52 protein-coding genes (2 of these 52 running past the window's edge) are annotated in these 57,076 nt (G+C 59.7%); 24 read left to right on the forward strand and 28 right to left on the reverse strand.

Translation table 11 applies throughout. From position 1 onward, the window contains the following. From gbcB to RGV06_RS16395, 3 genes are all read left to right on the forward strand, one after another. Positions 1–272 carry the 3' portion of a glycine-betaine demethylase subunit GbcB gene (gene gbcB / locus RGV06_RS16385; protein ID WP_019822968.1) on the forward strand. 829 nt of this gene lie to the left of the window's left edge, so only the last 272 of its 1,101 coding nucleotides appear in the window; the start codon falls outside the window, past its left edge; its stop codon occupies positions 270–272. Positions 273–417: 145 nt separating this feature from the next. Then, complete coding sequence (locus RGV06_RS16390; protein ID WP_019822969.1) at positions 418–642, forward strand: hypothetical protein; 225 nt, start codon at positions 418–420, stop codon at positions 640–642. After that, on the forward strand, positions 639–941 hold the full coding sequence (locus RGV06_RS16395; RefSeq protein ID WP_019822970.1) for a cell division protein ZapA: 303 nt from the start codon (positions 639–641) through the stop codon (positions 939–941). Before RGV06_RS16390 ends, RGV06_RS16395 begins: the two co-directional genes overlap by 4 nt. A 121-nt stretch (positions 942–1,062) precedes the next feature. Here RGV06_RS16395 and RGV06_RS16400 read toward each other — a convergent pair whose 3' ends face one another. Then, positions 1,063–2,103 carry a threonine aldolase family protein gene (locus tag RGV06_RS16400; RefSeq protein ID WP_322150531.1) on the reverse strand — a complete coding sequence of 347 codons (1,041 nt, stop codon included), beginning with the start codon at positions 2,101–2,103 and terminating at the stop codon, positions 1,063–1,065. 349 nt (positions 2,104–2,452) lie between these two features. On the opposite strand from RGV06_RS16400, the gene glyA reads away from it, so the two are divergent. The 7 genes from glyA to fdhA all read left to right on the forward strand — a co-directional run bounded on the left by glyA (position 2,453) and on the right by fdhA (position 11,324). Further along, a complete protein-coding gene (gene glyA, locus RGV06_RS16405) occupies positions 2,453–3,706 on the forward strand; it encodes a serine hydroxymethyltransferase (protein WP_019822972.1) in 1,254 nt (417 codons plus the stop codon). Between the two features lie 22 nt (positions 3,707–3,728). Next, the gene (locus RGV06_RS16410) at positions 3,729–4,979 is read left to right on the forward strand and encodes a sarcosine oxidase subunit beta (protein WP_019822973.1); all 1,251 of its coding nucleotides are present in this window, start codon (positions 3,729–3,731) and stop codon (positions 4,977–4,979) included. A gap of 14 nt (positions 4,980–4,993) precedes the next feature. Further along, entirely contained in the window at positions 4,994–5,326 is a 333-nt protein-coding gene (locus RGV06_RS16415) for a sarcosine oxidase subunit delta (RefSeq protein WP_019822974.1), read from the forward strand. Next, the gene (locus RGV06_RS16420; RefSeq protein ID WP_322150533.1) at positions 5,323–8,340 is read left to right on the forward strand and encodes a sarcosine oxidase subunit alpha; all 3,018 of its coding nucleotides are present in this window, start codon (positions 5,323–5,325) and stop codon (positions 8,338–8,340) included. The genes RGV06_RS16415 and RGV06_RS16420 overlap by 4 nt, the downstream gene beginning before the upstream one ends. Positions 8,341–8,420: 80 nt before the next feature. Then, a complete protein-coding gene (locus RGV06_RS16425; protein WP_019822976.1) occupies positions 8,421–9,053 on the forward strand; it encodes a sarcosine oxidase subunit gamma in 633 nt (210 codons plus the stop codon). Between the two features lie 147 nt (positions 9,054–9,200). Beyond that, entirely contained in the window at positions 9,201–10,058 is an 858-nt protein-coding gene (gene purU, locus RGV06_RS16430; protein WP_019822978.1) for a formyltetrahydrofolate deformylase, read from the forward strand. A gap of 66 nt (positions 10,059–10,124) precedes the next feature. Further along, positions 10,125–11,324, forward strand: coding sequence for a formaldehyde dehydrogenase, glutathione-independent (fdhA, locus tag RGV06_RS16435; protein ID WP_019822980.1), 1,200 nt, complete (start codon positions 10,125–10,127; stop codon positions 11,322–11,324). 114 nt (positions 11,325–11,438) lie between these two features. On the opposite strand, the gene RGV06_RS16440 is transcribed toward fdhA, so the two are convergent. Together RGV06_RS16440 and RGV06_RS16445 are read right to left on the reverse strand one after the other, a co-directional pair. After that, complete coding sequence (locus RGV06_RS16440; protein WP_322150536.1) at positions 11,439–12,113, reverse strand: anti-sigma factor domain-containing protein; 675 nt, start codon at positions 12,111–12,113, stop codon at positions 11,439–11,441. Continuing rightward, positions 12,110–12,742: a sigma-70 family RNA polymerase sigma factor gene (locus RGV06_RS16445; RefSeq protein ID WP_019822983.1), complete on the reverse strand. Its 633-nt coding sequence runs from the start codon at positions 12,740–12,742 to the stop codon at positions 12,110–12,112. The genes RGV06_RS16440 and RGV06_RS16445 overlap by 4 nt, the downstream gene beginning before the upstream one ends. Before the next feature lie 180 nt (positions 12,743–12,922). Here RGV06_RS16445 and RGV06_RS16450 point away from each other — a divergent pair, with 180 nt between their 5' ends. After that, the gene (locus RGV06_RS16450) at positions 12,923–13,480 is read left to right on the forward strand and encodes a DUF2780 domain-containing protein (RefSeq protein ID WP_019822985.1); all 558 of its coding nucleotides are present in this window, start codon (positions 12,923–12,925) and stop codon (positions 13,478–13,480) included. A 3-nt stretch (positions 13,481–13,483) separates the two neighbouring features. On the opposite strand, the gene RGV06_RS16455 is transcribed toward RGV06_RS16450, so the two are convergent. After that, positions 13,484–14,371, reverse strand: coding sequence for an acyltransferase (locus tag RGV06_RS16455; protein ID WP_019822987.1), 888 nt, complete (start codon positions 14,369–14,371; stop codon positions 13,484–13,486). 159 nt (positions 14,372–14,530) lie between these two features. Between RGV06_RS16455 and RGV06_RS16460 the strand changes: the two genes are divergently transcribed. Continuing rightward, entirely contained in the window at positions 14,531–15,031 is a 501-nt protein-coding gene (locus tag RGV06_RS16460) for an ATP-dependent zinc protease (protein WP_019822989.1), read from the forward strand. Between the two features lie 205 nt (positions 15,032–15,236). Here RGV06_RS16460 and RGV06_RS16465 read toward each other — a convergent pair whose 3' ends face one another. The 7 genes from RGV06_RS16465 to RGV06_RS16495 form a co-directional block, all read right to left on the reverse strand. Continuing rightward, a complete protein-coding gene (locus tag RGV06_RS16465) occupies positions 15,237–15,413 on the reverse strand; it encodes a hypothetical protein (RefSeq protein WP_019822990.1) in 177 nt (58 codons plus the stop codon). Continuing rightward, a complete protein-coding gene (locus RGV06_RS16470; protein ID WP_322150539.1) occupies positions 15,410–16,522 on the reverse strand; it encodes a PepSY-associated TM helix domain-containing protein in 1,113 nt (370 codons plus the stop codon). Before RGV06_RS16470 ends, RGV06_RS16465 begins: the two co-directional genes overlap by 4 nt. Positions 16,523–16,596: 74 nt before the next feature. Continuing rightward, a complete protein-coding gene (locus tag RGV06_RS16475; RefSeq protein WP_046809227.1) occupies positions 16,597–19,032 on the reverse strand; it encodes a TonB-dependent siderophore receptor in 2,436 nt (811 codons plus the stop codon). 90 nt (positions 19,033–19,122) lie between these two features. Next, complete coding sequence (locus RGV06_RS16480; protein WP_019822994.1) at positions 19,123–20,100, reverse strand: FecR family protein; 978 nt, start codon at positions 20,098–20,100, stop codon at positions 19,123–19,125. Beyond that, on the reverse strand, positions 20,097–20,621 hold the full coding sequence (locus tag RGV06_RS16485; RefSeq protein ID WP_019822997.1) for an RNA polymerase sigma factor: 525 nt from the start codon (positions 20,619–20,621) through the stop codon (positions 20,097–20,099). Before RGV06_RS16485 ends, RGV06_RS16480 begins: the two co-directional genes overlap by 4 nt. Positions 20,622–20,823: 202 nt before the next feature. After that, positions 20,824–21,534, reverse strand: a complete 711-nt coding sequence (locus RGV06_RS16490; RefSeq protein ID WP_019822999.1) for a PolC-type DNA polymerase III — start codon at positions 21,532–21,534, stop codon at positions 20,824–20,826. Next, on the reverse strand, positions 21,531–23,465 hold the full coding sequence (locus RGV06_RS16495) for a putative nucleotidyltransferase substrate binding domain-containing protein (RefSeq protein WP_322150542.1): 1,935 nt from the start codon (positions 23,463–23,465) through the stop codon (positions 21,531–21,533). The genes RGV06_RS16490 and RGV06_RS16495 overlap by 4 nt, the downstream gene beginning before the upstream one ends. Positions 23,466–23,759: 294 nt before the next feature. Here RGV06_RS16495 and RGV06_RS16500 point away from each other — a divergent pair, with 294 nt between their 5' ends. Next, on the forward strand, positions 23,760–24,197 hold the full coding sequence (locus tag RGV06_RS16500; RefSeq protein ID WP_019823002.1) for a response regulator: 438 nt from the start codon (positions 23,760–23,762) through the stop codon (positions 24,195–24,197). A 116-nt stretch (positions 24,198–24,313) separates the two neighbouring features. Here RGV06_RS16500 and RGV06_RS16505 read toward each other — a convergent pair whose 3' ends face one another. Next, entirely contained in the window at positions 24,314–26,491 is a 2,178-nt protein-coding gene (locus tag RGV06_RS16505; RefSeq protein ID WP_019823004.1) for a malate synthase G, read from the reverse strand. Between the two features lie 352 nt (positions 26,492–26,843). Here RGV06_RS16505 and RGV06_RS16510 point away from each other — a divergent pair, with 352 nt between their 5' ends. Continuing rightward, on the forward strand, positions 26,844–27,362 hold the full coding sequence (locus RGV06_RS16510) for a glycine cleavage system protein R (protein ID WP_019823006.1): 519 nt from the start codon (positions 26,844–26,846) through the stop codon (positions 27,360–27,362). 10 nt (positions 27,363–27,372) lie between these two features. On the opposite strand, the gene rarD is transcribed toward RGV06_RS16510, so the two are convergent. The 5 genes from rarD to RGV06_RS16535 form a co-directional block, all read right to left on the reverse strand. After that, the gene (gene rarD / locus RGV06_RS16515) at positions 27,373–28,260 is read right to left on the reverse strand and encodes an EamA family transporter RarD (protein ID WP_019823007.1); all 888 of its coding nucleotides are present in this window, start codon (positions 28,258–28,260) and stop codon (positions 27,373–27,375) included. Positions 28,261–28,463: 203 nt separating this feature from the next. Then, the gene (locus tag RGV06_RS16520; protein ID WP_019823009.1) at positions 28,464–29,438 is read right to left on the reverse strand and encodes a serine/threonine protein kinase; all 975 of its coding nucleotides are present in this window, start codon (positions 29,436–29,438) and stop codon (positions 28,464–28,466) included. Between the two features lie 191 nt (positions 29,439–29,629). Further along, positions 29,630–31,531, reverse strand: coding sequence for a PhoX family protein (locus RGV06_RS16525; protein ID WP_046808574.1), 1,902 nt, complete (start codon positions 31,529–31,531; stop codon positions 29,630–29,632). Between the two features lie 85 nt (positions 31,532–31,616). Then, a complete protein-coding gene (locus RGV06_RS16530; protein WP_019823012.1) occupies positions 31,617–32,381 on the reverse strand; it encodes a TOBE domain-containing protein in 765 nt (254 codons plus the stop codon). Positions 32,382–32,438: 57 nt separating this feature from the next. Further along, on the reverse strand, positions 32,439–33,179 hold the full coding sequence (locus RGV06_RS16535) for a ComF family protein (protein WP_037031831.1): 741 nt from the start codon (positions 33,177–33,179) through the stop codon (positions 32,439–32,441). Between the two features lie 87 nt (positions 33,180–33,266). Between RGV06_RS16535 and bioB the strand changes: the two genes are divergently transcribed. From bioB to RGV06_RS16570, 7 genes are all read left to right on the forward strand, one after another. Beyond that, entirely contained in the window at positions 33,267–34,322 is a 1,056-nt protein-coding gene (gene bioB / locus RGV06_RS16540; RefSeq protein ID WP_322150547.1) for a biotin synthase BioB, read from the forward strand. 64 nt (positions 34,323–34,386) lie between these two features. Next, positions 34,387–35,559 (forward strand): 8-amino-7-oxononanoate synthase, encoded by a 1,173-nt coding sequence (gene bioF, locus RGV06_RS16545; RefSeq protein WP_322150549.1) that lies wholly within the window; start codon positions 34,387–34,389, stop codon positions 35,557–35,559. Further along, the gene (locus RGV06_RS16550; RefSeq protein ID WP_198821632.1) at positions 35,552–36,283 is read left to right on the forward strand and encodes an alpha/beta fold hydrolase; all 732 of its coding nucleotides are present in this window, start codon (positions 35,552–35,554) and stop codon (positions 36,281–36,283) included. The genes bioF and RGV06_RS16550 overlap by 8 nt, the downstream gene beginning before the upstream one ends. Then, positions 36,276–37,088: a malonyl-ACP O-methyltransferase BioC gene (bioC, locus tag RGV06_RS16555; RefSeq protein WP_019823021.1), complete on the forward strand. Its 813-nt coding sequence runs from the start codon at positions 36,276–36,278 to the stop codon at positions 37,086–37,088. Before RGV06_RS16550 ends, bioC begins: the two co-directional genes overlap by 8 nt. Then, the gene (gene bioD / locus RGV06_RS16560) at positions 37,085–37,765 is read left to right on the forward strand and encodes a dethiobiotin synthase (protein ID WP_019823022.1); all 681 of its coding nucleotides are present in this window, start codon (positions 37,085–37,087) and stop codon (positions 37,763–37,765) included. Before bioC ends, bioD begins: the two co-directional genes overlap by 4 nt. A gap of 175 nt (positions 37,766–37,940) precedes the next feature. Continuing rightward, on the forward strand, positions 37,941–39,746 hold the full coding sequence (locus tag RGV06_RS16565; RefSeq protein WP_019823024.1) for a phenylacyl-CoA dehydrogenase: 1,806 nt from the start codon (positions 37,941–37,943) through the stop codon (positions 39,744–39,746). 252 nt (positions 39,747–39,998) lie between these two features. After that, the gene (locus RGV06_RS16570) at positions 39,999–41,777 is read left to right on the forward strand and encodes an acyl-CoA dehydrogenase C-terminal domain-containing protein (protein ID WP_019823026.1); all 1,779 of its coding nucleotides are present in this window, start codon (positions 39,999–40,001) and stop codon (positions 41,775–41,777) included. A 287-nt stretch (positions 41,778–42,064) separates the two neighbouring features. Here the strand turns inward: RGV06_RS16570 and RGV06_RS16575 are convergent, their stop codons facing one another. After that, positions 42,065–42,964, reverse strand: coding sequence for a LysR family transcriptional regulator (locus RGV06_RS16575; protein ID WP_019823027.1), 900 nt, complete (start codon positions 42,962–42,964; stop codon positions 42,065–42,067). Between the two features lie 217 nt (positions 42,965–43,181). On the opposite strand from RGV06_RS16575, the gene RGV06_RS16580 reads away from it, so the two are divergent. Continuing rightward, positions 43,182–44,465, forward strand: coding sequence for an aspartate aminotransferase family protein (locus RGV06_RS16580; RefSeq protein WP_322150554.1), 1,284 nt, complete (start codon positions 43,182–43,184; stop codon positions 44,463–44,465). A 185-nt stretch (positions 44,466–44,650) separates the two neighbouring features. After that, positions 44,651–44,809 carry a YqaE/Pmp3 family membrane protein gene (locus tag RGV06_RS16585; RefSeq protein WP_004419451.1) on the forward strand — a complete coding sequence of 53 codons (159 nt, stop codon included), beginning with the start codon at positions 44,651–44,653 and terminating at the stop codon, positions 44,807–44,809. Between the two features lie 104 nt (positions 44,810–44,913). Here RGV06_RS16585 and RGV06_RS16590 read toward each other — a convergent pair whose 3' ends face one another. The 10 genes from RGV06_RS16590 to RGV06_RS16635 form a co-directional block, all read right to left on the reverse strand. Continuing rightward, the gene (locus tag RGV06_RS16590) at positions 44,914–46,740 is read right to left on the reverse strand and encodes an alpha/beta hydrolase family protein (protein ID WP_019823033.1); all 1,827 of its coding nucleotides are present in this window, start codon (positions 46,738–46,740) and stop codon (positions 44,914–44,916) included. Beyond that, the gene (gene pqqE / locus RGV06_RS16595) at positions 46,706–47,842 is read right to left on the reverse strand and encodes a pyrroloquinoline quinone biosynthesis protein PqqE (protein WP_019823034.1); all 1,137 of its coding nucleotides are present in this window, start codon (positions 47,840–47,842) and stop codon (positions 46,706–46,708) included. The genes RGV06_RS16590 and pqqE overlap by 35 nt, the downstream gene beginning before the upstream one ends. Positions 47,843–47,849: 7 nt before the next feature. Then, a complete protein-coding gene (gene pqqD, locus RGV06_RS16600) occupies positions 47,850–48,125 on the reverse strand; it encodes a pyrroloquinoline quinone biosynthesis peptide chaperone PqqD (protein ID WP_019823036.1) in 276 nt (91 codons plus the stop codon). Beyond that, positions 48,122–48,874 (reverse strand): pyrroloquinoline-quinone synthase PqqC, encoded by a 753-nt coding sequence (gene pqqC / locus RGV06_RS16605; protein ID WP_019823038.1) that lies wholly within the window; start codon positions 48,872–48,874, stop codon positions 48,122–48,124. The genes pqqD and pqqC overlap by 4 nt, the downstream gene beginning before the upstream one ends. A gap of 128 nt (positions 48,875–49,002) precedes the next feature. Next, positions 49,003–49,914 (reverse strand): pyrroloquinoline quinone biosynthesis protein PqqB, encoded by a 912-nt coding sequence (gene pqqB / locus RGV06_RS16610; protein ID WP_019823040.1) that lies wholly within the window; start codon positions 49,912–49,914, stop codon positions 49,003–49,005. A gap of 96 nt (positions 49,915–50,010) precedes the next feature. Beyond that, positions 50,011–50,085: a pyrroloquinoline quinone precursor peptide PqqA gene (gene pqqA / locus RGV06_RS16615; protein WP_003444522.1), complete on the reverse strand. Its 75-nt coding sequence runs from the start codon at positions 50,083–50,085 to the stop codon at positions 50,011–50,013. 153 nt (positions 50,086–50,238) lie between these two features. Beyond that, positions 50,239–52,686, reverse strand: coding sequence for a pyrroloquinoline quinone biosynthesis protein PqqF (gene pqqF, locus RGV06_RS16620; RefSeq protein WP_322150558.1), 2,448 nt, complete (start codon positions 52,684–52,686; stop codon positions 50,239–50,241). Positions 52,687–52,725: 39 nt separating this feature from the next. Beyond that, positions 52,726–53,520: a carbon-nitrogen hydrolase family protein gene (locus RGV06_RS16625; protein ID WP_322150559.1), complete on the reverse strand. Its 795-nt coding sequence runs from the start codon at positions 53,518–53,520 to the stop codon at positions 52,726–52,728. A gap of 145 nt (positions 53,521–53,665) precedes the next feature. Further along, positions 53,666–55,348: a flavin monoamine oxidase family protein gene (locus tag RGV06_RS16630; protein WP_322150561.1), complete on the reverse strand. Its 1,683-nt coding sequence runs from the start codon at positions 55,346–55,348 to the stop codon at positions 53,666–53,668. Positions 55,349–55,498: 150 nt separating this feature from the next. Continuing rightward, positions 55,499–55,951, reverse strand: coding sequence for an Lrp/AsnC family transcriptional regulator (locus RGV06_RS16635; RefSeq protein ID WP_019823049.1), 453 nt, complete (start codon positions 55,949–55,951; stop codon positions 55,499–55,501). Between the two features lie 172 nt (positions 55,952–56,123). Between RGV06_RS16635 and RGV06_RS16640 the strand changes: the two genes are divergently transcribed. Continuing rightward, positions 56,124–57,076, forward strand: partial view of a TonB-dependent receptor domain-containing protein gene (locus tag RGV06_RS16640; RefSeq protein ID WP_019823051.1) — the start only. It continues 1,015 nt past the right edge of the window; only the first 953 of its 1,968 coding nucleotides appear in the window; the start codon lies at positions 56,124–56,126; its stop codon lies beyond the right edge, outside the window.

The raw sequence follows: 57,076 nt of genomic DNA on the forward strand, positions 1-57,076 counted from the left end.
ACCTGGCGGATTTGAACCAGGTGGAATTCACGGCATCCGGCAAGAGCATCCGCGTAGGCCCGGCAGAAACCGTGCATGCGGCGGCGGCCAAGCTGGGGCTGCTGATTCCCAAAGCGTGCGGCATGGGCATTTGCGGCACCTGCAAGGTGCTGAAACTGGGGGGCGAGGTCGAGATGGACCACAACGGCGGTATCACCGACGAAGACGTTGCCGAGGGCTATATTTTGTCGTGCTGCAGCGTGCCCAAGGGCGATGTGCGAATCGAGTTTTAAGGGGCGCAGGCCACTTGTGGGTGCCAGTCGGGAACAAAGACTCTAAACCGGAGTCTTTAGGGGGCTCAAAGGCAGGTTGCCGCTAGCTTAGCCGGTGACTTTTCTTTATCGTACGCGCCCTTCGAAACTGCTTGAGAACACCACCATGATTGAGTCATCCCTTAGCAAACTGGAACAACTGGTCAGCGACCTGGTTCAACAAAAGCAAGAGCTGTTGGATACCAACGCTGCGCTGAACGCTGAACTGACCCAGGCCAAAGACGAAAACGAAAGCCTGCAACTGAACCTGATGGAACAGGAAGAGAAGCAAGGCGCAACTGCTGCCCGCATTCAGGCACTGGTTGAGCGCGCGAGCCCTGTCAGCGCATGAGCGTAGACAGAGACGGAGTAAATGTCGTCTCGATTTTGGGTAACGACTACACGATCAAAGCGCCTGAGGGGGAGCAACAAACCCTGATGGCAGCCACGGTCATGTTGAAAGCCGCCCTGGCCGACACGAAAAGAAAGTACCCGAGCTTGATCGGGGACAAATTGCTGGTGCTGGCGGCGCTGAATCTGTGTTCACAGCAGATTGAGCTCAAGCAGCAACACAAACAGGAACTCGACCGTTATCAAGAGCAAGTCAGCGCCACGGTCGATGTGATTGAGCGAACGTTAGGGCAATCCTGACACTTCGCAATACGATCACTCCCTGTGGGAGCGGGCTTGCTCGCGAGAGTCTCAGCGCGGTGGTTCAGACCAGCCGCGTTAACTGAATCGCGAGCAAGCCCGCTCCCACATTATTGAATGTTTACCCCGCCATCACTTCGCGAATATCCGCCGCCAATTCCCGCACTCGAGCCTCATCGGTGTCCCACGAGCACATGAAGCGTGCGCCGCCTTTGCCGATAAAGGTGTAGAAGCGCCAGCCCTTGGCGGTCAGTGCAGCCACGGCCGGTTCCGAGAGTTGCAGGAACACGCCATTGGCTTCCACAGGGAACATCAGTTCAACACCCGGAATGTCACTCACCAACTGGCTCAGTAACTGCGCGCAGTGGTTGGCGTGGCGTGAGTGTTTGAGCCATGCGTCGTTTTCCAGCAAGCCCACCCAGGGTGCCGACAAAAAGCGCATTTTCGACGCCAGTTGCCCGGCCTGTTTGCAGCGGTAATCGAAGTCCACCGACAGGTTGTGGTTGAAGAACAGAATGGCTTCACCCACCGCCATGCCGTTTTTGGTGCCGCCAAAGCACAGCACATCGACCCCGGCTTTCCAGCTCAGGTCTGCTGGCGAGCAACCGAGGAAAGCACAGGCGTTGGAGAAGCGCGCGCCGTCCATGTGCAGCAACAAACCCAGCTCTTTGCAGGTGTCGCTGATGGCGCGGATTTCTTCAGGGCGATAGACGCTGCCGACTTCGGTAGCCTGAGTGATGGTGACCACCCGCGGTTTTGGATAGTGGATGTCTTTGCGCTTGAGGGCGATTTCGCGGATCGATTCTGGGGTGATCTTGCCGTTTTCAGTACGGGCGATCAGCAGCTTTGAGCCGTTGGAGAAGAATTCCGGCGCACCGCATTCGTCGGTTTCGACGTGGGCCGTCTCGGAACAGATCACGCTGTGGAAGCTCTGGCACAACGAAGACAGGGCCAGGGAGTTGGCCGCAGTACCGTTAAAGGCGAAATAGACTTCGCAGTCGGTTTCGAACAATTTGCGAAAGTCGTTGGCAGCGCGCAGGGTCCACTCGTCATCACCGTAAGAGCGTTGATGACCGTGGTTGGCCAGTTCCATAGCGGTCCAGACTTCAGGGCAGATACCGGAGTAGTTGTCGCTGGCGAATTGTTGGCTCTTGTCAGTCATTTCCCGGTTCCTTGGTCGAATTGTGTCGTGCACTTTATCCAAGATTTTGTCGGGTGCACAGGCACGACTCAAAGTGCGGAAAACCCTTACAAAAGAATAGCTCAAAGTCCTGCAATAAAAGTGTGGGAGCGGGCTCGCTCGCGATGGCATCACCCGGGTTTGCCAGACAAACCGCGCCGCCAGTATCGCGAGCAAGCCCGCTCCCACAGGGTTATGCGAAACCATGTCGTAAACGCACCATTGCGTGGCGTCCATAGGCATTTGATCTGCCTGCGCCAGCTCTACCATCTGGCTCAAAGGGCACAAGCCCCACCGAGACCAAAGGCGCGCTGGCGCTGGGAGACACGCAATGTTCAGCAAGCAGGATCAGATCCAGGGTTACGACGATGCCTTGTTAGCGGCGATGAATGCCGAAGATCAGCGCCAGGAAGATCACATCGAGCTGATCGCCTCCGAGAACTACACCAGCCAGCGTGTGATGGAAGCTCAAGGCAGCGGTCTGACCAACAAGTACGCCGAAGGCTATCCGGGCAAGCGTTACTACGGCGGCTGCGAGCATGTGGATAAAGTTGAGCAACTGGCTATCGACCGCGCCAAGCAGCTGTTCGGCGCCGATTATGCCAATGTGCAACCCCACTCCGGCAGCCAGGCCAACGCGGCGGTGTATCTGGCGCTGCTCAATGCAGGCGACACCGTGCTGGGCATGAGCCTGGCCCACGGCGGGCACTTGACCCACGGCGCCAGCGTCAGTTTTTCCGGCAAGTTGTACAACGCCGTGCAGTACGGCATCGACACCTCAACAGGCCTGATCGACTACGACGAAGTAGAGCGCCTGGCCGTTGAGCATCAGCCCAAGATGATCATTGCCGGCTTCTCGGCTTACTCCAAATTCCTCGACTTCCCACGCTTTCGCCAGATTGCCGACAAGGTAGGCGCTTACTTGTTTGTCGACATGGCCCACGTGGCCGGTCTAGTGGCCGCCGGGTTGTACCCGAACCCGCTGCCGTACGCTGACGTGGTCACCACCACTACCCACAAAACCCTGCGCGGCCCACGCGGCGGGTTGATCCTGGCCAAGTCCAACGAGGCACTGGAAAAGAAACTCAACTCGGCGGTGTTCCCCGGTGGTCAGGGCGGCCCGCTGATGCATGTGATCGCGGCCAAGGCGGTGTGCTTCAAAGAAGCCCTGGAGCCGGGCTTCAAGACCTATCAAAAGCAGGTCATCGACAACGCTCAGGCGATGGCCGAAGTGTTTATCAAGCGTGGCTTCGACGTGGTCTCGGGCGGCACCGACAACCACCTGTTCCTCCTCAGCCTGATCCGTCAGGGCCTGACCGGCAAAGACGCCGACGCAGCCCTGGGCCGTGCTCATATCACGGTCAATAAAAATGCGGTGCCCAATGACCCGCAATCACCGTTCGTGACGTCTGGCCTGCGCATCGGTACCCCGGCAGTGACCACGCGCGGGTTCAAAGTGGCGCAATGCACGGAGCTGGCTGGCTGGATCTGCGACATCCTCGATCACCTCGGCGATGCCGATATCGAGGCCGACGTGGCACGCCAGGTGACCTCGCTGTGCAAAGACTTCCCGGTTTATCGCTGAGCGCGTTTTTGGAGTAAACCCTATGCAACGGTATTCAGGCTTCGGCCTCTTCAAACACTCCCTCAGCCACCATGAAAACTGGCAGAAGATGTGGCGCACGCCGACCCCTAAAAAGGTTTACGACGTGATTATCGTCGGCGGTGGCGGCCACGGGTTGGCGACCGCTTACTACTTGGCCAAGGAGCACGGCATCACCAACGTGGCCGTGGTCGAGAAAGGCTGGCTGGGCGGCGGCAATACGGCGCGCAACACCACCATCGTGCGGTCCAACTATTTGTGGGACGAGTCGGCGCACCTCTACGAGCACGCCATGAAGCTCTGGGAAGGCTTGTCCCAGGACTTGAACTACAACGTCATGTTCTCTCAGCGCGGCGTCTACAACCTGTGCCATACCTTGCAGGACATGCGCGACTCGGAGCGCCGGGTCAGCGCTAACCGCCTCAACGGGGTGGATGGTGAGCTGCTCAACGGCAAGCAGGTGGCGGACGAGATTCCGTACCTTGATTGCTCAAAAAACACTCGCTACCCGATCATCGGCGCCACCGTACAGCGCCGTGGCGGTGTGGCTCGCCATGACGCCGTGGCCTGGGGTTTTGCCCGTGCTGCGGATGCCCTGGGTGTTGATCTGATCCAGCAAACCGAAGTACTGGGCTTTCGCAAGGAAAACGGCGTGTGCATCGGTGTTGAAACCAGCAAGGGTTTTATCGGTGCCAAGCGCGTTGGGGTGGTGACGGCCGGTAACTCCGGGCACATGGCCCGTCAGGCGGGCTTTCGTCTGCCGATTGAATCCCACCCGCTGCAAGCGCTGGTGTCGGAGCCGATCAAGCCGATTATCGACAGCGTGATCATGTCCAACGCGGTTCACGGTTACATCAGCCAGTCCGACAAGGGCGACCTGGTGATCGGTGCCGGGATCGACGGCTACAACGGCTACGGCCAGCGCGGCTCGTACCCGGTGATCGAACACACCATCCAGGCGATTGTGGAAATGTTCCCGGTGTTGTCCCGGGTACGCATGAACCGCCAGTGGGGCGGCATCGTCGACACCACTCCCGATGCATGCCCGATCATCTCCAAAACCCCGGTGCCGAATCTGTTTTTCAACTGCGGCTGGGGCACGGGCGGCTTCAAGGCTACACCCGGCTCGGGCAACGTTTTTGCCGCCAGTCTGGCCAAGGGTGAAATGCACCCATTGGCTGCCCCTTTTTCCATTGACCGGTTCCACACCGGTGCCCTGATCGACGAACACGGCGCTGCCGCTGTCGCCCACTAACAGAGGAATTACCCATGCTCCATATCTTCTGTCCCCATTGCGGCGAATTGCGCTCCGAAGAGGAATTTCATGCCAGCGGCCAGGCGCACATCCCGCGCCCGCTCGACCCTGGCGCCTGCACCGACGCCGAGTGGGGCGACTACATGTTTTTTCGCGACAACCCCCGGGGCCTGCACCACGAACTGTGGAACCACGTCGCCGGTTGCCGGCAGTTCTTCAACGCCACGCGCAACACCGTGACCTACGAAATTCTTGAAACTTACCTGATTGGCACCCAGCCGCAGTTCACTGAACAGGCGGCGCCACTCACCACCACGGCCACCCGCGAGCAGGGAGAAAAGGTATGAGCCAGACCCATCGCTTGCCTAATGGCGGCCGTGTAGACCGCAGCAAAGTGCTGACCTTTACCTTCAACGGTCAACAGTACAAAGGCTATGAGGGCGACAGCCTGGCCGCAGCATTGCTGGCCAATGGTGTCGACGTTATTGGTCGCAGCTTCAAATATTCCCGGCCTCGTGGCATCTATGCCGCCGGTGCCGAAGAGCCCAACGCGGTGCTGCAAATCGGTGCCACCGAAGCCACTCAGATCCCGAACGTGCGGGCTACGCAACAGGCGTTGTATCAGGGCCTGGTTGCCACCAGCACCAACGGTTGGCCCAACGTCAACAACGATGTAATGGGGATTTTGGGCAAGGTGGGCGGCAAGCTGATGCCGCCAGGTTTCTACTACAAAACGTTCATGTACCCGCAGTCATTCTGGATGACTTACGAGAAGTACATCCGTAAGGCGGCAGGCCTGGGCCGTTCGCCGACCCAGAACGATCCTGACACCTATGACTACATGAACCATCACTGCGACGTACTGATCGTCGGCGCTGGCCCTTCAGGCCTGGCGGCGGCACTGGCTGCAGCACGCAGCGGCGCCCGGGTGATCGTGGCCGATGAGCAGGAAGAGTTCGGCGGCAGCCTGCTCGACAGCCGCGAAAGCCTGGACGGCAAACCGGCCATGGAGTGGGTCGGCAAAGTCATTGCCGAACTCAAGGAGCTCCCGGGTGTGACGCTGTTGCCCCGGGCGACAGTCAACGGCTATCACGACCACAACTTCCTGACCATCCACGAGCGCCTCACCGACCATCTTGGCGACCGTGCCCCGATTGGCCAGGTTCGTCAGCGCATCCACCGTGTTCGGGCCAAGCGCGTGGTACTGGCTACCGGCGCCTGCGAGCGGCCGTTGGTGTACGGCAACAACGACGTGCCGGGCAATATGCTGGCAGGCGCAGTGTCGACCTACGTGCGCCGCTACGGCGTGGCGCCGGGTAAAAAACTGGTGCTCAGTACCAACAACGACCACGCCTACCGCGTTGCGCTGGACTGGATCGATGCAGGCCAGCAGGTGGTGGCTGTCGCCGATGCGCGCAGCAACCCTCGCGGCGCATTGGTCGAGGCCGCGCGCGCCAAAGGCATCCGCATTTTGACCGCCAGCGCGGTGATCGAAACCCGTGGCAGCAAACACGTGACCGGTGCCCGTGTGGCCGCGATTGACCTTAAAACCAACAGTGTCGCCAGCCCCGGCGAATGGCTGGAGTGCGACCTGGTTGCCACTTCCGGCGGTTACAGCCCGGTGGTGCACCTGGCCTCGCACCTGGGCGGTAAACCGAGCTGGCGCGAAGATATTCTGGGTTTTGTACCCGGCGAAGCTCCGCAAAAACGCGTGTGTGTGGGCGGCATCAATGGTGTCTACGGGTTGGGCGACAGCCTGGCCGATGGTTTTGAAGGTGGTGTGCGTGCTGCCAGCGAAGCCGGTTTCAAAGCGGTGGAGGGTGTGTTGCCCAAAGCCCTGAACCAGCATCATGAAGCCACGCTGGCACTGTTTCACGTGCCTCACGAGAAGGGCACTGCACGGGCGCCGAAGCAATTTGTCGACCTGCAAAACGATGTCACCGCCGCTGCAATCGAACTGGCTACCCGCGAAGGTTTCGAGTCGGTTGAACACGTCAAGCGCTACACCGCGCTGGGCTTCGGTACCGATCAGGGCAAGCTGGGCAACGTCAACGGGCTGGCCATTGCAGCACGCTCGCTGAACGTCACCATCCCGCAGATGGGCACCACCATGTTCCGCCCCAATTACACGCCGGTGACGTTCGGCGCCGTGGCGGGGCGGCATTGCGGGCATATTTTTGAGCCGGTGCGTTACACCGCGCTGCACGCCTGGCACGTCAAGCAGGGTGCCGAGTTTGAAGATGTGGGCCAATGGAAGCGTCCGTGGTACTTCCCGCGTAATGGCGAAGACCTGCACGCAGCGGTCAAGCGCGAGTGCCAGGCGGTGCGTGACAGCGTCGGTATTCTCGATGCCTCCACCCTGGGCAAAATCGACATTCAGGGCCCGGATGCGCGGGAATTTCTCAACCGCATCTACACCAACGCCTGGACCAAACTCGATGTGGGCAAGGCTCGCTACGGCCTGATGTGCAAAGAAGACGGCATGGTGTTCGACGACGGCGTAACCGCCTGTCTGGCCGATAATCACTTTGTCATGACCACCACCACCGGCGGTGCGGCCCGCGTGCTGCAATGGCTGGAAATCTACCAGCAGACCGAGTGGCCTGACCTGAAGGTGTATTTCACGTCGGTGACCGACCATTACGCGACGCTGACCCTGTCAGGCCCCAACAGCCGCAAGCTGCTGAGCGAAGTCACGGACATCGATCTGGACCGTGAAGCTTTCCCGTTCATGACCTGGAAGGAAGGTCTGGTCGGCGGTGTACCGGCGCGGGTCTTCCGTATCTCGTTTACCGGTGAGCTGTCGTACGAGGTCAATATCCAGGCCGACTATGCGATGGGCGTGCTGGAAAAAATCGTCGAGGCGGGCAAGCCATACAACCTCACCCCCTATGGCACCGAGACCATGCACGTGCTGCGGGCCGAGAAGGGTTTCATCATCGTCGGTCAGGACACCGACGGCTCCATGACCCCGGATGACTTGAACATGGGCTGGTGTGTGGGCCGTACCAAACCGTTCTCATGGATCGGCTGGCGCGGCATGAACCGCGAAGACTGCATGCGTGAACAACGCAAACAGCTGGTGGGGCTCAAGCCGGTAGACCCGACCCAATGGTTACCTGAAGGTGCGCAACTGGTGTTCGATCCGAAACAGGCAATCCCGATGACGATGGTGGGCCATGTGACCTCCAGCTATGCCCACAACTCACTGGGTTATTCGTTTGCCATGGGTGTGGTCAAAGGCGGCTTGAAGCGCATCGGTGAGCGTGTGTTTTCGCCTCAGGCCGATGGCAGCGTGATCGAGGCCGAGATCGTGTCTTCGGTGTTCTTCGACCCCAAAGGTGAGCGGCAGAATATTTGAGTGGAGCCCTTTCGCGAGCAGGCTCGCTCCCACGGGGAATGGTGGGAGTCAATCAACACAACATTGCTAACGGGTGATCCATGACCACAGCCAACGTATACCAACAACGCCCGGACTCGGGCGCCAAAGCCGAGTCATCGTTGCACCAGGCCAACCTCGCCGGTTTGATCGGCAAGGGCCGTAAAAATCCGGGTGTGACCGTGCGCGAGAAAAAACTGCTGGGCCATCTGACCCTGCGCGGCGATGCCAAAGACCCGGCTTTTGCCGAAGGCGTGCACAAGGCCCTGGGGCTGGAGTTGCCAGTGGCCCTGAGCCTGGTGGCCAAGGAAGACACATCGTTGCAATGGATGGGGCCGGATGAGTGGTTGCTGATCGTGCCCGGTGGCCAGGAATTCGCCGTGGAACACGCGTTGCGCGCAGCGCTGGCCGGGCTGCATATCTCGGTCGTCAACGTCAGCGGCGGGCAACAGCTGCTGGAACTGAGCGGACCAAAGGTGCGCGAAGTGCTGATGAAGTCCACCAGCTATGACGTACACCCGGACAACTTCCCGGTGGGCAAAGCGGTGGGCACGGTGTTCGCCAAGTCGCAGCTGGTGATTCGCCACACGGCTGAAGACACATGGGAGCTGCTGATCCGCCGCAGCTTTTCGGACTACTGGTGGCTATGGTTGCAGGATGCAGCAGCGGAGTACGGGCTGAACGTCGAAGCGTAAATATGATCCTGCCTGCGCCTCTGTGGGAGCGGGCTTGCTCGCGATTGCAGCACCACGGTCATCCGGATGTACCGTGTTGTTTGCATCGCGAGCAAGCCCGCTCCCACACAGGTCGTGTGCGTTCCAATACCCATCAAGGAGCACCCCATGAGCCGCGCCCCCGACACCTGGATTCTTACCGCGGACTGCCCGAGCCTCCTGGGCACGGTGGATGCGGTCACGCGTTATTTGTTCGAACACAGTTGCTACGTCACCGAGCACCACTCTTTCGACGACCAGCGCTCGGCGCGTTTTTTTATTCGCGTGGAGTTCCGTCAGCCTGACGGTTTTGACGAGCACGCTTTTCGCGCGGGTCTGGCCGAGCGCGGCCAGGCTTTCGGCATGGCCTTCGAACTGACGCCGCCTCATCACCGGCCCAAAGTCCTGATCATGGTGTCCAAGGCCGATCACTGCCTCAACGACCTGCTGTATCGCCAGCGTATCGGCCAGTTGTCGATGGACGTGGTGGCCGTGGTCTCCAATCACCCCGATCTGGAGCCGCTGGCCAGCTGGCACGGCATTCCTTATCACCATTTCGCGCTGGATCCGGCCAATAAACCGGCGCAAGAAGCAAAGGTGTGGCAGGTGATCGAAGACACCGGCGCCGAGCTGGTGATCCTCGCCCGTTACATGCAAGTGCTGTCCCCTGAGTTATGTCGCAAGCTCGACGGCAAAGCGATCAATATCCACCACTCCCTGCTGCCCGGTTTCAAAGGGGCCAAGCCGTATCACCAGGCCTACGAAAAAGGCGTCAAGCTGGTCGGCGCCACGGCGCACTACATCAATAACGACCTGGACGAAGGCCCGATCATCGCTCAGGGCGTGGAGGTGGTGGATCACAGCCACTACCCCGAAGACCTTATTGCCAAAGGGCGCGACATCGAAGCCCAGACGCTGGCTCGTGGTGTGGGCTATCACATTGAGCGGCGCGTTTTCCTAAATGGAGGTCGTACGGTGGTGCTGTGAGGTTAGCGGCACGTTCTAAGCTGGATGCAGCAAGTAATCCCTCCAATTACAACAAGGGTGAATACGATGGCTGACAATCGCGGTGTGGTGTACCTGGGCAATGGCCAGGTTGAAGTGCAAAGCATTCCTTTCCCGAAGATGCAGAATCCTCAAGGCAAGCCCATTCATCACGGCGTGATCTTGCGTGTGGTGTCGACCAATATCTGTGGCTCCGATCAGCACATGGTGCGTGGCCGTACCACGGCGCAAACCGGGCTGGTCCTGGGCCATGAGATCACCGGCGAGGTGATCGAGGCCGGGCGCGATGTGGAGCATCTGAAAGTCGGCGATCTGGTTTCTGTGCCGTTCAACGTGGCATGCGGGCGTTGCCGCAGTTGCAAGGAGCAAAACACCGGCGTCTGTCTGACCGTCAACCCGGCCCGTCCCGGCGGTGCCTATGGGTATGTGGACATGGGCGATTGGGTCGGCGGTCAGGCTGAATATGTATTGGTGCCTTATGCCGATTTCAACCTGCTCAAGTTGCCCAATCGTGATGCGGCAATGGAAAAGATCCGTGACCTGACGTGCCTCTCCGACATCCTGCCCACCGGCTATCACGGTGCAGTGACCGCAGGCGTTGGCCCCGGCAGTACGGTGTACATCGCAGGCGCTGGTCCGGTAGGTCTGGCAGCGGCGGCCTCGGCGCGTTTGCTGGGCGCTGCGGTGGTGATCGTCGGTGACGTGAACCCGATTCGCCTGGCCCACGCCAAGGCTCAGGGGTTTGAAATCGCCGACCTGTCCAAGGACACCCCGTTGCACGAACAGATTGCCGACCTGTTGGGTGAGCCTGAAGTGGATTGCGCCGTGGATGCGGTGGGCTTTGAAGCCCGTGGTCACGGGCATGACGGAGTGAAACACGAGGCGCCGGCCACCGTGCTCAACTCGCTGATGGGCGTAGTGCGGGTGGCGGGCAAAATCGGCATTCCGGGGCTGTACGTCACCGAAGATCCGGGTGCAGTCGATGCAGCCGCAAAAATGGGCAGCCTGAGCATTCGCTTTGGTCTGGGCTGGGCCAAATCCCACAGCTTTCACACCGGGCAAACGCCGGTGATGAAATATAACCGCCAACTGATGCAGGCCATCATGTGGGACCGGATCAAGATCGCGGATATCGTGGGCGTTGAGGTCATCAGTCTGGACGACGCGCCACGTGGCTATGGCGAGTTCGATGCCGGGGTGCCGAAGAAGTTTGTGATCGATCCGCACAAGATGTTCAGCAAGGCTTAAAAGCCACAACTGACTGTGTAGTCGCTGCCGCAGGCTGCGATGGATTGCGCAGCGATCCTGCCTTGAAGGGCCTGCGGCCCTTATCGCAGCCTGCGGCAGCGACTACAGGTTGGTTTACAGTGTCGCCAGCGGCCCCTGATACAGCACGGGGCCGGTTGGCTGCCCGGTTGGTGAGCCGCCCTGCGGCTCAAGACTCACCGCCAGTACCACCGGGACCCTGATCAATTGCTGCTGGCTCTGGCTCAGGGCTATCCGACCATCACCATCCGCGGGGATCCGCCCCAGGGACACCGGTTTACCCTCAACCGGAATCGCCCACAATTCCAGGCTGCGGCCTGCCTCCACGGCAGCCAGCTCCAAAGGCTGAACCTTCAGGTAGTCGGCGTGGGCCTCGATCCGCAGGCCGGGCTGAGCCGTGCCGCTGAGCAGGGTGGCCTGGTACTGGACACTGTCGCGGTTGTAGAGCAGGCCCGTGGTCAAAACGATCAGCAACGAGCAGGCAACCGCCCCCAACCGCAGCCAGTTCCAGAACGGGCGCTTGAGCGGTACATGCAGTGTTTGCGGTTCAATGCGCGCCACAACGGCTTGCCACACATGCTCGGGCACGGGTTGCTCGACCAGGGGCTCGGTCAGTAGGGTGAGGTGGTTTTGCCAGCGGGCCAGTTCAGCGCGCAACGCCCCATCGTCCAGCAGCAAGTGTTCAAAGCGTTTACGGGCGGTGGGCGGCATCAGGCCGATGGCGTAATCGGCGGCCAGCGCACGGCGCCGTTCAGGGGTTTGATAGTTCATGACTCAAGGCACCTGCGCAGTCGCTCCATGCCCCGGCGGATCCAGGATTTGACCGACCCTAGCGGTGCATCAAGGGTGTGCGCCAGTTCGCTGGCACTCAGCCCCTGAAAATAGGCGATGGTGATGCTCTGGCGCTGCATGCCTTCCAGTCGTTCAAGGCAATGGCCAAGGGCGCTGGCCGCCCGGGCGCTGTCCAGTTGCTCGTGGGCGCTGGGGCTCTCATCGGCCAAGGCGTCTTGCTGCAGGTCACTCAAGGGCAGTTCGCGATGTTTGCGCAACTGGTCGATGGCCAGGTTGCGAGTGATGGTGATCATCCAGGTCAGGGGGGCCGACACGTGAGCCTCATAACGGGAGGCGTTGTGCCAGATGCGCACAAAGCTTTCCTGCACCACGTCTTGCGCCAGGTCGCTGCGGCCCATGCAGCGCAGTGCCACGCTGTGCAGGCGCGGCGCCACGGTGCGGTAGAGGGTTTCGAAGGCGCGGCGATTGCCCAATGAACATTGGGCCAAGAGCGTTGCAAGGTCATCGGCATCGGTAATTAAAATAGCCACTCTCCCGTCAAACACAGTCAGGGCATCAGACCAGTCGTCGGTTGAGGTTAGTTCAGGCTGTGGGGTTGTTCCAATCATGTGGCACCTCTGTGTCCTGTATACGCAGGCAAGGGCACAGCGGATGCAGCGGTTTTCAATTAAGATTGCGACCCGTTTGATCCGATAGTGGCACCTGGGAACATCTGCTGGGGTTTTGGGTCATAGACATAGTTTTACCGCTCTATTGCAGGCGGTTTTTTGGTTCTAGAGGTTGAAGCGATGAATAAGTTGAGCGGCGTGGCACTGGCAACATTGATGACCGTGGTCGCGAGCCCGGTGTTTGCAGGTTTCAGCCTGAGCGATGTGGCCAACGTGGCGGCGCAGGTGCAGGGTGCCAACGGCAATGGCGCGACCACGGACAAGTCCGCGCAAGCCGTACAAATGCTGACCAAGGTCAACGAGCTGGGTGTAAAGCCTGAGCAAGCGGCAGGCGGCATCGGCGCGATGTTGAGCCTGGCGAAAAACCAGCTGACCTCCAGCGACTACTCCGAGCTGACCGAGCAAGTGCCGGGTGTCAACAAACTGGCTGGCGCCGGTGCACTGGGCCAGTTGAGCCAATTGGGCGGCTTGCTGGGCAAGTCCAGCGGCGTATCCGAGACTGCGACCAGCGCTGTCAGCAACGTGTCCAACACTGACCAGTTGAACAGTGCATTCACCGCACTGGGCATGCAGGACGGTATGGTTGCCAAGTTTGCGCCGGTTTTGCTGGAGTACTTCAAAGGTCAGAACGTCAGCACTTCGCTGCTGAGCAAACTGGGCAGCGCCTGGGGCGTTTAAAGGCTAGCCGCGCTCGGCACGCAAGGTGCTGATGCGCAGGTCTTTCTCGGTCCAGAGCTGGTTGACCCAGCTCTGGACATGCTCGCGAAACACCGGATCGTTTTCGTAATCACCCCTCCACAACGCCGGATCCAGCTCACGGGTCTGTATGTCGATAATCACTTTGGGCACCTGCCCGCTGATCAATTGCCAAAACCCCGGAATTTTTTCCTGTGGATAAACCACGGTCACGTCGAGCACGGCATCCAACTGTTCACCCATCGCCGCCAGCACAAACGCCACTCCCCCCGCCTTGGGTTTTAGCAACCAAAAGTAAGGTGAATGTTGCTGGGCGTGTTTGGCGGGGGTAAAGCGCGTGCCTTCAATGTAATTGACCACCGTCACAGGCTGGCGCTTGAACAGTTCGCAGGCGTCCCGCGTGATCTTGAGGTCCTGGCCCTTGAGTTCGGGATGTTTGGCCAGGAAGGCTTTTGAGTAACGTTTCATGAATGGATAATCGAGCGCCCACCAGGCCAGCCCCAGGAAGGGCACCCAGATCAGTTCTTTTTTCAGGAAGAATTTGAAGAAAGGCGTACGTCGGTTCAGGCTCTGTATCAGTGCGGGAATATCGACCCACGACTGATGATTGCTGATCACCAGATACGAGGTATTACGGCTTAGCCCCTCAGCGCCGCGAATGTCCCATCGGGTGGGCAGGCACAAGGCGAAAATGCGCTTGTCTATCTCTGACCATGTCTCGGCGATCCACATCACCGCCCGCGAGTTGAAATCGCGAAGGCGCCCCGGCGTCACTAGTTTGAGCAGGGCAAACAGCATCAACGGCCCGAACAGAATCAGGGTGTTGCACAGTAATAACAGGGTAACCAGACAGCCGGTGAGCAGGCGGCGCATAAGCAACTCTTGAACGTTTAAGGACTGGTCATGATAAGCAGACTGGCGTAGAACGCCAAATCAATGAGCCCTTCCGGCGCTGGCTTGCACCTGCAAAAGCCGTGTGAACCTACTGCCGGTATGTGGTCTAAACCGGACTCTTTAAAAGGAATGACCCGTATGAAGTCTGTTTTTGTGTTGCTGTCCGTATTGGCGTTGCCGGTGATGGCGGCCGAGCCGACCCTTTATGGGCGTTACGAATACATCAAGCTGCCGGAAATTGGCGAAACCCTCAAAGCCAAGATGGACACCGGCGCCCTGACAGCGTCGCTGTCGGCTAAAAATATCCAGACCTTTACCCGTGATGGTGACGAGTGGGTCCGCTTCCAGCTGGCGACCGAGGGCGCGAGCAGCAAGGTTTACGAGCACAAGGTTGCGCGTATCAGCAAGATCAAGAGCCGTGCCGATGAAGATGACGAGAAAGAGGTCCCGGAAAGCGCCAAGCGCCCGGTAGTCGATCTGGAGATGTGCCTGGGTAACGTCAAGCGCACCGTAGAGGTCAACCTTACGGATCGCAGCAGCTTCAACTACCCGCTGCTGATCGGCGCCAAGGCGCTGCGTGAGTTTGGTGCGGCGGTGAACCCGGCGCGTCGCTATACAGCGGACAAGCCTGATTGCTGAAAACCCGCGTTCTCGTCAGCGGCTAAAGATTTTGCCTGTCCCGATTCGTAGCAGTTGACGAGCTGTGCGAGGCTACGTCCGGCGGCGCAGCCGTCGTAAAGCCTGCTTCCACGGTTTATCAGGCATGCCGTGTGTACCGGTTTTACGACCGCTACGCGCTCGAACGCAGCCTCGCAGAGTTCGTCAGCTGCTACGCAACTTTCGCTCAGCGCTTGAGCAACCCGCGCACGCTGACCCACACCGGAATGCCCAAGCCAATCCAGCTCAGTACATCCCACGCGCCGTCACCCAATAGCGCGCTGAACAGTCCGGTCACGCTCACAAGTCCAATCGCCAGCGGGATAGAAAACACCTTCCAGAAGTTCGACCGACGCGGCCTCATCGAGCGTTCTCCTTGGCCGCACGTCGGCGTACCCACCACAGGTACAAGCCGCTGCCGAGTACCACAATGGTCAGCAGGTCGAGGGCTGCCCAAAGGATCTTCATCGGCATGCCGCCGTAGTCGCCAAAGTGCAACGGCTGGGACATGCCCATCGCATCCATGTACCACGGTCGTCCGGCCACGGCAGTAACGTCCAGGGTGCTCGCGTCGATCAAGACCGGTGTCAGCAGGTGCGAGGTCAGGTGGGTGCTGCCTTTCATGAACACTGCGTAATGGTGTTCGCTGGAGAACCGTGTGCCCGGGAAGGCGATAAAGTCCGCATTCATGCCGGGTGCTGCTTTGGCGGCAATGTCCAGCAACTGGCTGGCAGGGGCCAGATGGGTCAGCGGTGGTGCATCACGATAGGGTTCGATCATGACGCCGAGGCTGTCATTGCGCCAGGCTTCGATAATCAGGTCGGCACACGCGCTGATCACACCGGTCACCCCCACCACTAGGGCCCAGGTCAGGGTCACGGCGCCCAGCAGGTTGTGCAGGTCGAGCCAGCGCAAGCGGGTGGACTTGTCGGTGCGCACGGTGGCGAAGTCGTGACGGCGCATGAACGGCAAGTACAGCACCGTCCCGGAGATGATCGCCAGCACAAACAGCAGCCCCATGAATGCCAGCAGCAGCTTGCCGGGCAGCCCGGCGAACATGTCCACGTGAAGGCGCAGCATGACCATCATGATCCCGCCATTGGCCGACGGAACCTCTATCGCCTCGCCCGTACGCGCATCGAGCATAAAGGTGTGGGACGAGTTCGGCTCGGTGCCTGCGGTGGCCGCCATGATGGCTACGACCGCGTTGGGTTCGTCTGCTTCCCAGCCGAAATACTGCATGACTTCGCCCGGGCGATGAGCCTCGGCGGCGCGCACCAGTTGTTGCAGATCGAGTGTCGGGGTGTCGGCGGGCAGTTCCTTGACCTGCGGCGCATCGCCCAGCAGGTGGTCGATTTCATGGTGAAAAATCAACGGCAAACCGGTCAATGCCAGCATCAGCAAAAAACCGGTGCAAATCAGGCTGGTCCAGGTGTGGATAAAAGACCAGCGGCGAATGGTTTTGCTTTTCATGAAGCTCCAAAACACTGCTGTGGGAGAGGCGGTGCGCCGCTCCTACAGGGACAGGTGACATAGCGCTTAGCGGATTACCACTTGTAGTTGACGCTGGCCATGACGTTGCGGCGGTCGCCGTAGTAGCAGTAGAAGCCATCGCAGGTCGACAGGTATTCCTTGTCGAAGACGTTGTTGGCGTTAACTGAAACCGTCGCACCTTTAAGCGATTTGTTCATTTTTCCCAGATCATAATGCACGGCAGCGTCATAGACGGTGTAGGCGTCGGTGTGGCCATAAGAGGCATCGGGCACATAGGCCATGCTGCCAATCGCAATGTTGTCGGTTTCGCCAATGTAGCGAGCGCCAAAGCCCACACCGAAACCTTCCAGTGTGCCTTGGTGCCACGTGTAGTCAGCCCAGATCGAGGCTTGATGCTCAGGCGTCAGTGGCAATGGACGGTTCTTGTCCAGCGGGTCGGACACCTTGGTCATTTTGGTGTTGGCGTAGGTGTAGGCGGCTGTCAGCTTCAGGTTGTCGTTGACGTTGCCCACCGCCTCCAGTTCCAGCCCGCGTACGTTGGCTTCGCCCAGTGGCCGGCTCACACCCAGGGTATCGCTGAGCACAATATTTTTGCGGGTCAGGTCGTATACGGCGGCGGTGAACAGCATGTCGCTGCCCGGCGGCTGGTATTTGAGACCCAGTTCATATTGCTTGCCGGTGCCGGGTTTGAATGCCTTGCCGCCAAACCCTCCTGGCTCGGCCTGGAACGATTCGGCATAGGAAACGTAAGGCGTAAAGCCGGAGTCGAACACATAACTCAGAGCCGCATTGCCGGTGAAGGCGCTGTCGTCACGCTTGTCGCGGGCATTGTTCTCGTTATGGAACGTGGTGTCAGTGTGCAGCCAGTCCTGACGACCGCCCAGGGTCAAGCGCCAGTTATCCAGCGCCATCTGGTCTTGCAGGTAAACACCTGTATCGCGGGTTTTCTGGTTGTAGTCGTTATAGGCCGTGTATTTGACGTTGCTGAAATCTTGCCCATAAATCGGGTTGATAATGTTGCTGGCTGGGGCTGAGCCATAGTCCCATTTGTAATTGGTATTGATGCGCTGATGGTCAAGACCAATCAAGAGGGTGTGTTTGATTACGCCGGTGTCGAAGTCGGCCTGGAAGTTGTTGTCGACAGCAAACTGGCTAATGTCTTCATCGACCACGTTCGCCCCGCGCTGCAGGGTTCCATCGTCTGCAACCGAGCCGTAATAGCCCCCGGCGGTAATGCCCTGGAATGCCAGGTCGCTTTTTGTGTAGCGCAGGTTTTGGTGGAACTGCCACACATCGTTGAGACGGTGTTCAAACGCATAGCCCAGTGCGTAGTAGGTCTTGTCGTAGAACTCCCATTTAGGGTCACCCAGGTTCTTGTGATATTTCACTTCGCCCGCAGGTGAGGACACTTTGGTGCCTTGCAGCGGCAAGAACTGGCTGGTGATGGCGGTATCGTCGCGATTGAACTGGCTGAGGAAGGTCAGTTTGGTGTCTTCGTCGATATTCCAGGTCAGGCTTGGGGCAATGTTGTAGCGTTTGTCTTCGTTGTGTTCGATGGCGGTGTTGCTGTCGCGAACTACGCCGCTGACGCGATATAAAAAGCGTCCTTCATCATCGATAGGGCCAGTGCTGTCGAAGCTGATTTGCTTGCGCTGGTAGCTGCCGACTTGAAGCTGTACTTCATGACTTGCGTTGTTTTCAGGGCGACGGCTGACCATGTCCAGCAAGCCGCCCGCCGGAGTTTGTCCATAGACCGATGAGGCAGGCCCGCGGAGCAGGGCCACGCGCTCCAAGTCCCAGGTTTCCAGTTTTGGCATGGCGTAGGTGCCTTTGGGCAACGCCAGGCCATCGAGAAACTGGGTCGGTTCAAAACCTCGCACTTTCAACCACTCTGCACGGCTGTCGCTGCCATAACTGCTGGCGGTGACACCGGGCATATAGCGCACGGCATCATCCAGATTCTGTACTGCCCGGTCCTGCATCTGGTCGCGAGTGGCGACGGAGATGGAACGAGGAGCTTCAACCAGTGATGTATCGGTCTTGGTGCCAGAGGCTGTGCGCTGAGCGAGGTAGCCATCCACCGGTCCCCAGGCACTTTCGTAATTGTCCTGGCCGGAGATGGTCGTTGCTTCAAGCGCCAATGCGCCCTGGGGCATTTCGATCAGAGTGAAGCTCCCTGCGTTGCCGGGCACCAACTGCAACCCGCTCCCCTGCAGCGCCTCACGCAATGCCGTGGTTGCCTCGAACGTACCTTTTACCGGGGCTGAGGTTTTACCGGCCAGCAAGGACGAGTCGATGGCCAGGGTGATGCCGGCCTGGCTGGCGATCTGGTTCAGGGTGGACGCCAAAGGGCCGGCGGGCAGGTTGTAGCTGCGCGCAGACGATGTCTGCTCGCCAGCAACCAGCGCGGTGCTGGTCAACGGGGCGCAGAGAGCGATGGCTACGGCTAACAGGCTGGGGCGCAAAAACGTGTCGAGGGAGCGGGACATTCGGCGGGTTCCTGAATGGAAATGTTTCTTAATGCCTATCTGCCGGATGAGAGTTGAAAAGTGATAGGGCTGATTGAAAATAATTTAGATTCAGTTCGCCGACGGCTTGGCACTGACGGTGACCCACCATGGGGTGCGTTGTTCGATGTGTACCGGCAAGGTCGGCAGCAGGGCATTGAGCGACAACTCGATGTTGTTCAGCGGGAAGCTGCCGGTGATGCGCAGGTCAGCGACTTCGGGCTCTACGCCCAGATGGCCGCGATGGTAGCGGTTGAGCTCGCTGATCATGTCGGCCAGGCGCACGTTGTCGAGTACCAGCATTCCCCGTGTCCAGGCATCTGCCCCGGGGCTGAGGGCGAGCATTTGGCCTAGACGATCGCGGTGCATCAGCACCTGCTGGCCTTCGCTGTAGAGGGTGCGCTCGGCGCTGTTCTCAGGGTGCGCCTCGACCCGCGATTGCAGCACGCTCAGGCGCGTGCCCTGGTCTTCGCGCTTGACCATGAACCGTGTGCCCAGTGCGCGCAGGCTGCCATCGCGGGTTTGCACGATAAACGGTCGAGGATCGCCATGGCCGGTCTCAACCATGATCTCGCCTTCTTGCAGGATGATGCGCCGCGTCGTGTCATCAAACTGCACATCGATTGCGCTGTGGGTGTTGAGGTTGAGCAGCGTGCCGTCGGCCAGCCGTAACTGGCGCTGTTCGCCGGTGGCGGTGCGCTGATCGGCCATCCAGTAATCAATGGGCAGGTAGTTTTTACCGGCGAACAAGGCCACTCCACAGACCAGCGCAATACTGGCCAGGCCACTGCCTATTTTGCGCACCCGCTCCTGTACGCCATTGCGGGCATTAAGCAAGGCGTTGCGCGCAGGGATGCTGGTATTGCTGAAGCGCTGATCGAGCATGCCCAGTTGTAGCCAGGCCCGGGCGTGTTCTTCGCTGGCGCTGTACCACTTGGCAAATTCAGCCTGTTCCACGGCACTGCCGCTGCCGCAATCCAGGCACAGTTGCCAGGCGATGGCGGCATCCAGCACGTGGGATGAGACCGGTTTGGCGTTGGCCTGGCTCATACCGGTTCGCCATAGAGGGCGATGTAGCACTGGCGGATACCTTGGGCCAGATACTGGCGTACACGGGGCACAGACACGCCTAGGCGTTCGGCGATTTCTGCGTGGGTCAGGCCATCGAGACGGCTGTGCAGGAAGGCTGCACGGGACTTGCTCGACAGCTTGCCCAGCAGACGGTCAATGGCCTTCAAGTCTTCAAGGATCAGTTGCTGGACTTCGGGCGAGGGTTGCTCGGCCTCGGGGATCAGCATCAGCTCGTTGAGGTAGGCCTGCTCCAGCGCGGCGCGGCGAAAATAGTCGAACAGCAGGCCCTTGGCGATGGCGGCCAGGAATGCCCGAGGCTCACGGGGAGCTTGCAGTTCAGGGCGGCCCAGCAGGCGCACAAAAGTGTCCTGGCTGAGGTCTTCGGCCCGCTGCGGGCAGGCCACGTTGCGCCGCAACCACGCCAGCAGCCAGCCGCGATGGTCGCGGTAAAGCGCTCCAACCAGCTCACTGTGTGGGTTTTGGACTGACGACAAAGACATCACCGACGGCAAGTTTTAACTAACGATAATTATTCGCGATTGTGTCAGAGGGAATGGTCCTACGCAATTGACGCTCATCGGATGGCAGGCAGGGAGCGGTAAAAACCATTTTTTGTAGGAGCGGGCTTGCTCGCGATGAAATCGCTGCGGTGTGTCTGATGGACCGGGTTGTTTGAATCGCGAGCAAGCCCGCTCCCACAGATTAAAAACTGTGCACCTGCTTGCGCCGCTGCCACTGGTTGAGCCGCTGTTGCAGGGCTTGGGGGGTATCGATGCCCTGAGTGCGGGCACGGCTGAAGAGGATCAACGCCAGTTCAGCGGTAGCCAGGGCGTCGGCGCTGGCGTTGTGGCGGTCTTCGACCTGGAGGTTGAAGTGGTTGATCCACTGGTCCAGCCCGGCTTCGCGCTGATTGACCTGCGGGCACAGCATTGGCGCCATGCCCGCCACATCCAGGAACGGGTGTTGCAAACGGTAGCCCAGGCTGTCCTTGAGGGCGCGTGTGAGCATGTGCTGGTCAAAGGGTGCATGGAATGCCAGCACCGGGCTGTCGCCCACAAAAGCCATGAAGTCGAGCAGGGCATCCGCCGGGTCGCTGCCTGCGGCAATGGCCGCTGGCCCCAGTTCATGCAACAACATGCTGGGGCTCAGAGGGTTGTCGGGGCGCAGCAGGGTGCGTTCAAACGCCTGGCTAAAATCAATGGCGCCGTCCTCAATGACCACTGCACCGATCGACAGCACCTGGTCGCGATTAAGGTTCAGGCCGCTGGTTTCAAGATCAACCACCACCCAGCGTTGCGTGCGCATTGGCGTGTCGCCCAATTCGGTTGCGGGCGGCAGTCGCATCAGGCGCTCATGCTGCTCAAGGCTGAGCACCGGTTTTTTACGTGGCAACAACCAAGACAACAGGCTCATAGCTGATACCTCAGGGCCAGGCTGCTTTGCAGGCGCTGAGCCTGACGCAGGGCTTCACGCAGTATTCGGCGGTCCAGCTGGTTGAGGCTGTCAGGGTCGACCCGGTTGGAGTACGGGCGGTTTTCCCGGGTTTGCAGCTGGTGCTGTTGCATGCGGGTTTGCTGGATAAAGTGGTAGGCCTCTTCATACGCAGCCCCGTCCAGCGGTTCGATCACTTCCAGGGCGACCAGTTGGCGCAGACGTTCAAGGGTGTTGTTGGCTGAGACTCCGTTGGCCAGCGCCAGCAGGCGGGCACCATCCACGAAGGGCGTGAGGCCCTGGACCTTAAGATCGAGGGTGGCCTTGTCGCCACCTTTGCGCTCCAGCACGAACTCGCGAAAGCGCCCTACGGGCGGGCGATGACGCAGTGCATTGTCGGCCATCATGCGCTGGAACAGACGGTTGTCGGCGACTTGCCCGAGGATGCCGCGGCGCAGTTGCTCGCAGCCCTGTTCATCACCCCAGACCACCCGCAGGTCGAAATAAATGGTGGAGGCCAGCAGGTTTTCAGGCGTGGCTTCGCGGATAAAGGCTGCAAAACGGCGGGCCCACTCGGTGCGTGACAGGCACAGGTCGGGGTTGCCGGCCATAATGTTGCCCTTGCACAGGGTGAAGCCGCAGGCCGCCAGGTAGTGGTTGATCTGCTGGGCGATGGGCAGCAGGCGCTCGCGAATTTCGGCGGCCTGGGCGCCATCCTGGGCCTCGAACAGAATGCCGTTGTCCTGGTCGGTGTGCAGGGTTTGCTCGCGTCGGCCTTCACTGCCAAAACACAGCCAGGTAAACGGCACGCCAGGGTCGCCCTTCTCGGCCAGCACCAGCTCGATCACCCGGCACACGGTATGGTCATTGAGCTGGGTGATGAGGTGAGTGATCTGTGTGGAAGACGCGCCGTGCGCCAGCATGCGCTCCACCAGTTGGCCGATTTCGCCCCGCAGGTTGATCAGGGTGTCCAGCCGTGGGGCATGACGGATGGTGCGCGCCAAATGGACCAGATCGACCCGTTGCAGGGAGAACAGGTCGCGTTCTGACACGACGCCGCACAGGCGCTGGTCCTTGACCAGGCACACGTGGGCAATGTGCCGCTCGGTCATGGCAACCGCCGCGTCGAAGGCACTGTGATCCGGGCTCAGGTAGAACGGGTCGGGGGTCATGTGCAAATCGATGGCTTGCGCAAAATCTTCAATGCCATTGGCTACCACCTGACGCAGGTCGCGCAGGGTGAAAATCCCCAGCGGCGACTTGTGTTCGTCGACGATGACAATGCTGCCCACTTGCTGTTCGTGCATCAGGCGTACGGCTTCGCGCAGTGCGACGGTTGGCGCGCACGTTACGGGGTGGCGCATGGCCAATTCACCCAGGCGGGTGTTGAGCGAGTATTGAGTGCCCAGGGTTTCGGCGGCTTTTTGCTGAACCTGCTGATTGACCTTGTCGAGCAGGCTGCTGACGCCACGCAGGGCAAAGTCGCGGAACTCGTCGGACAGGCCAAACAGTTTGATAAATGCGAGTTTGTTCAGTTGCAGGCAAAACGTGTCTTCGGCGGCGCGGTGTTCGGTGCGGGTGGCGCGCTCGCCCAGCAAGGCGGCAAGCGGGAAGCACTCGCCAGCGGTGATCTCGAAGGTGGTCTGGGCTTCTTCGCGGCCCACGTGGGTGCGTTCGCCCACCACACGGCCCTGTTTGACGATATAGAAGTGTTCCACCGGGCCGTCGGTCGGTCGGATGATGCTTTCGCCCGGGGCATAGAAGCGCAGTTGGCACTGCTCGACCAGATACGCCAGGTGAGTGTTTTCCATTTGATTGAAGGGCGGGAATCGCTGCAAAAACTGCATGGTGCCGTGAATGTTCTGTAACACCGCGGTTTTTCCTGCCTGGAGAAACGCATCCGATTTACTCATTACTGATACCGCATTGTTGGTTGTTAGTCGTTGTTGTTATGACCGGACAGGGCAGCGCCCCATGGCGTATTTCTATCCCTCATGCTCGGCGGTCTGCACGCGGGTGCCCATTGGACGTAAGTCTATGGGGGCTAATTTCTGTCGCTGACTTTGAAAAGTCTTACAGGTTTTTTGTTCATTATTTGTGCGGGAGGCTTGGAAATACCTATGGCTGAGTGCACATTGGCGAACGGTCAGGGATAACCGACTACGCTGTTAGGATATTTCGCCTACAGGTTGGCTTTAGAGAAGCGTATGACTGAGCACGACATTTTGACTGACGCCGAACGCGAGGCCTTGAAAGAGGTCATGTCGTCACCTGTTTCGGCTTCATCATGTGTGTTGATTGTCGAGGACGATCCAGTGGCGCGTGAGTTGTTGGCGGAGCTTCTGGAACTCAATGCAATCGAATGCCTCACGGCCAGCAACGAAGAGCAGGCGCTGGCGCTATTGGCATCGAAACCGATCAACCTGATGATCACCGACTTGCGGATGCTGCCCCACGATGGCTTGCACCTGATCCGCAAAGTGCGCGAGTCAGATCAGGCTACCTTGCCGATCATCATCATGTCGGGTGATGCGAGTGTGCGTGATGCCATCGATGCCATGCATTTGCATGTGGTCGATTTTCTGCTCAAGCCGATCGATACCGCCAAGCTGCTCAAGCTGATCCGTCAGGAGTTGGGGATGTAAAATTTGTCTGCAACTCTGTGGGAGCGAGCCTGCTCGCGAACAATTTTCGCGAGCAGGTTCGCTCCCACAGATAGCAAAAAGCCCCGAAATTCGGGGCTTTTTGCTATCTACGATGTTTACAGGCCGTTTTTGGCCTTGAACTCGCGACGACGACGGTGCAGCACGGGCTCGGTGTAGCCGTTTGGCTGCTGGGTGCCTTCGATCACCAGTTCGACTGCCGCCTGGAAGGCGATGTTGCTGTCGAAGTTCGGCGCCAGCGGACGATACAGCGCGTCGTTGGCGTTTTGGCGATCGACCACAGGCGCCATGCGCTTGAGGCTTTCCAGGACCTGGCTTTCGCTGACGATGCCGTGACGCAGCCAGTTGGCGATGTGCTGGCTCGAAATACGCAGCGTGGCACGATCTTCCATCAGGCCGATGTCGTTAATATCCGGCACCTTCGAACAACCCACGCCCTGGTCGATCCAGCGCACTACGTAGCCCAGAATGCCCTGGGAGTTGTTGTCCAGTTCGTTCTGGATTTGCTCCGGTGTCCACTGCGGATTGACTGCCAGCGGGATGGTCAGGATGTCGTCAACCGATGCCGGGGCGCGCTTGGCCAGTTCGGCCTGACGGGCGAACACGTCAACCTTGTGGTAATGCAGCGCGTGCAAGGCCGCGGCGGTCGGCGATGGCACCCAGGCGGTGTTGGCGCCGGCCAGCGGGTGAGCGATTTTCTGCTCCAGCATCGCGGCCATCAGGTCGGGCATGGCCCACATGCCTTTGCCAATTTGCGCACGGCCTTGCAGGCCAGTGCTCAAGCCGACATCGACGTTGTTGTTTTCGTAGGCCGAAATCCACTTCTCGGCTTTCATGTCGGCCTTGCGCACCATCGGCCCGGCTTCCATCGAGGTGTGAATCTCATCGCCCGTACGGTCGAGGAAGCCGGTGTTGATGAACACCACGCGCTCGCTGGCAGCCTTGATGCACGCCTTGAGGTTGATCGTGGTGCGCCGCTCTTCGTCCATGATCCCGACTTTGAGCGTGTTGCGTGGCAACTTGAGCACGTCTTCGATACGGCCGAACAGCTCGTTGGTGAACGCGGCTTCTTCAGCGCCGTGCATCTTCGGTTTGACGATGTAGACCGAACCGGTGCGGCTGTTGCTGCGCGTGGCCTTGCCGTTGAGGCTGTGGATCGCGGCCAGGCTGGTCAGCAGGCCGTCGAGGATGCCTTCGGGTACTTCGTTGCCGTCCTTGTCGAGGATCGCATCGATGGTCATCAGGTGGCCTACGTTGCGCACGAACAGCAGCGAGCGGCCGTGCAGGCTGACGGTGCCACCGTTTGGCGCGGTGTACTCGCGATCCGGGTTCATGGTGCGGGTGAAGGTTTCGCCGCCCTTGGACACCTGTTCGCTGAGGTCGCCTTTCATCAGGCCCAGCCAGTTGCGGTAGATCACTACCTTGTCATCGGCATCGACGGCGGCAACGGAGTCTTCGCAGTCCATGATGGTGGTCAGGGCCGCTTCCATCAGCACGTCTTTGACGCCTGCGGCATCGGTCTGGCCAACAGGGCTTGCAGCGTCAATCTGGATTTCGAAGTGCAGGCCGTTGTGCTTGAGCAGCACAGCGGTCGGAGCCTCGGCTGAGCCGTGGTAGCCGATCAGTTGCGCGGTGTCGCGCAGGCCGGTGCTGGCGCCGTCCTTGAGGGTGACCTGCAAGGCGCCGCCAACGATGGCGTAGCCGGTGGAGTCAACATGAGTGCCGCTGGCCAGAGGCGCGGCTTCGTCGAGAAAAGCGCGGGCGAAGGCAATCACCTTGTCGCCACGGACCTTGTTGTAGCCCTTGCCCTTGGTGGCGCCATCGGCTTCGCTGATGGCATCGGTGCCGTACAGCGCGTCGTAGAGCGAGCCCCAGCGGGCGTTCGAAGCGTTGAGGGCAAAGCGCGCATTCATGACTGGCACCACCAGTTGTGGGCCTGCCATGCGAGCGATTTCGTCATCGACGTTTTGCGTCGTTGCCTGGAAATCTGCGGCTTCTGGCTGCAGATACCCAATATCCTGGAGGAAGGCTTTATAAGCCACGGCGTCATGGGCCTTGCCGGCCTGAGCCTGGTGCCAGGCGTCGATCCGTGCCTGCAAATCATCGCGTTTGGCGAGCAGTGCTTTGTTCTTGGGTGCCAGGTCATTGATGACCTTGTCGGCACCGTCCCAGAACTGGTCGGCGGTGAGGCCGGTACCGGGGATAGCTTCGTTGTTTACGAAGTCGAACAGGACTTTGGCGACCTGCAGGCCACCGACGTGAACGTGTTCAGTCATTGCTTGCCTCACTCATTTTTATTTAAAGCCTGGAGCGCTTCTTAAAACACCGCGTGGCTCATGCTGGCGGGGTTGGACGGGGTATAGCAGACACCTTGGCGGACCTTGTTGCAAGTTATGTAGTGGTCGCCGAGGCATACTACATGATCAATTGCAGATGTGAAAATCAGACTAATCACGTCGTTCTGCGACCATTTTTACGCTATCGGTCACGCAGAAGAACAGGATGTTCTCAAGAAACAGGCAGGTTGTTCCAGATAATTCTAAAAACAGTACACAATTTGTGATTTTGAATCCCTTTTGCGGGAGTGCCTATACTCACTCGACCCCCCTAATAAGAGAGACCCCCGCCATGAACCATCTTGTGATAACGGTCTTTGCCCAGGACAAGGCCGGGCAGGTCGAGCGCATTGCTCAATGCATCGCCGAGCATGGCGGTAACTGGCTGGAGAGTCGAATGTCGCGCATGGCCGGGCAATTCGCCGGGATCCTGCGCGTAGGCGTGCCCGCCGAAGCGCACGATGAACTGGTCGATGCGTTGCAGCATTTGGGCAAGGAAGGGATTCGGGTGTTGATTGCCGAAAGCGGCATTGAGCAGTCCTGCACCTGGAAGCCCATCGCCATGGAGCTGGTAGGCAACGACCGCCCCGGCATTGTGCGTGACATCACCCGGGTGCTGACGGAGCAGGGTGTGAGCCTGGAGCGGCTGGTGACCGATGTGCGGCCCGCGCCGATGAGCAACGAGCCGCTGTTTCATGCCGAGGCTATTTTGGCGGTGCCTCTGACCTTGTCCCTGGATGTGCTGCAAAAACGCCTGGAAACCCTGGCGGATGAACTGCTGGTGGACCTGAAGTTCAGCACCGAAGAGTAGGCCCGCAGGTTCAGCTGCGCTGACGCATGCTGAACCAGGCATCGAGGCTGTACACCACCAGGCCGGCCCAGATAAATGCAAAGGCGAGCAAGGTACTTTCGGATAAATGTTCGCCGTAAACCGTGACCGCCAAAATCAATACCAGCGTCGGCGCGATGTACTGCATGAAGCCCAGGGTTGTGTAGGGCAAATGCCGAGCGGCGGCGTTGAAACACACCAGGGGTATCAGCGTGGCCGGACCGGCGGCTACCAGCAACCAGGCCTGCGAGGTGCTCCAGAAATCGGCATGGGCGCTGTTGGCCTCAGGGTGCAGCAGCAACCAGACGATGGCCACCGGGACCAGAATCCACGTTTCGACCACAAGCCCCGGCAATGCCTTGACTGGTGCCTGTTTGCGGATCAACCCGTAAAAACCGAAACTCAGCGCCAGCGCCAGTGACACCCAGGGCAGGCTGCCCACTTGCCATACCTGTTGCGCCACACCGATCACGGCCAGGCCTACTGCAACCCACTGCAGACGGCGCAGGCGCTCGCCCAGCAGCAACATGCCGAGCAGCACGTTGACCAGCGGATTGATGTAGTACCCCAGGCTGGCTTCGAGCATGCGGTCGTTGTTTACCGCCCACACATAGGTCAGCCAGTTGGCGGCAATCAGCAGGCCGCTAATGGTCAGCACGCCAATGCGTTTGGGGTTGTCGCGCAGTTCTTGCCACCAGCCGGGGTGTTTCCACACCAGGAGCAACAGCGAGCCGAACAACGCGGACCAGAGCACCCGGTTCACGATGATCTCGGCCGCCGGGACGCTGGCCAGCAGTTTGAAGTAGAGCGGGAAGATGCCCCAGATGACATAGGCGGTGAGGCCTAAAATATACCCGCGGCGCGGGTTGGCGGCTTGCATGCAGAATCCTTGCTTAGGCAACTAACAGACACAGAAGAAGCTGTGAGTGTAAGCAGGTTTTGCAGGCGTGTCCTGTGTGAGGTTGGACGTTTTCTGTAGTCGCTGCCGAAGGCTGCGAGGGGTGGCCGGCGCTCCCGGGAAAACGGGTTGCTTTGCAACCCTTCGCAGCCTTCGGCAGCGACTACAGTGTTCATCCGGCTTTCTTAAAACAGCTTCAGCGGCTCTTCATTCAATGCCGACAATTGCTCGCGTAATGCCAGGATCTGGTCGCCCCAATAACGCTCGCTGCCAAACCACGGGAAGCTGTGGGGGAAGGCCGGATCGTCCCAGCGTCGAGCAAGCCAGGCGCTGTAGTGCATCAGGCGCAAAGCGCGCAGCGGTTCGATCAGCGCCAGCTCACGGGGGTTGAAGTCATGGAACTCGCTGTAGCCGTCCATCAACTCTGACAGCTGGCCCAGGCATTCCTGGCGATCACCGGCCAGCATCATCCACAAGTCCTGCACCGCAGGGCCCATGCGGCAATCGTCGAGGTCGACGATATGGAACACTTCGTCGCGGCACATCATGTTGCCGGGGTGGCAATCGCCGTGCATGCGGATGTTGGTGTGCGGGGTAGCGGCGTAGACGTCTTCGACCCGCTTGAGCAGGTCGCGGGCGACCGACTCGTAGGCCGGGAGCAGGCTGCGCGGAATGAAGTTGCCTTCAAGCAGGGTGGCCAGCGAGTCATGACCGAAGTTCTTCACGCCCAGTGCTTCGCGGTGTTCGAACGGCTTGGTCGCGCCCACGGCATGCAGGCGGCCGAGCAGTTGCCCGAGGCGATACAACTGATCGAGGTTACCCGGCTCAGGCGCGCGGCCCCCGCGGCGTGGAAACAGGGTGAAGCGAAAGCCTGCGTGTTCGAACAGGCTTTCACCGTTGTGAATCATGGGTGCGACCACCGGGACATCAAGCTCGGCCAGTTCGAAGGTGAAGCGGTGTTCTTCGAGGATGGCTTCGTTGGTCCAGCGTTGCGGTCGATAGAATTTGGCGATCAGCGGTTCCGAGTCTTCGATACCCACCTGGTACACGCGATTCTCGTAGCTGTTGAGTGCGAGCACACGGGCATCGCTAAGGAAACCGATGCTCTCGACGGCGTCGAGCACCAGATCAGGGGTAAGTGTTGCAAACGGATGAGACATGCTGACTCCTGCGCGCAGCAGGCTGCCGCGTCCGGCCATGCATGTTAACGCAGACCGGGAGGCTGAGGGCGATTGAATAGGCTCTGGCGGCTCATGTGGGAGCGAGCCTGCTCGCGATGCAGGCGACGCGGTGTTTCTGGATAACCGCAGTGATGCAATCGCGAGCAGGCTCGCTCCCACAAGATTTTATGTTATGCGCCGACTATGCCGCCGTCTTCCCGGCTGATGGCCATGACCGATGAGCGCGGTTTGCCGTTGGGCAGGTGCTCGGGGAAGGTGGAACCGCCATTTTCACCCGGGTGCTGAATCCCCACGAACAGGGTTTTGTGGTCGGGCGAGAAGCTGATGCCGGTCACTTCACAGCCAACAGGGCCGACCATAAAGCGACGAATTTCACCGCTGACGGGGTCGGCGCACAGCATCTGGTTGTTGCCCATGCCAGCAAAGTCGCCGGTATTGCTGGCATCGCCGTCGGTCAGAATCCACAGGCGCCCTGCGTCATCGAATCCAAGGCCGTCGGGGCTGTTGAACATGTTTTGCGGGTTGATATTGGCCGAGCCACCCTTGGGCTCTTTGCCGTGAACCGCCGGGTTGCCGGCCACCACAAACAGGTCCCAGTCGAAGGTGTCGGCGCCATGATCACCGTTGCGGGCCTTCCAGCGCAGAATTTGCCCGTAGACGTTTTTCTCGCGAGGGTTTGGGCCGCCGACCGGTTGCCCCTCTTCGCCGCGCTTGGCGTTGTTGGTCAAGGTGCAATAGACCTGGCCGTCCGTGGGGCTGACCACGATCCATTCCGGGCGGTCCATGCGACTGGCGCCGACGGTGCTGGCGGCCATTCGTGCCTGGATCAGCACTTGGGCCTGGTTGGCAAACCCGTTACTGGCATCCACACCGTTTTTGCCATGGGTCAGTTCAATCCACTGGCCGTGACCCTTGGGGCGATCAGGGTTGTTGTCGCCACCGTCAAAGCGCGCCACATAGAGCGTGCCGTGGTCCAGCAGGTCGCGATTGGCCTTGGGGTTCTGGTGGTTGATCTTGTCGCGGCTGATGAATTTGTAGATGAATTCGCCGCGCTCATCGTCGCCCATGTACACCACGGCGCGGCCGTCGCCGGTTTCGGCCAGGGCGGCGTTTTCGTGTTTGAAACGGCCCAGTGCGGTGCGTTTGACCGGTGTTGAAAGCGGGTCGAACGGGTCGATTTCAACGACCCAGCCGTGGCGATTCAGTTCGTTGGGGTTGAGCGCCATATCGAAACGAGGATCGTGCGGGTGCCAGTTGATGTCTTTGCTGGCCGCAACCACGCCATAGCGCTTTTGCGCGGCATCGAAGGTTTGCTTCGGGTCAGAGCTGCCGAAACAGTCGGTGAAGTTTTCTTCGCAGGTCAGGTAGGTGCCCCATGGGGTTTTGCCATTGGCGCAGTTCTGGAAGGTCCCCAGTGCACGGGTGCCAGTAGCGTCGGCCCGGGTGCGCAGCAGCTCATGACCGGCAGCGGGGCCGCTCAGGCGAATGGGCGTGTTGGCGTGGATGCGTCGGTTGAAGGGGGAACCCTGGACAAACTGCCAGCCGTCGCCCTTGCGCTGGATCTCGATCACCGACACGCCTTCAGTGGCCTGGGCCTTGTGCACTTCTTCTGCCGATGCGGGCGAGCCGCCATGGGGGAAGAGGTAGCGATAGTTGGTGTATTCGTTGTTGATCGCCATCAGGGCGCGGTTCGGGTCATCCGCGAAGGCGAACAGGCTCATGCCATCGTTGTTGTCGCCAAATTGTACTTCCTGGGCGCTGGCAGTGCCGTTGCCGGAAGGGTCAAACGCCGGGCCGTCGGCTTGCAGCGGCTGGCCCCAACTGATGAGTACCGAAGAGCGGTAGCCGGGTGGCAGGCTGATGGTGTCAGTGGTGGCCGCATTGATGCTGTCGAACCCCATCAGTTGGCTGTTGGCGGCGCTGACACCCGCTGCCAGGGCACTGCGGCTGAGCAGGCCGCCACCCAAAAACATGGCCGCGCCACACAGGGCGCCTGCACTGATAAAGCCGCGTCGACTCAGGCCAATGATCTGCTCAAGGTCGGTGGATTGGTTTTCTTCTAATAGGCTCATGGCTGGCTTGGCTCTGGACGGTTTTGGCAGACACCATAAGCAGCGGGTATGACAGGGATGTTTCAAGTCGAGGGGGAGAGGGGTGTTACAGCGCGGTACCCAGCAACACCAGTGACGGCGCAAATTGCACGTGGGCCTCGCTGCCTTCTGTCAGGCCTAGTGTTTCGAGGTGTTGTGGTTCGGTCAGGGCGCACAGGGTCTGGCCGCTGGGCAGGGTGATACGGACTTCGCTGGGGCCGTTGTCGGTGTGCAGGATCTGCTCGATCTGGCCGTGCAGGTCATTGTGCTCGGGGCTGGGGGGGTGTGTGGCGCCAAGCAGTTGCAGCCAGCCCGCTTTGATCAATGCCACGGCCTGGCTGCCGATCACCAGTTCCAGGCGCTGGGTGCTGTCGCGTGTGATTTGCGCGCGAAGGGTCAGGCCGCCGGGCAGTTCCAGCTGGATCAGATCGTTATGGCCGTGGCTGAGAATGGCAATGACGGTGCCATGCAATTGGTTGCGGGCGCTGGTGCGCAGCATCAGGCGGCCCAGCAGGTCGAGGTCCTGAATGTCTTCGGCGGCGTCCAGCACCTGATTTTGCATCGCCTGCAAACGCTGATAAAGCCGCAACACCCGCTCACCGGCTACGGACAGTCGAGCACCGCCTCCGCCTTTGCCACCGATATTGCGCTCAACCAACGGGGTTTGCGCCAGGTTGTTCAGCTCATCGATGGCATCCCACGCGGCTTTGTAACTGATACCCGCGCTTTTAGCGGCGGCCGTGATCGAGCCCTGTTCAACAATGTGCTGCAGCAGCGCAATGCGTTGCGGGCGACGGACCATGTGTTGAGCGAGCAGGGTGGGCAGGTGCATGACAGAAGATTCGCAAGGCAGGACGTGCCCGAAAAGTGCCTGCTCAACCGGGTGGCGTCAAGGAGGCCCGTCGGGTTTTGGCGTTCGGGCCAGACAATACACGTCCACGCGTCTGGCTCCGGCCTTAATCAGCAGTCGGGCCAGGCTTTCAGCCGTGGCACCGGTGGTCAGCACGTCATCGACCAGCGCCAGGTGCAACCCGCAGACCTGTACTCCGGGCGCGAGACTGAATGCCTGCAACAGGTTGCGTTTGCGGCCTTTGGCGTCCAGGGCTTGTTGCGCGGCCGTGTCCTGGGTGCGCAGCAGCCAGTGTTCGTGTCGAGGGATGTTCAGCGCAGCACCGAGCCACTGGGCGAGCATGGCGGCCTGGTTATAGCCACGCTGGCGCAGACGTTGGGTGGACAGGGGCACCGGCAGCAGGAAGTCGGGTCGGGGGCTACCCGAGTTGAAGTCATCGAGCAGCGATTGGCCGAGAAGTTCGGCTAAAAGTCGACCATAGGGCCATTTGCCGTGGTGCTTGAACCGGATGATCAGACTGTCGATCGGAAAGCCATACACCCAGGGCGCATGCACGTGGTCAAAGGCTGGCGGCTGCTTGATGCAATGGGCGCAGATCAGCCCCGCCATCGGTAATGGCAGCCCGCAACGCTTGCAGCTATCGCCCAACCACGGCAGTTCCAGCTCACAGGTCATACAAAGGGCAAAGGGTGTGCCGCAGAATTCGTCGCACAATAAACAGGTCTGGTTATTAAATAACCAGATGTAAACCTGCCTTATCCATTGTGGTTGACAGTTCATGTCACATCCTTAAACATGCCGACATCCGTGCCGTGCCTGAGGCGTTTGCCTCAGGTTCAAGTCTAAGCATAAACAAGAGAAACGCCGATGAGCGCCAGCAGCCTTGCCAACCTGCGACATGATTGGTCTTTAGCCGAGGTCCGGGCGATGTTTACCCAGCCCTTCAATGACCTGCTTTTCGAAGCGCAGACCGTTCACCGCAAGCATTTCAATGCCAACCGGGTACAAGTTTCGACGCTGCTGTCGATCAAGACGGGCGCCTGTCCAGAAGATTGCAAATATTGTCCGCAGTCTGGCCACTACAACACCGGCCTGGCCAAAGAGAAGTTGATGCAGGTGCAAAAGGTGCTGGAAGAGGCACAGCGGGCCAAGGCCATCGGCGCCACCCGTTTTTGCATGGGCGCAGCCTGGAAGCACCCGTCGGCCAAAGACATGCCCTACGTGCTGGAAATGGTCAAAGGGGTGAAGGCCATGGGGCTGGAAACCTGCATGACCCTGGGCAAGCTCGATCAGGAGCAAACTGCAGCGTTGGCCCACGCCGGTCTTGATTACTACAACCACAACCTCGACACCTCGCCCGAGTTCTACGCCAGCATTATCACCACGCGTACTTACAGTGAACGCCTGCAAACCTTGAGTTACGTGCGAGATAGCGGGATGAAAATCTGCTCCGGCGGCATTCTGGGCATGGGCGAATCGCTGGACGACCGCGCCAACCTGCTGATCCAGCTGGCCAATCTCCCCGAGCACCCCGAGTCGGTGCCGATCAACATGCTGGTGAAAGTGGCCGGCACGCCGATGGAAAACGCGGAAGACATCGACCCGTTTGATTTCATCCGCATGCTGGCGGTAGCGCGGATCATGATGCCGCACAGCCATGTACGCCTGTCGGCAGGCCGTGAGGCAATGAACGAGCAAATGCAGGCACTGGCGTTTTTTGCCGGGGCCAACTCGATTTTTTATGGCGACAAATTGCTGACCACGGCCAACCCCCAGGCTGACAAGGACATGCAGTTGTTCAGCCGTCTGGGGATCTTGCCCGAGGCGGGTGAAGATCATGCTGACGAGGTGCATCAGGCCGTGATCGAGCATGCACTGCGAGATCAGAAATCCAGCGAGCAGTTTTATAACGCTGTGGTTTAACCCACCCCCCGTAGCAGCTGCCTCGTCCCTTCGGCAGCGGCTACGACCGCTCATTGAGGCCAGCATGTCTTTTGATTTAAGTGCCCGTCTGGCCGTTCGTCGTGCCGATAATCTGTACCGTCAGCGCCCGCTGCTGGAAAGCCCGCAAGGGCCGCAGGTGGTGGTCGACGGTCAGCCGTTGCTGGCCTTCTGCAACAACGACTATCTGGGGCTGGCCAATCACCCGCAGGTCATCGAAGCCTGGCAGGCCGGTGCTTCGCGCTGGGGTGTGGGGGGCGGGGCGTCGCATCTGGTCATTGGTCACAGCACCCCGCATCACGTACTTGAAGAGGCCTTGGCCGAGTTCACCGGCCGCCCGCGGGCACTGCTGTTCAGCAATGGCTACATGGCCAATATGGGCGCTGTCACTGCGCTGGTGGGGCAGGGTGACACGGTGCTGGAAGATCGCCTGAACCATGCCTCGCTACTGGATGCCGGTTTGCTGAGCGGCGCGCGGTTCAATCGCTATCTGCATAACGACGCGGCCAGCCTGGCCAAGCGTCTGGAAAAGGCCTGCGGCAACACGCTGGTGGTGACGGATGGCGTCTTCAGCATGGACGGCGACCTGGCCGACCTGCCTGCGCTGGCCCGTGAAGCCAGAGCCAAAGGTGCCTGGTTGATGGTGGACGATGCCCACGGCTTTGGCCCCTTGGGCGCCAATGGCGGCGGGATTGTCGAGCACTTCGGCTTGAGCGCGGACGATGTGCCGGTGCTGGTCGGGACGCTGGGCAAGGCCTTTGGCACCAGCGGTGCTTTTGTTGCGGGCAGTGAAGAGCTGATTGAAAGCCTGGTCCAGTTCGCCCGGCCTTACATCTACACCACCAGCCAGCCGCCTGCCCTGGCCTGCGCAACGTTGAAAAGCCTTGAGCTGCTGCGCACCGAGCATTGGCGACGTGAGCATCTGAACACCTTGATCGGCCAGTTTCGGCGTGGCGCCGAGCAAATCGGCCTGCAGTTGATGGGCAGCTTTACCCCGATCCAGCCAATCATGGTTGGCGACAGTGGCCGGGCCGTTCGCGTGTCGCAGATGTTGCGCGAGCGTGGCTTGATGGTGGCGGCAATTCGTCCGCCAACCGTGCCCGCAGGCAGCTCACGCTTGCGTGTGACCTTGTCGGCGGCTCACACAGAAGCACAGGTGCAGCTATTGTTAAGTGCACTCGAAGACTGTTGGCGTACGTTGGAGCCGGATCATGCGTGATCGTTTGGTTTTGCTGCCGGGCTGGGGCCTGGGGGTTTCACCCCTGGAACCTTTGGCCGAGGCATTGCGCGCTCTGGACGAGCGCTTGCGGGTCGAGATCGAACCGCTGCCGGTGCTGCTGTCTACCGACCTTGACGACTGGCTCGACGAGCTCGACTCGACCTTGCCCGACAACGTATGGCTGGGCGGCTGGTCACTGGGCGGGATGCTCGCCAGTGAGCTGGCGGCACGCCGGGGCGATCGTTGTTGTGGGCTGGTGACATTGGCCAGCAACCCGAGTTTTGTCAGTCGCGAGGATTGGCCCAGCGCCATGCCCGCGTCTACTTTCGAACCGTTCCTCAGCGGTTTTCGCGATGCCCCGAACACCACCCTGAAACGCTTTTGCCTGCTGTGCAGCCAGGGCTCCCCTGAGTCTCGGGCATTGGCCGGGCTGTTGTTGGGCGCAGCACCCAAAGCCCAGCCGGACACCCTGCTGGCCGGTCTTGAACTGCTGGGTAAGCTGGACACCCGCGGTGCCTTACAACGTTTCAGTGGGCCACAACTGCATCTGTTTGCCGGGCTGGATGCGCTGGTGCCGCTGCAGGCAGGGACCGATGTACTGGGGTTATTGCCCGATGTCGAAGTGGGTCTGATTGAACAGGCTTGTCATGCTTTTTTACTGGAGGCTCCCCACGAATTGGCGGCGGCTATCCAGGATTTTTTACACGAGTCGGGCGATGAATGATTTGAGTGTTGCGATGCTTGCGGCCAGCTTGCCGGACAAGCGTCAGGTTGCGGTCTCCTTTTCCCGGGCGGCTGCCAGTTACGACAGTGTCGCCGAACTGCAACGAGACGTGGGCCATGAACTGATCGCCCGACTGCCGGCCAACCTCGGCCCGCAGCGCTGGCTGGATCTGGGAAGTGGCACGGGTTATTTCAGCCGAGTGCTGGGTCAGCGTTTTGCCGATAGTCAGGGGCTGGCGCTGGACATTGCCCAAGGCATGCTGGCCTTCGCCCGGCCCTTGGGTGGTGCGCAGCATTTCATTGCGGGCGATGCCGAGAACTTGCCACTGCAATCCAATAGCTGCGATGTGATTTTCTCCAGTCTAGCGCTGCAATGGTGTGCGGATTTCAGGGCGGTACTGAGCGAGGCTCATCGGGTGCTCAAACCCGGCGGGGTGCTGGCGTTCGCCAGTTTGTGCGCGGGTACCTTGAGTGAGTTGCGCGACAGCTGGCGAGCCGTCGATGGTCAGGTCCATGTCAATCGTTTTCGTGAGTTTGAGACCTATCAACAGTTGTGTGCGGACAGTGGCTTGCAGGTGCTCGACTTGCACAAACAGCCTCATGTGCTGCACTACGCGCAGGTTCGCCAACTGACCCATGAGCTTAAAGCCCTGGGGGCACACAATCTGAACCCAGGTCGCCCCGAAGGGTTGAGCGGCAGGGCGCGGCTTCAGGGAATGATGGGTGCCTATGAACAGTTTCGTCAGCCGCTTGGGTTGCCGGCGACGTACCAAGTGGTCTACGGCATTTTGGAGAAAACGCGATGAGCCCTGCGTACTTCATTACCGGTACTGATACCGATGTGGGTAAGACCACGGTGGCGGCAGGTCTTTTATATGCCGCCCGTGCAGCCGGGTTAAGCACTGCGGCAGGCAAGCCGGTTGCGTCCGGATGCGAAATCACACCGCAGGGCCTGCGCAATGCAGACGCGCTGGCGTTGATGGCCGAAAGCTCGATCAAGTTGAGTTATGACGAGGTCAACCCGGTAGCCTTTGAACCGGCTATCGCCCCGCACATCGCTGCGCGCGAAGCCGGGGTGGTATTGACGGTTCGTTCGCTGCTGGAACCCATGCAGCACATTTTGGCCAGGCAGGCAGATTTCACCCTGATTGAGGGCGCGGGTGGCTGGCGCGTGCCGCTTTCAGGGCAAGACAGCTTGTCGGATTTGGCTCAAGCGCTGGATCTGCCGGTGATTCTGGTGGTGGGCGTGCGTTTGGGTTGCATCAGCCATGCGTTACTGACCGCCGAAGCGATTGCCCGCGATGGCCTGCAACTGGCTGGCTGGGTAGCCAATATCATTGGTCCGAAAACCTCACGCCTGGAAGAAAACCTCGCCACCCTGGCCGAGCGTCTGCCTGCACCCTGCCTGGGGCGAGTGCCAAAACTTAAATCGGCATCGGCGCAATCCGTGGCTGAGTATCTGCAACTCGATTTGCTGGACTGACAGCAGTTCCCACAAATCAATCCTCCTTTGCCTACGAGCCGTCCTAAGACGAACGGCGGCTTCGCGCTGCTTGACAATAAATAGGCGTAAACGTATGTTTCAAACACCTGTTTGACCGCCATAACAAATCCACGCGGTTGTTCATCCCCGGATTCATCAGCAGAGGTTTATCGCTATGCCTGACTACAAGGCCCCCTTGCGTGATATTCGCTTCGTTCGTGACGAACTGCTCGGTTACGAAGCGCATTATCAGAGCCTGCCGGCTTGCCAGGACGCTACTCCAGATATGGTTGACGCCATTCTTGAAGAAGGCGCCAAGTTTTGTGAGCAGGTGCTGGCACCTCTGAACCGTGTGGGTGACATCGAAGGCTGCACCTGGAGTGAATCCGGCGTTAAAACCCCTACCGGCTTTAAAGAAGCCTACAAACAATTCGTTGAAGGCGGCTGGCCGAGCCTGGCTCACGACGTAGAACACGGTGGCCAAGGCCTGCCGGAGTCGCTGGGTCTGGCCGTCAGTGAAATGGTTGGCGCTGCCAACTGGTCGTGGGGCATGTACCCGGGCCTGTCCCACGGTGCGATGAACACCATTTCCGAACACGGTACCCCCGAGCAGCAAGCCACTTACCTGAGCAAGCTGGTTACCGGCGAATGGACCGGCACCATGTGCCTGACCGAATCCCATTGCGGTACCGACCTGGGGCTGTTGCGCACCAAGGCCGAGCCTCAGGCTGACGGTTCGTACAAGATTTCGGGCACCAAGATCTTCATCTCGGCCGGCGAACATGACATGGCCGATAACATCGTCCATATCGTTCTGGCCCGCCTGCCGGATGCACCGGCTGGCACCAAAGGCATTTCGCTGTTCATCGTGCCCAAGTTCAACGCTAACGCCGATGGCAGCATCGGTGAGCGCAACGCTGTGTCCTGTGGCTCGCTTGAGCATAAAATGGGCATTCACGGTAACGCCACCTGCGTGATGAACTTCGACGGCGCCACAGGTTTCCTGATCGGTCCACCGAACAAAGGCCTGAACTGCATGTTCACCTTTATGAACACCGCACGACTGGGTACCGCGCTGCAGGGCTTGTCCCACGCCGAAATCGGTTTCCAGGGTGGTCTGAAATACGCCCGCGACCGTCTGCAAATGCGCTCGCTGACCGGTCCTAAAGCGCCTGAAAAGGCAGCTGACCCGATCATCGTTCACCCGGACGTACGTCGCATGCTGTTGACCATGAAGGCATTCGCCGAAGGCAACCGTGCGATGGTTTACTTCACCGCCAAACAAGTCGACATCGTGAAATACGGCGTTGATGAAGAAGAGAAAAAGAAAGCCGACGCACTGCTGGCTTTCATGACGCCGATCGCTAAAGCGTTCATGACGGAAGTCGGTTTTGAATCCGCCAACCATGGCGTTCAAATCTACGGCGGCCACGGCTTTATCGCTGAGTGGGGCATGGAGCAAAACGTTCGCGACAGCCGTATTTCGATGCTGTACGAAGGCACCACCGGTATCCAGGCCCTCGACCTGCTGGGCCGTAAAGTGTTGATGACCCAGGGCGAAGCCCTCAAGGGTTTCACCAAAATTGTCCACAAGTTCTGCCAGAGCAACGAAGGCAACGAAGCGCTTAACGAATTCGTCACGCCTTTGGCTGCACTGAACAAGGAATGGGGCGAACTGACCATGAAAGTCGGTATGGCGGCCATGAAAGACCGTGAAGAAGTGGGTGCGGCCTCGGTCGATTACTTGATGTATTCGGGTTATGCATGCCTGGCGTACTTCTGGGCTGACATGGCCCGTCTGGCGGCTGAAAAGCTGGCGGCTGGCACGTCCGAAGAAGCGTTCTACAAAGCCAAGTTGCAAACGGCACGCTTCTACTTCCAGCGCATCTTGCCGCGCACTCGCGCGCACGTTGCCACCATGCTGTCGGGCGCTGCCAACCTGATGGACATGAAAGAAGAAGACTTCGACTTGGGCTACTAAGTCCTGACGGGTCATCCAAAAAGCCGCGTTCCCTTTGGGGCGCGGCTTTTTTGGTTTTTGGTGCTCCCCAAAAAAACCAGTGGGAGCGAGCCTGCTCGCGAAAGCTTTCGCGAACAGGCTCGCTCCCACATTAGATATGTTTTCATGACTTATTTATTGATCGTGGTCACAGCATGACCCTATGTATCGCTATCGTCGTTAAGCTAGACTGGGTCCTACATTAATCGCCGTATACAGATTACGAGGTTTGCCATGGCTGACTACAAAGCGCCCCTGCGCGATATGCGCTTCGTCCTCAATGAAGTTTTCGAGGTCGCTACACTTTGGGCGCAATTGCCTGCGTTGGCAGAAACCGTAGATGCTGAAACGGTAGAAGCCATTCTTGAAGAGGCGGGCAAGGTTACCGCTAAAAGTATCGCGCCCCTGAGCCGCAGCGGTGATGAGGAGGGTTGCCACTGGGACAATGGTGCAGTAACCACCCCGGCCGGTTTCGTCGATGCCTATCGTACTTACGCTGAAGGCGGTTGGGTCGGCGTCGGCGGTGATCCACAGTTCGGCGGCATGGGCATGCCCAAGGCCGTGTCGGCCCAAGTGGAAGAAATGATCAACTCCTCCGGGCTGTCCTTCGGTTTGTACCCGATGTTGACCGCCGGGGCCTGCGTATCAATCAACGCCCACGCCAGCGAAGAGTTGAAAGCCACTTATCTGCCGAACATGTACTCGGGCGTGTGGGCCGGTTCCATGTGCTTGACCGAGCCCCATGCCGGGACGGATCTGGGGATCATTCGTACCCGGGCTGAGCCGCAAGTGGATGGTGCTTACAAAGTCAGCGGCACCAAAATCTTCATCACCGGTGGCGAGCACGACCTGACCGAGAACATCATCCATCTGGTGCTGGCCAAATTGCCGGATGCACCTGCCGGGCCTAAAGGAATTTCGCTGTTCCTGGTGCCAAAATTCATGGTCAATGCCGATGGAAGCCTGGGTGATCGCAACCCGGTGACGTGTGGCTCGATTGAACACAAAATGGGCATTCAGGCGTCAGCCACCTGCGTGATGAACTTTGATGAGGCAGTGGGTTACCTGGTGGGAGAGCCCAACCGTGGCCTGGCTGCGATGTTCACCATGATGAATTACGAACGTTTGGGAGTAGGCATTCAGGGCCTTGCTTGCGGCGAGCGCTCGTATCAGAACGCCGTGGAATATGCCCGTGACCGCCTGCAAGGACGTGCTGCAACCGGCGCACAAGCCAAGGACAAAGTGGCGGACCCGATCATCGTGCACGCAGACGTGCGTCGCATGCTGTTGACCATGAAGGCTTCTAACGAAGGCGGTCGGGCCTTTTCGACCTATGTTGCCAACCAGCTGGATATCGCCAAGTTCAGCGAAGATGCCACGGCCCGTGAGCGCGCCGACGGCCTGGTTGCCTTGCTGACGCCCGTGGCCAAGGCCTTCCTCACGGATCTGGGGCTTGAAACCACGGTGCACGGCCAGCAAGTGTTCGGCGGCCATGGCTACATTCGTGAGTGGGGCCAGGAGCAACTGGTTCGCGATGTGCGCATTACCCAGATCTACGAAGGCACCAACGGTATCCAGGCGCTGGATCTGGTGGGGCGCAAGATCGTGGGTAATCAGGGTGTTTACTACCGCCAGTACGCCGACGAAATCCGTCAGTTTATAGCCTCGGCTAACAGCGAACTGAACGAGTTCACCCAGCCATTGGCTGCGGCTTTGGACACACTTGATCAGTTGACAGCCTGGGTGCTGGACCGCTCGCAAAACAATCCGAACGAGATCGGAGCCGCGTCCGTCGAGTACCTGCATGTTTTTGGTTACACAACGTATGCGTACATGTGGGCACTAATGGCCAAGGCCGCGCTGGGCAAAGAGGCCGATGAAGCCTTCTATGTCAGCAAACTGGGGACTGCACGTTTCTACTTCGCACGTTTGCTGCCACGGATCGATTCTTTGAGTGCCTCGGTGAAGGCGGGCAGCGATTCGCTGTATCTGCTGGACGAGGCACATTTTTAAAAGGTTTAGTGAGTTGTAAGCATTTGCTTACATTACATGCTGACAATCTCCCATATCCCCGGATTGGATCCAGAGGTAATCTACTTTCAATGGACGTCGAGCAGGAAGCTCAAAGCAACAACAGGGACACGTAGGATTCTGCCAGGATGGCGGAGTGAAAAGGATGTCAGGGAAACAGTCTGCAAAACCCCGCCTCGGCGGGGTTTTCTTTTTTGTGCGTCAGAATTTTTACTTTGACGTTAGATCCCTCCGTAGCAGCCTCGCTCCGCGAGTCAGCTGCTACGCGGCTACAACGTTTGTTCATTGCTCTGCATCACATCCTCAAGCAGCGTGCGCAACAACCCCAATGTGGCTTGCTGACGCTGTACATCGCGGCACACCAGCCCGACCTTCAATGGCACTCTGGGCTCACTCAGCGGTTTCCACAGCAACGTCTTGTCATCATGTTGATGACGCGAGCGCCCCGGCAATACAGTGGCCAGTTTGCTGTGGGGCAGGCTGTCGAGTATCCCGGCCATGGTGTTCAGTTCGGCCTGAACCTGCGGTCGGCGGCCCAGGTTGGCGAGTTGGGTTTGCCAGATCTGACGCACCTGAAACTCTTCCCCGAGCAGCAGCATCGGCAACTCAGCGGCCTGGCTCAGTGACACCTTCTTGAATTCACGCAGCGGATGATCAGCCGGGATGACCAGTTGCAGCTCGTCTTCGTACAGCATCATGCCGTGCAGTCCTGGCTGGCGTGGCGGCAGGTAGCTGATACCAATATCGAGTGAGCCATTGAGCAGGCGCCTTTCGATCTCGATACCGGTCAGTTCGTAAATCTGCACCACCAAATGGGGTTGGGCCTGGCGCACACGCTCCAGCATTTGCGGGACGAGGCTGGTGTGCACGGTTTGCAACACGCCGATGGCGATAGTACGCAGGGCCTGGCCCTGAAAATGGTGCAAGGCCTCCTTGGCCCGTTGCAAACCATCGAGCAGTGGCAATGCGTGGTTGTACAGCGTGTGCGCTGCAAGCGTGGGCAAAAGGCGTTTGCTGCTGCGCTCAAAAAGACTCACATCGAGGTTGTGTTCGAGCTGGCGAATCTGCTGCGACAGGGCGGGTTGCGAGATAGACAGACGCTCCGCAGCACGGCCCACATGGCCTTCTTCGTAGACCGCGACGAAATAACGCAGTTGCTTGAAATCCATAAGTAATACTTATCGAAAATACTTAAAAAACGAAATGGCTCAACGGCCCTGAGGCGCCTAGTCTACGCGCATTCCACAAGGCTCATCGAGCCAGAGATGCTGATGCGCAGCGGCGTTATACATAGGCAGGGCAATAAACCCATCGAGAGGTTTACCTTCTATATAAATAGCCGCAAGTTGCAAATCAAATCTGTTTATGGTCACAAGGTCCGCGTGCATGAACCTGTTTAACCTGCGTCGCCATTCCCCCAGCCTTGAAGAGATGGCTGCGCATTCTGCGCCCTCGATGTCGGGCAGCCACCCTTCCCGTGAGTACCTGATGCCCTGCGTTGAGCGCGAAGCCCACGTGTTTGTGCGCGGGCAAGGTTCGTGGATGTGGGACAGCGACAGCCGTGCGTACCTGGATTTTACCCAGGGCAGCGCAGCCAATAGTCTGGGCCACAGCCCGGCGGTGCTGGTCAAGGCGATGGCCGACCAAGCGCAATCGTTGATGAACCCTGGGGCGGGGTTTTTAAACCGGGGGATGCTGGATTTGGCTCAACGCTTGTGCGAAAGCACCGGCAGCGATCAGGTTCATTTGCTCAACACCGGGGCCGAGGCCAACGAGGGCGCGATCAAGCTGGCGCGTAAATGGGGGCAACTGCATCGCGGTGGCGCGCATAGGATCATCACGGCCAGTCGCAGTTGCCACGGTCGCAGTTTTGGCGCGATGTCGGCCTCAGGCAGCGCGACGGTGGATAACCGGTTTGAGCCGCAACTGCCGGGCTTTATTAATGTGCCGTTTAATGACTTGCCCGCGCTGCATGCGGCAGTCGACGCACAGACCGTGGCCATCATGCTGGAGCCGGTGCAAAGCGAAGCCGGGGTGATCCCGGCGACCGAGCATTACCTCAAGGGTGTTGAGCGGTTGTGCCGCGAATTGGGAATTCTGTTGATCCTGGATGAAGTCCAGACCGGCATGGGGCGTAGCGGCACCTTGCTGGCGGAGCAGCATTACGGCCTTCGCGCCGACATCATCACTCTGGGCAAGGGCCTGGGCGGCGGGGTGCCACTGGCGGCACTGCTGGCTCGCGGCAAGGCGTGCTGCCTGGCGCCTGGCGAGCTGGGTGGTACTCATCATGGTAATGCCTTGATGAGCGCGGCCGGTTTGGCAGTGCTCGACACACTGCTGGAAAAAGGCTTTTTGCAGCAAGTCCGCGACGCGGGGCAACATCTGCGCGAGGGTTTGGGCCGGTTGGCCATGAGTTATGCACAGGGTGAATTGCGCGGGCAGGGCCTGTTGTGGGGGCTGACTTTATCGGATGACTCGGCGCACGAGGTGGTCAAGGCGGCGCTGTATGAGGGGCTGCTGATCAGCGCACCGCAACCGGACTGCCTGCGCTTCACCCCGGCCTTGTGCGTGAGCAAAGGCAACATCGACGAAATGCTGCTGCGCCTGGCCCGAGCATTTGCCCGGGTGCGTACCGCGCAATTGCAGTGTCGCCGTGGGGTTGCCGTCTGATTGCAGCCGCCACACTGAATTCAAAGAACCGTCTCGCGGTATAACGCGTCGCCCTGTGCCTGATTTCTTCGGCATGGGGCGTTTTTTTTGCTTGTGGATAAGTAGTGACTGAACCTTTGGTCTGGCTCCGGAGTCGATTAGCGGTAGGGCTCGATTGAGCCCACCAATAATTGGGAGCTGTGTCCATGGACCTTATCAAAATCATCTTCGCCATCCTGCTTCCGCCGTTGGGCGTATTTATGCAAGTGGGTTTTGCAGGGGCTTTTTGGCTGAATATTCTGCTGACGTTGTGCGGTTACATCCCGGGGATCGTGCACGCGGTGTGGATTATCGCCAAGCGCTAGTGCGGCAACTGATTCGGGTGGAGCGGGCTTGCTCGCGTTCAGGCAACTCGGTCTATCAGGCAGGGTGAGTTGATGCTATCGCGAACAAGCCCGCATCCACGGGATCAGTGCGTCAATAATTGGCTGTAAAACAACCATTCCTGCTCCAGCGCGTGAGCCTGATTGCTGGCTTTGCGAAAGCCGTGGCGTTCGTCGGGGTAGTAATGGGCCTTGGCCGGGATGCCGTTGGCTTGCAGGGCCTGGAGCATGTCTCGGGTTTGCTGCGGTACGACCACAGCGTCCAGTTCACCCTGAAAGAAAATCACCGGCACGCTGATCTGGCTGGCGTGCAGTAACGGGGTGCGAGCCGCGTAGCGTTGGGCATCGCGCTCGGGATCGCCAATCAGCCAGTCCAGGTAATCACCCTCAAACTTGTGGGTGGCACGGGCCAGGGCAATCGGGTCGCTGACGCCGTACAGGCTGGCACCCGCCCTGAACACGTTGTTGAACGCCAGCGCGCACAGCGTGGTGTAACCGCCTGCACTACCTCCTCGAATAAACGCGTTGCCTGGGTCAATCAGTCCTTGTTCGGCGAGATAACTGACCACCGCGCAAGCGTCTTCGACATCCACCTCTCCCCATTTCAAGTGCAGGGCTTGCCGATAGGCACGGCCATAGCCGCTGCTGCCGCGATAGTTGAGGTCGGCCACGGCAAAGCCGCGCTGGGTCCAGTATTGAATTCGCGGGTCGAGCATCGGGTAGCAGGCAGATGTCGGACCGCCGTGGATAAACACCACTAAGGGCGGTTTGATTTCACCCTGCATCGAGGGGTAGAAAAAGCCGTGTGCCTGGCCCGCGCCCGAGGGGTAGCACAGGGTTTGTGGGCGGCTGATGTGCTCGGGTGGCAGCGGCGCAACGCCACCGGCCAGCACGTCAACCTGGTGGTCGGTGCGGCGAATGCGGATCACAGCGGAGGGGTAGACGGGAGACGCGGCGATGCAATAGATAAACGCATCATCCAGTGCCAGGCTGCGAAAACGGCTGTAATCACCGGTGAAGTCGTCGATGTTGCCGTCAGCCGTGCGGATGCCCAGATGTCCAAAACCAGCCTCGGTCCAACTGGCCAGGTAGGCCTGTTCGCCCATCGGCAGCCAGGTACTGGCGCCCAGTTGCCACGGTGCAGGCGCATGGTCGGCGTGGGCGCTTGGGGCTGGCACCAGGCCTTGGCCCGACTCGGCCCAGGGTTGCCAGAACCCCGCGCGGTCGGTCAGGCAATGCAAGCGATTGTGTTCGTCGAAGCGCGGTTGTTGCAGCGATTCTTCAGCGAGATCACCCGCCAGACAGTGTGCGGGGTTCCAGCGACCTGCGGTTTGGCCTTCAGCCAGCATCAAGCGGGTCGAGGTCCACGGTTGATGCGGGCGACTCCATTCGACCCAGGCCAGGCGTTGTCCGTCAGGGCTCTGTGTGGGGGCCGCGTAGAAGTCGGCACCTTCGGCCAGCACCTGGCGTTCAAGGGTGCTCAGGTCGATGCTGACCAGCCGATGCTGATCGAGGTTTTCTTCAACGGCCAGCACCAGGCCCGCTGCACACTGCACGTCGCCATAACGGCAAGTGCCCTGGGTCAGGGGTTGTGGGGCCGTACCGTCCAGGGGTTGCAGGTACAGCTGTTGATCGGCTTCGTTGACGAACACCACGGCGTCATCACTCAGGCAAAACGCGCCACCGCCGTACTCGTAGACCCGGCTGCGCACGCTGAAGCCATCGGGCGTCAGGCAACGGGCCTGGCCGTCGTGCCAATGCCAGATACGGCAGGCAGCATCTTGTGGTCGGTATTCGTTCCAGAACAGGCCCCGAGGGCCGACGCGCAATTCTGCGAAGTCGACCCCGGCGGCCACAGCGAGCGCGGCGCTGAACGGTTCAGCCTTTAGCGATGAGACGTGAGTTTCGTTCATTTCGGAAGGCCAATTGTTCGATGGTCTGGGTGGCGTGCTCAGCTTCTTCGCGCGCCTTGAGAATCAGGTCGTGTTGTGGCGATTTACTGCAGACAGGGTCTGCGTTGCTGGCGTCCCCGGTGAGCATAAAGGCCTGGCAACGGCAGCCGCCGAAGTCCTTTTCTTTCTCGTCGCACGAGCGGCAAGGTTCGGGCATCCAGTCATAACCGCGAAAACGGTTGAAGCCAAACGAGTCGTACCAGATGTGCTGCATGGTGTGGTCGCGCACATTGGGGAACTCGACCGGCATTTGCCGTGCACCATGACATGGCAGGGCCGTGCCGTCAGGCGTTACGGTCAGAAAGATGCTGCCCCAGCCGTTCATGCAGGCTTTTGGACGTTCTTCGTAATAATCCGGGGTCACGAAAATCAGCTTGCAGGGATGGCCCTGGGCTTCAAGTTTGGCCCGGTACTCATTGGTGATGCGCTCAGCCCGGACAAGCTGCTCTTTGGTCGGCAGCAAACCGACGCGATTGAGCTGGGCCCAGCCATAAAACTGGCAGGTGGCCAGTTCGACAAAGTCGGCCTCCAAAGCGATGCACAGCTCGATGATGCGATCGATTTTGTCGATATTGTGCCGATGGGTGACGAAGTTCAGCACCATCGGATAGCCATGAGCTTTTACGGCGCGGGCCATTTCGAGCTTTTGCGCGAAGGCTTTCTTCGAGCCGGCCAGCAGGTTGTTCACTTGCTCGTCACTGGCCTGGAAGCTGATCTGGATATGGTCCAGTCCGGCTTTTTTGAAGTCGCTGATCTTTTGCTCGGTCAGGCCAATGCCCGAGGTGATCAGGTTGGTGTAGAAGCCCAGTTTGCGGGCTTCGCCGATCAACTCGGCCAAGTCCTGACGCACCAGCGGTTCACCACCGGAGAAGCCCAGCTGGGCCGCGCCCATCTCCCGAGCTTCGCGAAAGACCTTGATCCACTGCTCGGTGCTCAGCTCTTTGCCTTGCTGGGCGAAATCCAGCGGGTTGGAGCAATACGGGCATTGCAGCGGGCAGCGATAGGTCAGTTCGGCCAGCAGCCACAGCGGCAAGCCCACTTCAGGCTTGGGTGGCAGCGCCATGAGGCTGTCAGGCGAGTTCGATCCAGTGCTCTGCACGAGCGACCTCCATAAATTGCTCGATGTCTGCACCGAGCTCGGGTACGCCGGGGAACTGTTTGTCCAGTTCACCAATTATGGCCGCGACATCGCGCTGGCCATCGATCAGGCCGCCAATCAGTGCGGCGCTGTCATTGAGTTTGATCATGCCTTCGGGGTACAGCAGCACATGGCCTTTTTGCGCGGGTTCGTACTGAAAGCGGTAGCCGGTGCGCCAGGTCGGGATTTTGCTGCGATCGAAGCTCATAGGGTGATTCCTTTATGCCAGACCCGCTCGGTGGTCACGCTGTGATACGGCGGGCGGTCAAGCTCGTAGGCCATGGTCATGGCATCGAGCATGCTCCAAAGAATGTCGAGTTTGAATTGCAGAATTTCCAGCATGCGCTGCTGACCTTCCCAGGTGGTGTAGTGCTGCAGTGTAATCGCCAACCCGTGCTCCACGTCGCGCCGCGCTTGGCCTAGGCGGGTGCGAAAGTACTCATAGCCGGCCGGATCGATCCACGGGTAATGCTGGGGCCAGCTGTCGAGGCGCGACTGGTGGATTTGCGGCGCGAACATCTCGGTCAGCGAGCTGCTGGCGGCTTCTTCCCAACTGGCGCGGCGGGCAAAGTTGACGTAGGCATCCACCGCGAATCGTACGCCGGGCAGAACCAGCTCCTGGGAGCGCAACTGATCCGGGTCCAGGCCGACCGCCTGACCCAAGCGCAGCCAGGCTTCGATGCCGCCGTCTTCGCCGGGGGCTCCGTCGTGGTCGAGCAGGCGTTGAATCCACTCGCGGCGCACTTCGCGATCCGGGCAGTTGGCCAGGATGGCGGCGTCCTTGAGCGGGATATTGACCTGATAGTAGAAGCGATTGGCGACCCAGCCCTGAATCTGCTCGCGGGTCGCGCGGCCTTCGTACATCGCCACTTGATAGGGGTGGTAGATGTGGTAATACGCGCCTTTGGCACGCAGCGCGGCCTCGAATTCGGCGGTGGAGAGTGGGGCTTGGGTCATGGAATGCCTCCGGAAAATATTCTATGTAGTCGCTGCCGCAGGCTGCGATATGGACCGCAGGGTCTTCGAGAAAACGGGTTGCTGCGCAACCCTTCGCAGCCTTCGGCAGCGACTACAAGGTTCAGCTTTTACAACTCGATGCTCATGCCATCAAAAGCCACTTCAACGCCCCGACGAACCAGTTCGGCACGTTCGGCGGAGTCTTCGTCGAGGATCGGGTTGGTGTTGTTGATGTGGATAAGTACTTTGCGTTGCGCGGGCAATTGCTCAAGCACTTCGAGCATGCCGCCGGGGCCGTTTTGCGCCAGGTGGCCCATTTCTCGGCCCGTACGGGTGCCTACGCCACGGCGCTGCATCTCGTCGTCATCCCACATCGTGCCGTCCACCAGCAAGCAGTCGCTGCCCGCCATGATCTCCAGCAACGGCGCATCGACCTTGCCCAGGCCCGGTGCGTAGAACAGTTTGCCGCCGGTGCGCAGGTCTTCGACGATCAGGCCAATGTTGTCGCCCGGGTGCGGGTCGAAACGGTGCGGTGAATACGGCGGTGCCGCACTGCGCAAAGGCAGCGGGCTGAAACGCAGGTTGGGGCAGGCAGGAATGGTGAACGAGCCTTCAAGCTCGATGCGGTTCCAGTTCAGGCCGCCGTTCCAGTGCTTGAGCATGGTGAACAGCGGGAAGCCTGTGCTCAGGTCTTCGTGGACCATGTCAGTGCACCACACCTCATGGGGGCAACCTTCGCGCAGGCTTAGCAGGCCGGTGGTGTGGTCGATCTGGCTGTCCATCAGGATGATCGCGCTGATCCCGGTATCGCGCAGGGCCCGGCCCGGTTGCATCGGGGCGAAGCTTTGCAGTTGCGCACGGATATCGGGCGAGGTGTTGCACAGCACCCAGTTCACACCGTCATCGGAAATCGCAATGGAGGACTGAGTGCGGGCGGTAGCACGCAGGGTGCCATCACGAAAACCTGCGCAGTTGACGCAGTTGCAGTTCCACTGCGGGAATCCACCGCCAGCGGCGGAGCCTAGAATCTGGACGAACATGGCGTGTTCTCTTGCGATGCTGTAAATAAAAACGCCCCGGCGAACCGAGGCGTTGGGCTGCTCTGCTGGGCTCCTTTATTCAAGAGGCCGTGCAGATCAACGGCTTGCGAAGTACATGGTGACTTCAAAGCCAATGCGCAGATCGGTGTAAGCAGGTTTAGTCCAAGCCATTAGGTGACTCCTTCAGTGAGTGGGTGAATGGGTGTCTCTTGATTAGTCCTGCTCCCGAAGGAGTGGTTCAAACGCTTAGGTGGCTATGTTACTAAATTTGGCGGTTTTTGAACGCTCAATGTCGAAGAAAGCCCGTTACGTGGTTGGTAATGATCAGCTTCTCCCTTGATAAAACGTTTTAGTCGCAGGGGTTGTGGCCACGCATACCCAACCGCTTGCCGGCGAGTTAATGTGCTCGGCCGCTTTCAGTGTAGTGCCTTGATCCAGCGCCATAAGTGCAGTGTAGAGGGCTGTCAGGTAATCCGACGGGTGGCCCGCCAGTTTGGCTTGCCATAACAATTCACTGGCCTGGAACACGCCCAGGGCCTCGGCCGAGAATTGTTGTGCCAAGGCAGCACGGGTCTGGGTGAAAGATGTTTCATCCAGCGCCAAGATTAGATCCGGCAAATGCGCGAGGAAGTTCTCGATGTGCTCAAGGATTTGAGTCGTTGAGGCGTGAGGCGATTGCACCCCGAACAGCAGACCTGTTTTACCGTTGATTTGGCGCAGACCGCTGAATACGGCATAACCCAACTGCAACTCAACCCGCAGGCGTTGATAAAACGGGGTTTGCATCACGTGGGCGAGCATGCGCCAGGCGGCTTCGTCAGCCAGAGTGGCCTCGGGGGCCGGGCAAAACAGGATCAGCGCGTGTTCGCTGGAGTCGCAGGTTTCGGTGTGCCAATGGCGTTGAACCGGCTGCACGGGCCCGTGTGCCAGATGTGCATCCGGGGTGCCGGGAACCTTGTTCAGCACAGGTGTGATCAAGGCCTGCGTGGCAGCGGGCAGGCCTGTTGCCAAACCGTCCCAGCGCGCCTCGGCCCAGCAGTGCTGCAGATCGTTGAGCGCCGACTCGCTCGCCGGTTGGCACAACTCGGGCAGGCGTTTAATCAGTTGGCGAATCGGCATCAAGGCGGCGTCTTGGGACAGGTTGCCCGACGGCACGGCCGAAGGTGCGCTGAGCACACGCAGTGCGTGTTCAAGAATGGCGGGCATCGGCTCGTGGAAACCGTACATCTTCAGCAACCAGTCATTACCTGACGCAGTCAACGAAACCTCAACGCCGGCTTGTTGGGCATCGAGCTTCAACGAGCGCAAGTTGTTGTCCAGTGTCGCCAGCAAGGCGTCAGCAGGCTTGGCGGGCAGGCGCCAGCGCAGGTAAACCACCGCCTCGCCGCTATGGCTGGGCACTGCGGTGCTGAAACTCATGGCGGACACGTCGCGGCGAGTGCGCAAGCGGTCCTGGGCAAAGGTTCGCAAGCCACGGTGAGCACTGGTTTGCCCGCGAATCAGGCCGGTGCTGACCGGCTCTTTCGCCGCTTGCAGATACGGATTAGGTGCAGGCAGTTGCCAAACTTGTGGCGATGACGGCAGGGATGCGGGTTGCATCTGTTCGAGAATTGCCTTGAGCGTTGTTACACCCTGATCCGACAGGCCGGGTACACGTTGCTCACAATCATGGCGGGCCAGTTCCAATGCGCCACTCACCGCTTGCTGACGCTGCAGCAGCAGGAGGTACTCCTCACGCAGCGTTGGCCAATCCTGCTGTGCGCTGAAAAACGCCAGCCAGTCATGGAACGTGTCGCGAATCTGCATGGCCTGCAGGGCAATATCGGTGTCGGCTTTGAACTCAATCTGCAGCAGTGCCTGGCCATTGAAGTGATAGAGCGGCGTGGCTTTCAGGGTGTCGATCAATCCCTGTTCGCGTAATTGTGCGAGGAGGCCTCCGGGCTTGTCTGCGTTGATCCAGTGGCACAGAAAATCCAGGGCCGGGTCGGACTCCGGCAGCAACTGTTCGAAGGCGAACATCAGGCTCAGATGCTGGCCGTCGATGTGTTGATAGCGGGGCTCAACGCTGGCCATCAGTGCTGGCGGGCAGACCTGCTGCAGGCTGTTGCCGGGGCGCAAATCGGCGCTGCACCGTTGCGCCAGGGCGATCAATTCATGGGTTGATAGCGGACCGCTCAGGCTCAAGGTCATTTGCCCGGTCTGATAGAACGTTTGGTAAAAGTCTTTTAGGGCTTGCTGGAAACTCGCGCGTGGCACGGGCAGGCTGTAGCGGTTGCCCGCATGGAATGCCCGCAGCGGGTGAGACGGGTTCAATGGCTGAAACAGCTTCATCTCGCGCTGCGCCGAAATCTCGCGGGCCCAGGCAATGAACTCTGCGTGCAGTACTTCGCGTTCGCGAAGCTGGTCATCCAGAGCCATGCGCGGATGGGCGAGCATGTCGCACAAGCGCTCAAGCCCGCCGTCAAAGGCGCCCGGTGGCAGCTCGAAAAAGAAGTCAGTGTGCCGCTCGCAGGTTCTGGCATTGACCTGGCCGCCGTGGCGCTGCACGTAAGCCATCAGGTTGTCTGTCGCCGGGAAGCGCTCGGTGCCCAGAAACAGCAAGTGTTCCAGGAAATGCGCGAGGCCGGGCCAGGCTGCGGGCACATCGTGGCTGCCTGCGGCAACCCGTAAAACGGCCGCGCAGCGCTTGAGACGCGGCTCATGGCGCACGCAGAGGGTCAGACCGGTTTCAAGTGTCAGACGTTGGGTGTGAGGGTGATTCAGCGCAGGCATGGGCACTTCCGGAACAGAGATGTGCTCATGCTAGCGGATTTAGCCCTTGCTCAGCTCGCGATAAAGTTCCGGGCGACGGTCCGCCAGGTAGACATTGCCGGTTTTGGCATCAGCCAGTTGCTGGCGATGCAAGGTCGCGACAAGTAGGGTTGGCTCATGCTCGGCCAGCGCAATTTGCTTGCCGTTGGGTGCGGCGACACTGCTTTGGCCGCAGTAGAGGATGTCGCCTTCATGCCCGCAATAGTTGGCGTAGGCCACATAGCACTGATTCTCGAAGGCACGGCAGCGCACCGTGACATCGGCGATGAAGTCGTAGGGCGCCATATTGGCGGTGGGCACCACAATCAACTCGGCACCGGCCAGCGCCAGGCGGCGGGTGTTCTCGGGGAACTCCAGGTCGTAGCAAATCAGCAGGCCAAGCTTCCAGCCATTGAGTTCAATGACCGGGAATGAGTCCGGGCCTTTGCTGAACATCGAGTGATCGAGTTCGCCGAACAGGTGGGTTTTACGGTAGTTGCACAGGCTTTTGCCGTGGGCGTCGATCAACTGCACGCTGTTGTAGATTTGCCCGTCTGCTCCGCGCTCCGGGTAGCCGTAGGCAATGGCCGTGTCAGTGGCTTTTGCCAGTTCGCCAATCTGCTGGGCGGCGTCGCCGTCGTGGGTTTGCGCCAGTCTGGCCACGGCCTGGGCACCGATGTTGTAGCCCGTGAGGAACATTTCGGGCAGGACCAGCAGGTCGATGTCTTTGGCTTGATGCGCAATGTCATTTAAGCGCTGCAAATTGCCCGCAACATCCAGGGGCAGAGGCGTGCATTGGTAAAGGGCGACGCGCATGGGGTTCTCCTGGTCATTAACTCTGTAGAGACTCTGTTGCCGATTGGGGTACCCCTTGTGGGAGCGAGCCTGCTCGCGAAGGCCGTTCGCGAGCAGGCTCGCTCCCACCGTGAAGTTCCTTTGCCGCTGGCGCAAGTGGTGTTAATCAATCCGGCAATGCAATCGGGCCGATTTCGTGGAACACATCGCCCGGCCCGGGGTTGGCCGCGTGGGTGCTGCCGCCAAAGTGGGTCATGATGCCCCACACCGCGTTCAATGAAGTCTGTACCGCACCTTCCACCCAGGCCGGGGTCCACGACACGTCGTCGCCGGCAATAAAGATTCCCCGTTGCTCGCTGGGCATGTCCTGCTGCATGAAGTGCGCGTACATCCGCTGGTTGTAGCGATAATGCCCCGGCAGTGCGCCCTTGAAGGCACCCAGAAAGTGCGGGTCGGCTTCCCACGACACCGTGATCGGATCGCCGATGATGCGGCTGGCGATGTCCACTTTGGGGTAAATCTTTTTCAACGAATCGAGGGCCAGCTTCACGCGCTTTTCCACCGGGTGCGGAAGCATTTTCAGCGCATCGCTCATCCATGAATACGACAGGCAAATCACCCCCGGCTTGTCGTCGCCGTTGTCGAACAGGTAAGTGCCACGGGTCAGCCGGTCGGTGAGGGTCATGCTCATCAGGTCGCGGCCGGTTTCGGGGTCTTTGTCTTTCCAGAACGGGCGGTCGACCATGACGAAGGTTTTGGAGGATTGCATGTAGCGCGTACGGTCCAGCGCCATCCACACTTTTTGTGAGAACAGCGACTCTTCGCATTCGATCTGGGTGGTCAGCAGCCAGCTCTGACAGGTCACCAGTACGGCTTCATAGGGGCGGGTGACCCCGAGTATGTCAGTGACGGAAAACATCCCGTCCTCTGAACGAGAGATGGCCTTGACCCCGGTACGTGGTGCGCCATGGTGTAGCGAACTCAGACTGGTGCCAGCAGGCCAATGGGCGCAGCGCTCGGGTGCGTGGCGCCAGATCCCCAGGGGTACTTGCTCAACACCGCCAACCACCAGATGTTGGTGGTCGTCGCAGTTGGTCATCACCACGCGAAAAATCTCGAGCATCGAGTTGGGGAAGTCCGAGTCCCAGCCACCGGTGCCGAACCCCACCTGGCCAAACACTTCGCGGTGCTGGAACGACAACTTGGCGAAGGCCTTGGAGGTGGCTACAAAGTCATAGAAGGTGCGGTCGTCCCATAACGGAACCAACGTGTCCCACAGTTCTTTAAGGCGAGGTACGTCACGGTCACGGATGGCTTGCTGAATATCGCCAAAGCGCGAGCCTTCTTCCAGCGCGTCTGCCCAGGCGTCAGCTACTTCTTGAAACAGTGCAGGCAGGTCCGCCAGTTTTTGTGCGTAGAAGGTCTGGCCTTCGAGGTCGATGACGGTACTGCCCGACGCGGGTGTCAGCGGGTTGGGGAAGGGTTTGGTCTCCAGCCCCAGCTTGTCGACGTAGTGGTAAAAAGCGGTCGAGGAGACCGGGAAGCGCATGCCGCCCAGTTCGGCGATCACCCCTTCGCTGCCTTCAAAGGCTTGCGAGCGCAGGCGTCCGCCCATCTTCGAGGCTTCATACACCACGGGTTTGAAGCCCAGTTTCATCAGCTCATAAGCCGCCACCATACCGGCCATACCTGCGCCGACAATCGCCACCTCAGTTCCAAGCTTGTGTGCCGGGATGGTGCCCAGGCCCGCCGGGTGTTCGATCCAGTCATCGAAGGCAAACGGAAAATCCGGGCCGAAGATGGTGATGGGTTTTTTGCCGTCGTTAGGGTGGCGATTATTCTTGTTCATGGCTGACCTGGCTGGCGACTCACGCTTAACGTTGAGTATAGGAAAAGACAGGCACCATGATAGGGAGCGTGGAACACGGTAATAAGACGCAAACTGTCGTCGTTATGGCTTTTGTTTAGTCAATATGACGAAGTTGGTGGTCTAAATGACTTATCCTCGATCAACTTTGCTGCTGAGGATGATTGAGGTGGTGGTCTTCTCGACGCCCTCGACGCTGCCGATCTGATCAAGCAGTTGATCCAGTTGCTCGGGGGAGTCGCTGCGCAGCCAGGCCACGTAATCGAACTCGCCACTGACCGCGCACAGTTGCTGCACCTGGGCCATTGCGCTCAAGCGACGCACCACCTCTTTGCCGGAGCGTGGCTGCACGGTAATCCCGACGTATGCCTGCAAACCGCCATCAATCAACCGCTGCCCCAGTCGAACCCCATAACCGGTAATCACCGAGGTTTTCTCCAGTCGTGCCAGCCGTGAGGTCACGGTGGTACGCGCAATTCCCAACTGGCGAGCCAGCATCGCAACGCTTTCACGGGCATTGAGTTGCAAGGCCGCAATCAATTGGCGGTCGATTTCATCCAGCGCGGGAGGGCGGGTATCAGGCACGTGAAGCTCCAGTGGCAGGGGACTGATGGGCGGTCATGGTACAGGGCTGCGGGACCACTTTGCTGGCCCGCGAATTTTAGACGGAGCGCGGTGATGGTTGTCACACTTTGTCCAATCTGCAGGGGTGTAGATGATTACGATTCTCTTTTAAGTTGAATCATAAGGACGCTTCATGCATTCGTCTCTTCGCTTTCACCCATTGCCCCTGTGGGTTCGTTTGGCCTTGGCTGCTGGCGCGTCCAGCACGCTGGGGACTGCTGCCCAGGCGGCAGATCCGCAAGCACTGACCCTTGATGAAATGGTCGTTACGGCTTCCGGTTACGAGCAAAGTATCGAGGATGCGCCCGCCTCGATCACGGTGATTGATGGGGAGACGCTTCGCCGCAAGTCTTATCGCGACCTCGGCGACGCCGTGCGTGATGTGGAAGGTGTCGTGGTCAACGGCGGGGCCAATGAAACGGACATCTCCATTCGAGGCATGCCGGCCGATTACACCCTGATCCTGGTCGATGGCAAACGCCAGAGCGCCCGAGAGTCGCGGGTCAACGGCAACAGCGGTTATGAGCAAAGTTTTGTGCCGCCGGCTGCGGCCATCGAGCGCATCGAAGTGGTTCGAGGGCCGATGTCATCGCTGTATGGCTCGGATGCCATTGGCGGGGTGATTAACGTGATCACCCGCAAAGTGTCACCGCAGTGGGGCGGCTCTGTGGGCTACGACTACTCGGCGCGTCAGCACAGCGACCAGGGGAATGCCCGCCAGACTCAGTTCTACCTCAGCGGTCCGCTGAAAGAAGACTTTCTGGGTTTACAGGTCTGGGGCCGCTATCTGGATCGCCAGGCAGATGACGACATTGAGCAAACCAACGGTTTCAGCAATGCCGACCATCGTGACCTGACCGCGCGGCTGGCATTCACTCCGACGGTCGACCACGACATCCTGCTGGAGGCTGGAGCCACGCGCCTCAAGAACGGCGACGGCGTGAGCGCCAATTGGGCCACCCGCGAGCAAGAAAACAATCGCGATCACTGGTCGCTGTCGCACCAGGGCCGCTGGGGCTGGGCGACGTCGGACATGGCGCTGTTCCAGGAAACGTCCAGCCGTGAAGGCAAGGCAACACCTGCGCA

It is taken from the genome of Pseudomonas sp. CCI3.1, from assembly GCF_034313985.1.
GTDB classification, from domain to species: Bacteria; Pseudomonadota; Gammaproteobacteria; order Pseudomonadales; family Pseudomonadaceae; genus Aquipseudomonas; species Aquipseudomonas psychrophila.

Bases quoted from the DNA above. Each gene is read 5' to 3' on its own strand.
- RGV06_RS16390 (WP_019822969.1), top strand. From the start codon at position 418: ATGATTGAGTCATCCCTTAGCAAACTGGAACAACTGGTCAGCGACCTG.
- RGV06_RS16395 (WP_019822970.1), top strand. From the start codon at position 639: ATGAGCGTAGACAGAGACGGAGTAAATGTCGTCTCGATTTTGGGTAAC.
- RGV06_RS16400 (WP_322150531.1), bottom strand. From the start codon at position 2,103: ATGACTGACAAGAGCCAACAATTCGCCAGCGACAACTACTCCGGTATC.
- glyA (WP_019822972.1), top strand. From the start codon at position 2,453: ATGTTCAGCAAGCAGGATCAGATCCAGGGTTACGACGATGCCTTGTTA.
- RGV06_RS16410 (WP_019822973.1), top strand. From the start codon at position 3,729: ATGCAACGGTATTCAGGCTTCGGCCTCTTCAAACACTCCCTCAGCCAC.
- RGV06_RS16415 (WP_019822974.1), top strand. From the start codon at position 4,994: ATGCTCCATATCTTCTGTCCCCATTGCGGCGAATTGCGCTCCGAAGAG.
- RGV06_RS16420 (WP_322150533.1), top strand. From the start codon at position 5,323: ATGAGCCAGACCCATCGCTTGCCTAATGGCGGCCGTGTAGACCGCAGC.
- RGV06_RS16425 (WP_019822976.1), top strand. From the start codon at position 8,421: ATGACCACAGCCAACGTATACCAACAACGCCCGGACTCGGGCGCCAAA.
- purU (WP_019822978.1), top strand. From the start codon at position 9,201: ATGAGCCGCGCCCCCGACACCTGGATTCTTACCGCGGACTGCCCGAGC.
- fdhA (WP_019822980.1), top strand. From the start codon at position 10,125: ATGGCTGACAATCGCGGTGTGGTGTACCTGGGCAATGGCCAGGTTGAA.
- RGV06_RS16440 (WP_322150536.1), bottom strand. From the start codon at position 12,113: ATGAACTATCAAACCCCTGAACGGCGCCGTGCGCTGGCCGCCGATTAC.
- RGV06_RS16445 (WP_019822983.1), bottom strand. From the start codon at position 12,742: ATGATTGGAACAACCCCACAGCCTGAACTAACCTCAACCGACGACTGG.
- RGV06_RS16450 (WP_019822985.1), top strand. From the start codon at position 12,923: ATGAATAAGTTGAGCGGCGTGGCACTGGCAACATTGATGACCGTGGTC.
- RGV06_RS16455 (WP_019822987.1), bottom strand. From the start codon at position 14,371: ATGCGCCGCCTGCTCACCGGCTGTCTGGTTACCCTGTTATTACTGTGC.
- RGV06_RS16460 (WP_019822989.1), top strand. From the start codon at position 14,531: ATGAAGTCTGTTTTTGTGTTGCTGTCCGTATTGGCGTTGCCGGTGATG.
- RGV06_RS16465 (WP_019822990.1), bottom strand. From the start codon at position 15,413: ATGAGGCCGCGTCGGTCGAACTTCTGGAAGGTGTTTTCTATCCCGCTG.
- RGV06_RS16470 (WP_322150539.1), bottom strand. From the start codon at position 16,522: ATGAAAAGCAAAACCATTCGCCGCTGGTCTTTTATCCACACCTGGACC.
- RGV06_RS16475 (WP_046809227.1), bottom strand. From the start codon at position 19,032: ATGTCCCGCTCCCTCGACACGTTTTTGCGCCCCAGCCTGTTAGCCGTA.
- RGV06_RS16480 (WP_019822994.1), bottom strand. From the start codon at position 20,100: ATGAGCCAGGCCAACGCCAAACCGGTCTCATCCCACGTGCTGGATGCC.
- RGV06_RS16485 (WP_019822997.1), bottom strand. From the start codon at position 20,621: ATGTCTTTGTCGTCAGTCCAAAACCCACACAGTGAGCTGGTTGGAGCG.
- RGV06_RS16490 (WP_019822999.1), bottom strand. From the start codon at position 21,534: ATGAGCCTGTTGTCTTGGTTGTTGCCACGTAAAAAACCGGTGCTCAGC.
- RGV06_RS16495 (WP_322150542.1), bottom strand. From the start codon at position 23,465: ATGAGTAAATCGGATGCGTTTCTCCAGGCAGGAAAAACCGCGGTGTTA.
- RGV06_RS16500 (WP_019823002.1), top strand. From the start codon at position 23,760: ATGACTGAGCACGACATTTTGACTGACGCCGAACGCGAGGCCTTGAAA.
- RGV06_RS16505 (WP_019823004.1), bottom strand. From the start codon at position 26,491: ATGACTGAACACGTTCACGTCGGTGGCCTGCAGGTCGCCAAAGTCCTG.
- RGV06_RS16510 (WP_019823006.1), top strand. From the start codon at position 26,844: ATGAACCATCTTGTGATAACGGTCTTTGCCCAGGACAAGGCCGGGCAG.
- rarD (WP_019823007.1), bottom strand. From the start codon at position 28,260: ATGCAAGCCGCCAACCCGCGCCGCGGGTATATTTTAGGCCTCACCGCC.
- RGV06_RS16520 (WP_019823009.1), bottom strand. From the start codon at position 29,438: ATGTCTCATCCGTTTGCAACACTTACCCCTGATCTGGTGCTCGACGCC.
- RGV06_RS16525 (WP_046808574.1), bottom strand. From the start codon at position 31,531: ATGAGCCTATTAGAAGAAAACCAATCCACCGACCTTGAGCAGATCATT.
- RGV06_RS16530 (WP_019823012.1), bottom strand. From the start codon at position 32,381: ATGCACCTGCCCACCCTGCTCGCTCAACACATGGTCCGTCGCCCGCAA.
- RGV06_RS16535 (WP_037031831.1), bottom strand. From the start codon at position 33,179: ATGAACTGTCAACCACAATGGATAAGGCAGGTTTACATCTGGTTATTT.
- bioB (WP_322150547.1), top strand. From the start codon at position 33,267: ATGAGCGCCAGCAGCCTTGCCAACCTGCGACATGATTGGTCTTTAGCC.
- bioF (WP_322150549.1), top strand. From the start codon at position 34,387: ATGTCTTTTGATTTAAGTGCCCGTCTGGCCGTTCGTCGTGCCGATAAT.
- RGV06_RS16550 (WP_198821632.1), top strand. From the start codon at position 35,552: ATGCGTGATCGTTTGGTTTTGCTGCCGGGCTGGGGCCTGGGGGTTTCA.
- bioC (WP_019823021.1), top strand. From the start codon at position 36,276: ATGAATGATTTGAGTGTTGCGATGCTTGCGGCCAGCTTGCCGGACAAG.
- bioD (WP_019823022.1), top strand. From the start codon at position 37,085: ATGAGCCCTGCGTACTTCATTACCGGTACTGATACCGATGTGGGTAAG.
- RGV06_RS16565 (WP_019823024.1), top strand. From the start codon at position 37,941: ATGCCTGACTACAAGGCCCCCTTGCGTGATATTCGCTTCGTTCGTGAC.
- RGV06_RS16570 (WP_019823026.1), top strand. From the start codon at position 39,999: ATGGCTGACTACAAAGCGCCCCTGCGCGATATGCGCTTCGTCCTCAAT.
- RGV06_RS16575 (WP_019823027.1), bottom strand. From the start codon at position 42,964: ATGGATTTCAAGCAACTGCGTTATTTCGTCGCGGTCTACGAAGAAGGC.
- RGV06_RS16580 (WP_322150554.1), top strand. From the start codon at position 43,182: ATGAACCTGTTTAACCTGCGTCGCCATTCCCCCAGCCTTGAAGAGATG.
- RGV06_RS16585 (WP_004419451.1), top strand. From the start codon at position 44,651: ATGGACCTTATCAAAATCATCTTCGCCATCCTGCTTCCGCCGTTGGGC.
- RGV06_RS16590 (WP_019823033.1), bottom strand. From the start codon at position 46,740: ATGAACGAAACTCACGTCTCATCGCTAAAGGCTGAACCGTTCAGCGCC.
- pqqE (WP_019823034.1), bottom strand. From the start codon at position 47,842: ATGGCGCTGCCACCCAAGCCTGAAGTGGGCTTGCCGCTGTGGCTGCTG.
- pqqD (WP_019823036.1), bottom strand. From the start codon at position 48,125: ATGAGCTTCGATCGCAGCAAAATCCCGACCTGGCGCACCGGCTACCGC.
- pqqC (WP_019823038.1), bottom strand. From the start codon at position 48,874: ATGACCCAAGCCCCACTCTCCACCGCCGAATTCGAGGCCGCGCTGCGT.
- pqqB (WP_019823040.1), bottom strand. From the start codon at position 49,914: ATGTTCGTCCAGATTCTAGGCTCCGCCGCTGGCGGTGGATTCCCGCAG.
- pqqF (WP_322150558.1), bottom strand. From the start codon at position 52,686: ATGCCTGCGCTGAATCACCCTCACACCCAACGTCTGACACTTGAAACC.
- RGV06_RS16625 (WP_322150559.1), bottom strand. From the start codon at position 53,520: ATGCGCGTCGCCCTTTACCAATGCACGCCTCTGCCCCTGGATGTTGCG.
- RGV06_RS16630 (WP_322150561.1), bottom strand. From the start codon at position 55,348: ATGAACAAGAATAATCGCCACCCTAACGACGGCAAAAAACCCATCACC.